The following is a 57,671-nucleotide window of genomic DNA, read 5'->3' as shown; positions in this document are numbered from 1 at the left end:
AGCGATGACGGGTGGACAGGTCACGCTCGCTATCGAAGAAGACACGCAAACAGACGGCGGACAGACAGCACATGCTAACCTTGCCAATCTAGCGTCTTTACTGCTGGCATCACCCAGTGATGAAAATACCAATCAAAACTGGTATACATCGCTGTCAGAAGACTACCCTGCACTCAAAACCTATATGTAGTCGTCATTTAAATGACTTGCGATATCGACATTTGTACAATATAGTCTTGATTGTTGTTATATAAAGCGTCAAAAAATTATTAATAAATGCTTTTTTAATCGTCATTCAAACCATTGCTATTCTCATCAGTACATTATGGAAACTCCTTATGGATCAGTCTGCGCAAATGAAATTAACCGCCCCAACGCTTAGTGTCACTGACTTCAACCTACCGTCACTGCATCTATTGCATGATGAAATCATCGTAACTCTTAAAGATACTGAGATTCACCTAAGTGAATTTAATGATGATAATAGTCAGGCGCCTCTGTTATTAGACTCTATCATTGTGCTAAAGCAGCTGTCCTGTATTTTTAAGCTGATCTCTCTGGTTGGTGCAGAAGCGTTGAATACTGCCATCGTAAACGGTTTACAGCGACTGTATGATAATGGTAATAATAACGATACCTATCTGATTATGGATTTGTCAGAAGCCATCATGACACTAGAGCGCTACATAGAGTTTGTACTCTTGACAGAGTCGGTCGAGCCAACCTTGTTACTGGATATTATTAACAAGCTCAATGCTCATGGGCAACATGCCACTATTACATCAGACTACTTCTCTGCTTTTGGTAGCAGCAGTGTCGTTATCGCCAATCCTGAAAAAAACTTTCAGCCACTGAACGAGCTTAATCTAGATAGTGAGTTATTAACTTACGCTTATCGCAGTGGCCTTGGTGTTGCATTGCTTAATCAAGATGGAAATATTGGCCCAGACGATCAGCAGAAACTTGATGGTATGAGTGCAGCTTGTGCCTTGATAGCGGCAAACACCAGCAGCCTGTTTTGGCAAGCAGCCAATGCAGCGGTTACTAATGTAGCCACGATATTACCGCTGAACCTTAACCAGAAACATACCCTTATTTATTTAGAGCAGCAATTCCAAAGCTACTTACCAGTGATGGATAAACGCTTTGCTGACTTGGTCAGTTTTGCATGCCAGCGCGATAATGAAGCTGCACAACAGTTGCGTGAGCAGTATGCTCAAAATCAGTTAGAAGCCCCTCAGTTTGAGCAAATGAAACGCTTTTTATTCGGCCCTAATCGTGAGCTGACCGATACATTAAATAGCATCATTCAAACCCAAATCAATACCATTAAAGAAAATGTCGATAGCTATACGCGCGGTGATTCGATCAATCCTGTTGATGCACAGACAGCCCAGATTATTGAAGAGCTAACAACGTTGAGCTCGGCGCTGTGCTTGCTTGGTCTATCAAATTCAGCCAATAGCCTCAGCACAGCAGCAGCAGCTGTAAGCAAGTGGCAAGCACCGTCGCCTGACGATTTTGATCATCTGCTACTGGCATTGATGCATGCTGAAAACGCTGCTATTGCGATGGCAGAAATGCATACGCCAGGAGCGATCTACTTGCCACTTAACAACCCTCATATCTCGTTGCATCAACTCAATACGGCACACGATACATTGATACAAGAAAGTCGTAGCGCGATTGCCAGTGCTGAACAAGCCATCAATGATTATTTGGCTGAGCCAGAGCGTGATATGCTTAATATTCAAAATATTCCTGAAATGATGCGTCAAGTCTCAGGGGCGGTACGCTTTTTACAACTACCCACACCAGCAAGTATGCTAGGCCAGCTAGCAAATTATCTAGAGCAACGTATCGAAGACGGACAACGTATAGAAGATAATACGCTAGCGTGTATCGCGGATGTAATGATGGCAGTCGACCATCATTTGGATGGTTTTGAAAACAATCGTCCTGTTAGCAAGCAAGCACTTGATGTGGGTCAGCAAAGCTTAAGCCATCTACTCGCGGCTTAGCTTAGCCATTCAACTCTTTAATAATTAAATCGATACCTTTGTAGCCGCTTCTTTGCGGCTACAAATCCTCATTTATATCTCTCACTGTAAGCCAGTGTGTATCTATATGGATACGTACTGGTCTCGAACTGTTTGGAACTCTATATGACCAACGCTTTTGTATTTAATGACGATGCCGTTTTATGCCGTCAGACCCCTAATGGTTGGTGGCCTCTACAGCTTCAATTACCACCATTCAACAATAAAAATGCAGCAGGCGATGACTATCAGCAAGCTTATCAACTGGGGCGTGTAACCCTAGTCCCAAGCCTAGCACCAAGTCATTGGCAATCAGCAGATCATGCCAGTGGCTCTAAAGATATTCATGAAAATACTTATAAAAGCCCTCAAGAAAATACCAACAAAAGTGCTGAGAATTTAGTCAATTCTGAAATAGAGAATAAACATACCTTTACTGCACAAGCGGCCAGTGCGATTACTTATGATTATGCTGTGGCATATAATATTGCACTGCCTATTATCGATGAAAGCGATGAAAGTAGTTGTCACGCCTTTGTTCCTTATCGTCAGCTAATGACTCATCTGCCAGTTGCTTTATCAGATCAGATTAGCCAAGCGATACAGCTATTAAGCTGGCAAGCAGATACACAGTTTTGTAGTCGCTGTGCTAGCCCTACTGTACATGCTGACCAAGGTGAACGTGCCATGATCTGTCCAGTATGTCGATTGCGCCAGTATCCTCGTGTACAACCCTGTGTCATTACTGCCATTACCCGACCAAACCCAATGACAGGTGAAATGCAAATTTTGCTCGCGCACCATCACCGTCATGGTCAGCCAACTATGTCGCCTATGTATGGTTTGATTGCAGGTTTTGTGGAGGTTGGAGAAAGCCTTGAGCATGCAGTCGTACGCGAAGTCGCAGAAGAGGTAAATATTAGTGTATCAGATATTAGCTATGTGAGTAGCCAGCCATGGCCGTTTCCTTCTAACTTGATGCTGGGTTTTCGTGCCTCTTATGCCAGTGGTGATATCATCATTCAAGAAGAAGAGCTGGCCCATGCTGACTTTTTCGATGTCTCCAACCTGCCTAGAATACCGCCAAAAGGCAGTATTGCTCATGAGCTCATTGCGCAAGTTATGCGTGAACAAGGTATGCCCATTTAGTTTTTACTCTTTAACACTGACTATAGTCGAAGCCTTTTACACCGCAACCATTTACAAGTGCTTTGACTGTATTTATTCTAATACTCTCCACAAAACTCAAATTAGCAAAGAAAACGAGTGCGGGTACATGCATTGTGCATTGTAGACCAGACGAGTTTGATATAGCTGATTGTGATTTTTGGGTTTGGTATAATGTCTGCACTTATCACTGATAGCAAGGTCATTAATTCAATGCAAAGTAGCACCACTATCCGCTTAGTCAACTTACCCATATTGTTCGATACATTGAGCTTAGAAACATTACCTGCGGATATACAAGCACAAATCTCGCATATTGATGCCTGTCTACCGCAAACACAATGTGGACTTTGCGAGCATCCAGATGGCTGCTTGCCGTATGCTGCCGCTATCGTGCTAGAGGGTGAGTCATACAATAAATGCGTGCCTGGTGGTCAACCCGTTACTGATGCAATCGCACAAATTATCGATATCAATAGCCATGAAGCGATACTTAGCGCTGCGCCTTCTCAGTGGCCAATAGATGCTACCTCTGAACGCCCAACCGAGGTACGTGCTGTTATCCGTGAGGACGACTGTATCGGCTGTACGAAATGTATTCCTGCCTGCCCAGTGGATGCCATTGTCGGCACTGGCAAGCACATGCATACCATCTTTACTGACTTGTGCACAGGCTGCGAGCTATGTATCGCCCCTTGCCCAGTCGACTGCATCGATTTAGTCACTGTTGAACGTGACATCTCTGAGCCTGAGCGAATAGCAGAGCAAGAAGATTTAAGACAGCGATATCACACTCACTTAAGACGCGTCACCGAACAGCTTGCTGATAGTAGCAACAGTAGACCTGTGGTCAGCATGGTCGAAGCAAAGCTAAACAATGCAGCCAGTCAGTCTTTAGATATCAGTGAAGCACAAGCAAAAAACACTATTGCAGCAGCCAAGATACGTAGCAAAATTAAAAAGCTAGAGAAACAGTTAAGCGTTCGTGCAAATGATCAAAAGCAAGCCGATCTTGAAGCGCTACAAGCGGAGCTATCACAGCTCTAATCGTGCAACATGCGATTCATACAATAGCGTGGATGGTATATGGTATAAATCATGCACTACATACATCACCTAAAGAACTCGATAGCCAATAGTCTTTCATGACTAATCGCCAAAATAGTAGTAAAGATACCATGAGTAAAACCGTCAAACACAAAACAGCTGATACACCGCCATCAAGACGAATGCCCAATCGTGACGTGCGCCCATTTTTTGAGAAGCTGGCAGCAACGATTGATGAGCCCGTCACTGAGCTCAATTATGACAGCAATTTTGAGTTATTAATTGCAGTGATATTGTCTGCACAAGCAACGGATGTGAGTGTCAATATTGCCACCCAGCAATTATATCCTGTGGCCAATACACCTGAGGCAATATTGGCATTAGGTGAAGATGGTCTGAAAACATATATCAAAAATATTGGCTTATATAATGCCAAAGCAAAAAATATCATCAAAACCTGCCGAGATTTGATTGAGAAATTCGATAGTACCGTCCCTGATAATCGCAAAGATTTAGAATCACTGGCGGGCGTTGGGCGTAAAACAGCCAATGTGGTGTTAAATACCGCTTTTGGTCAGCCCACTATGGCGGTCGATACTCATATTTTTCGGGTGGGAAATCGCACTGGTCTGGCTACAGGCAAAAATGTGCTAATCGTCGAAAATAAACTGGTTGAGCGTATACCAGACGATTTCATCGTTGATGCACACCATTATCTTATTTTACACGGACGTTACACCTGTCAAGCGCGCACACCGAAATGTGGCGCTTGTCCGGTGTACGATGAATGTATGTTTAAGGATAAGGCCGCATTTTTAGAGTTATAAAGGTAAGTCTATAACGCTGTTTATCTTTTAACGAATGTCAGAGGTTTTTATGCATACGATTACCGCGCTAGTGTTCGATGATTTTGAAACCTTGGATTTGTTCGGACCTATCGAGATGTTTGGGAGCTTGCCTGAGCATTATCGTATTCAATTTACCTCCATAGCTGGTGGTATCATCCGCAGTAAGCATGGCGTACTTATGCAAACGATTGCAGTCACAGAGTTAGCGTATCAGACTGATATTGTTTTAGTACCGGGCGGGCTTGGTACGCGGCAGCTAGTCTACAACCCCTCCTTTTTGCAAACGTTAACAACCCTCACTGATGAGGCTGATTGGGTACTTAGCGTCTGTACTGGTAGCGCCTTGTTAGCGAAAAGCGGTGTATTAAACGGTAAGCGAGCCACCTCTAATAAAATGGCATGGCAATGGGTAATATCTCAATCTAATAAGGTCCATTGGGTAGCGCAAGCACGCTGGGTTGTTGATGGAAAATTCTATACTTCATCAGGTGTGAGCGCTGGTATGGATATGGCGCTTGGCTTTATCGCCGATAGACATGATATAGATACCGCACGTCAAATCGCTAACCATACCGAATATCACTGGCAAGAGAATAGCGGTATGGACGAATTTTACCGCGCTTAATCATTATCTGGTTACCTCATAACACCATCCATTGCTAGAGTTTTTCCTCGATACACGGTAAAATACGATAATTTTTTGATTCCTTTTCGTCTTTTCATTTAGATATATTTAATAATGACTGAGTTCGTAGACTACAGTCCCTGCAATTAAGCGACCCTTTTATGCGTGAATACAACTTATTTACCTCAGAATCTGTAAGCGAAGGTCATCCTGACAAAATGGCTGACCAAATCTCAGACGCCATCCTTGACGCTATTTTACGTGAAGATCTGCATGCACGTGTGGCATGCGAAACCTTAGTGAAAACCGGCGCTGTGATACTCGCAGGTGAAATCACCACGACAGCAAATATCGATTTAGAGCGTCTCGTTCGTGACACCGTAAATGGCATTGGCTATCATCATTCAGATCTAGGTTTTGATGGCGAGACTTGCGCAGTGATCAACATGCTCGGCAAACAATCTCCTGAAATTGCCCAAGGTGTCGATCGTAGCGACCCTGAAGAGCAAGGTGCAGGCGATCAAGGCTTGATGTTCGGATATGCCAGTAATGAAACCGAAGTATTAATGCCAGCGCCTATCGAATATGCGCATCGTTTGATGGAGCGTCAGTCTGAGCTACGCCGCGCAGGAGATCTGCCTTGGTTACGCCCAGATGCCAAAGCACAAGTTACGCTAAAATACGATGGTAATAAACCTGTAGCGATTGATGCAGTGGTATTATCAACGCAACATGATCCTAGTATTTCACAAGCCGATCTACAAGAAGCGGTCATGGAATCTATCATCAAGCAGGTACTGCCTGCTGAGCTTTTACATGCCGGTACACGCTATCATATCAATCCAACTGGTAAGTTTGTGATTGGCGGCCCTGTTGGTGATGCTGGGCTAACTGGTCGTAAAATCATTGTCGATACTTACGGCGGTATGGCTCGTCATGGCGGCGGTGCTTTCAGTGGCAAAGATCCTTCAAAAGTAGATCGCAGTGCAGCTTACGCGGTACGTTATGTGGCAAAAAACATCGTCGCAGCAGGCCTTGCCGATCGCTGTGAGGTTCAGGTCAGCTATGCCATTGGTGTCGCTGAGCCGACTTCTATCTCTGTCAATACGTTTGGTACCAGCAAAATCAGTAACGATGAAATCATTCGTCTGATTCGTACGCATTTTGACTTGCGTCCTTATGGCATTACCCGCATGCTGAACTTATTACAGCCAATGTATCAGCAAACAGCTACCTTCGGTCATTTTGGTCGTCAAGGTTCAGAAACTGCCTTTACATGGGAAAAAACAGACAAAGCTGAAATCTTGAAAGCAGATGCTGGTTTATAAAATCCTTGCTTTAACTTATTTACAAACCGTTTTTAGAAATTTAATTTATTGATACTTATTAGGAGCAGCTCATGTCTCAAGACACGACTCAAGGCAACGAAGTTGATACCAACGTTGAGATTACCCCTGAAATGCAGGCATTTTACCAACGTGCTGATGCCATCATTGGTATCGCAAACAGCCAATTGGGTCCTGAAGCACATTCAGGACAAGTAGGCGCTTCTTTATTGTATGCAGCCGCCCGTTATAGCGCGTCAGTCGCTTCTATCGGTTTTGTCAAAGGCGATGATTTTGCCAAAGAAAAAGACGATATCGTTGAGTTTTATGTGAAGCAATATCGCCAAATGCTAAGCGACAACCTAACAGATTATGCGCAGAACTTTGATAAATATGTTCAGCTTAATCAAGATGACAAAGCAGCCAAATAGCACCGTGGCGTTTCGCTAAATCTCGCAAAGCGATGAAAGCCATTATAGTGATAAAAATTAAACCCAAGCTTATGATTAAGCTTGGGTTTTTTGTTCATCATGATTTAGTAGATGACTGCTCATAAATAGGCTACTATGGATGGAAACCACTTGATTCATAACATGGTTGAGGCTGACTATCGATAACAGGGATTTATCGAACTTTATCTTCTATAAGGACATATTATTATGAACCACTTACTCAAATCATGGCGATTGTGCGTGTCATTATTAGGCTTATCCGCAGCCATCGCGTTAACTGGCTGTAGCAATATCCAAGGCATTGATACGCCTGATACAGCCACCTACCCTATTCATAGCACTGAGCATCACCAACCGATATCTAGCGACAATCCTTTTACCAAATGCCCGCCCTACAATCCTGAGCAAACGATGTGTACCGCACAATACGATCCTGTCTGTGTCAAAGTGAAAACTGATTCAGGATTTAATTATCGTACTGCGGGCAATTCATGCTCAGCATGCGGTACAACGACGGCATTAGGCTATGTGAAAGGACAATGCTCATAACCTTGCATATATAGCCATTCCACTATAAAAATATTACAGCGTTAACCTCGTTTGAAGTATCACCTATACACCTGCACTCGGTTGCCTTGTATTCAAATTATATTGAGCCGACTATAGATAATTTAGATTAAAATTAAAAATAGCTGAATGATATAAAAAGCCCCCACTTAATCATAAGTGAGGGCTTTTAAATATTACTTTCGATTAACTTATTATTTAATTTTTAGAGTCTTCAAGATCAAGCGGACCTGTTAGCAAGTCTTCATCACGGAACTCGTTGGCTGAGTTATGCTCTGCTGACTCTTCGGTGACGAACCATTGCTGATTACGATATAGTATCAGACGATCTCGACTCAAGCCTCGTAGTAACGAATACATCATAATAACGATGACGATAGCGAAAGGGAAACCCGAAACGATAGAGGCTGCTTGCAGGGCACTCAATCCGCCTGCTGTCAACAGTACGGCCGCAATAACACCTTCTGTACCTGCCCAAAACAGACGCTGAATCTTTGGTGGATTGGCATCGCCACCAGAGGTCAACATATCAATCACAAAACTCGCTGAATCTGACGACGTCACAAACCACAAGACAATCATCACGACAATGAGTAAGTTAACGGCTGAGGTTAATGGGTAAGATTCCATCAGCTTGAAGATAGCACTGCCTGTATCTGCTTGTACCGCTTCGACAAGACCAGGACTCACCATACTAGGATCGGCTGCTGCCATCAGTTCCATATGCACCGCTGAACCACCGAAAGCGGTAAACCATAGGAACAAGATGGTAATAGGAATCAACAACACCCCTAATATAAACTCACGAATGGTACGACCACGAGAGATACGAGCGACAAACACCCCGACAAAAGGTGACCAGCTGATCCACCATGCCCAATAGAATATCGTCCATGAAGACTGCCAATTATCCTGACCTTCATAAGACTCTGTCCAAAGACCTAAGGGAACAATTTCATGTAAATAGTTACCAACATTTTCGACAAAACTATTAAAAATAAACTGCGTAGGGCCTAATATAATCACAAAGCTCAGTAGCACAATGGTGAACAAGATATTGATATCACTCAAACGCTTGATACCTTTATCTAGTCCCATAAACAGTGACAATCCTGCCAGCACCGTAATCAATGCAATGAGAATAACCTGAACGGTAGTGTTATTAGGAATACCAAATAAAGTCTCAAGACCTGAGTTGATCTGTAACACGCCTAAACCGAGTGTCGTCACGACACCAAACATCGTGCCAAACACTGCTAGCGTATCCACCGTATGGCCCCAGCCCCCATATATTTTTTTACCCAATATAGGATATAGTGTCGAACGGATGGCTAATGGCAAACCCACTCGGTAGTGGAAATAAGCCAATGACAAAGCGACCATACCGTAGAGCGCCCACACATGTAAACCATAATGTAGAAACGATATATTCATCGCTTGTTTGGCGGCAGCGACCGTTTCAGCTTCTCCTAATGGCGGTGCCATAAAATGGTACAACGGTTCAGCTGTTCCCCAATAAAGCAGCCCAATACCGATACCAGCGGAAAACAACATGCCAATCCAAGATAATAGGTTATATTCTGGTTTTTCATTTTGATGACCAAGCCTGATATCGCCATAGCGACTAAATATCATATAGATGCTCATCACCAATGTTAAGTTGACAACCACAATAAAAAACCAGCCAAAGCGTAAAGACACAAAGGCTTTTGCATGACCAAAGACCAGCTCTGCTTGCTCACTAAAGAGAGTGCCGAAGATAATAAACGCAAGAATTAACAACGCTGAAGTTAAAAACACGGGTTTACTTACCCGCGGAAAAGGGCCTAATCGACCAACTTTCACATGATCCATGTCGTAATCTCAATTTTTTGGGGTGGCTACCTTAACAAGATATGCGCAAACTATCAAATCTAAGCAGATATTCATTACAATTGAAAATATAAAAAACCCCAAAATACCTGCGTATTTTAGGGGTTTTTTCGAACGTCACTACTAATCAGTGCAACTTAATTAACAATAAATGCTGCAACAATTATTAGTTATCTTTGATAATTAGTCACCCTCTACAATCTTAGGTGGCCCTTTTAACAAGTGCTCATCAACGAATTCATTCGCTGAATTATGGTCTGCTGATTCATCAGTAATAAAGCCTTGCTGAGCTCGATATAGAATCAGACGATCACGACTCAAACCTCGTAACAACGCATACATCATGACAAAAATCACTAAGGCAAACGGTAGTCCGGCTACGATAGCCGCCGCTTGTAAGGCAGATAGTCCACCAGCCGCTAGCAATATAGCAGCGATAACGCCTTCTGTTGTTGCCCAAAACAAACGCTGAATCTTTGGAGGATTGGTATCACCACCAGCGGTCAGCATATCGATAACAAAACTGGCCGAGTCTGATGAGGTCACAAACCATAGCATGATCATAACCACAATCAGTAGCGTAATCGGTTTTGCCAATGGGTAGTACTCAACCAACTTAAAGATGGCACTACCAGAATCCGCTTGTACTGCTTCAACCAATCCTGGGCTGATACCCGACACGGCTGAAGCAAGCTCCATATGAACAGCAACGCCACCAAAAGTCGTGAACCAGAAGAACAAGATAAGCATTGGGATCAACAACACCCCAAGCGTAAATTCACGGATAGTACGACCGCGAGAGATACGGGCAATAAAGATACCAACGAATGGTGCCCAACTAACCCACCATGCCCAATAAAATATCGTCCAACTACTTTGCCAATCTGTCCCGCTATAAGACTCGCCCCACGTACCTAGTGGTACAATCACGGTCAGATAGTTGCCGATGTTTTCAATAAAGCTATCAAAGATAAACAGCGTCGGCCCTAAGATGACCATAAACGCCAATAAGACGATTGTGAATCCAATATTTATATCACTAAGGCGCTTAATACCTTTGTCCAAGCCCATCATAACAGAAGCGGCTGCAAGCGCTGTAATAAACGCAATCAAACCAAACTGTACCGTAAGACTATTAGGCGTACCAAACAACTTCTCTAGTCCAGAATTGATCTGCATCACGCCAAGACCTAGTGAGGTAACCACGCCAAACATCGTACCGAACACTGCCAAGATATCGACCGTATGCCCCCATCGGCCATAGATTCTTTTGCCGAGCAAAGGATACAGAGTTGATCGAATCGATAACGGCAACCCACGACGGAAATGGAAGTACGCTAAAGACAGCGCCACAACCGTATAGATACCCCAAGCGTGTAGACCCCAATGCATAAATGAGATGTTCATCGCTTGCTTTGCAGCTGCTACCGTTTCGGCATCGCCCATTGGTGGTGCCATAAAGTGATACAACGGCTCCGCTGTACCCCAATAAACTAAGCCAATACCAATACCTGCAGAAAACAACATACCAATCCAAGAGAACAGATTGTACTGTGGTCGCTCCGTTTGATTGCCTAGCCGAATGTCGCCATAGCGACTCATTGCCAAGTAAATACAAAGCGCGAGCGCCGCATTGACTAAGAGAATAAACAGCCAACCAAACTTATCAGTAATGAAATTTTGTAAAAAACTAAAGACGGCCCCTGCTGTTTCAGTGAAAAGTGCACCAAAAATAATGAATCCAATTATCAACAGTGACGATGTAATAAACACAGGTTTACTCACCCGTGGAAAAGGTCCTAATCTGCCTACTTTTACTTCTTCCATGTGCAAGTCTCAAAATCCAAGGAACATTACCTTAACAAAATAGGCCTTAACTATCAATCTTTTACAAAATAAAGCTTGATAAAACAGTTAATTTAATCTAAAAGATTTAATAAATTTATTTAAAATAATTGAATAAACTAAGAAATCAACACTACCTTCTTAGAACGCTAGCATGATGTTATTTAGGCAATAATCTGAGTAATTGACCATCATTACCATCTTCTAACACCCAAACGTTACCATCTACCGCCAGTACACTACGAATACGCTCCCCCATATCATAGCGATAACGTTCAGAAGCTGTGTTGTCATCATTCATACTCACCACAATGAGCGCTTTGGATGACAAACCACTAATCAGCACATTGCCTTGCCATGCTGGAAAATCATTCTCTGTACCCGCAGAATAGAGGCTCATCGATGAAGGTGATATAACTGGTGTCCATGTGATTTTGGGTGCTTCAAACTCAGGCCGAGTATCATGATCAGGGATATCAATCCCCGAATAATTGCGACCATTGGACACGAGTGGCCAGCCGTAATTTTTGCCTTTTTCAATCAGATTAAACTCATCTCCGCCTCTTGGACCCATCTCGTGCGCCCATAACTTACCGCTATCATCGAATGCCATGCCCAATATATTACGATGACCTATCGTCCAAAACTGCTTGGCGATGTCATTTGTATCATTTAAAAATGGATTGTCTACTGGGATAGAGCCGTCAGCATTTAGGCGTATAATTTTACCCAAATTGACACTCATATCTTGCGCTGGCGTTTTTTCTTGGCGCTCGCCTGAGCTGATATATAAATATTGTCCATCAGGTAAAAACAAGAGACGATGACTGTAATGTCCTTGCCCTTTTACTTTTGGAGATTGCTCCCAAATGGGCGTAATAGCTTGCAAACTTGGTGTACTGGTATCTAAACCCATTAATCTTGTCTTAATGACTTTGGCACCGAATTCATTACTATCTGCACCCTCACCTGCTTCAACGTAGCTTATATAGAGATTGTTAGAACTAGAGAAATCTGGCGCAATAACCACATCACCAAGTCCCCCTTGCCCGCCATAAGCGACTTTTGGTACGCCAGTCACTGCTATCTTCGCACCTGTTTCGATATCAACTATAAATAACTCACCTGTCTTTTGTGTCACCAATATTTTTTGTGGTGCATTATCCGCTTTAGGTAACGCTGCCATCGCCCAAGGTTCATTAAAAGTAGCAATAATTTCAGTGGTAAATTCTGGTTTATCAACACTCATGGACGAATTAGTATCTGAGGTTTTGTATTCTGCTAGATCTTCATTGGTATTAACTACCGACTGATTGGAGCACGCCGACGTGCTAATCAGCAATGTTGCTACTATAATCGGTAAAGTTAACGGCGCACTTAGATATTTTTCATTGATTATCGCCATGTTGTCATCTCCTTGTATTTTGCATTCGTCTTATGATTCCTTAGATTATTTATAGCATAGTAAAAGCATGCAAACGGTAAATAATAATAGCCTACAACGTAAAAACCCCTTACTTACCCATGTAAAATATAGGCAAGTAAGGGGTTGGTTTTATGAAGAAATAGTCCGTTTTTTTAGATATTAACTCATTCTAAGTTTATTAAAGCTCAGCTTATCATCAGCACCGACATCGACTTTGATGATATCTCCCGCTACAAAATCACCCGCCAATAGCTTCAATGACAATGGATTTTCAATCTCCTGCTGAATGGCACGTTTGAGCGGACGCGCACCATACACAGGGTCATAACCGACCGCGACCAATTTGTTCATCGCATCAGCTGACAGCTCGATATCCATCTCACGATCATGCAAGCGTTGACGCAAACGATCTAGCTGGATGGCAGCAATTCCTGCCATTTGCGACATACCAAGTGGATGGAAGACCACAATCTCATCGATACGGTTGACAAACTCTGGGCGGAAATGCTGACCAACAGAGTCCATCACCTCAGCTTTGATATCCTCGTAACTTTCACCGACCATTTCTTGAATTTTATGCGAACCCAAGTTACTGGTCATAATAATCACAGTATTCTTAAAATCAACGACGCGACCTTGCGAATCCGTCAAACGCCCATCGTCCAACACTTGTAATAATATATTGAATACATCAGGATGCGCTTTCTCAACTTCATCAAACAAAATCACACTATAAGGTTTACGGCGAACAGCCTCAGTCAACGCACCGCCTTCTTCGTAGCCAACATAGCCTGGAGGCGCCCCTACGAGACGGCTGACACTGTGTTTTTCCATGTACTCACTCATGTCGATGCGCACTATCGAATCTTCACTATCAAACAAGAAGTTCGCCAATGACTTGGTCAGCTCAGTTTTACCGACCCCTGTAGGCCCAAGGAATAAGAACGAGCCAGAAGGACGGTTGGGATCAGACAAGCCCGCTCGGCTACGGCGTACTGCATTTGCTACCGATTCGACCGCTTCATCTTGACCAATCACGCGCTCATGGAGTTTTTCTTCCATTGCCAGCATTTTTTCACGCTCGCCCTGCATCATTTTGTTGACTGGAATACCCGTGGCAGCCGCAACTACTTCCGCAATCTCATTGTCTGTGACTTTGTTACGTAGCAATTTAACACCACTGCCTTCACCTGTCTGCTCTTTTTGTTCTGCCAAGTCAGACTCAGTGATACGGCGCTCTAGCTGCGGGATGGTTTCGTATTGCAGCTTGCTCATGGTCTCATAGTCACCTTCACGACTGGCTTTGTCATAGGCAATACGGGCCTTGTCTAACTCGTCTTTTAGCTGCTGACTGCCTTTGACCAGTGCTTTTTCTGCTTGCCAAATTTCATTAAGATCAGCGTACTCTTTTTCTAGCTCTTCAATTTGCGCATTCAATACTTTACGCTCTGCTTGCGCGCCAGCGTCTTCTTCATTTTTGAGTACTTCACGCTGCATTTTCAACTGAATCAAACGACTGTCTAGCTTGCCTAATGCTTCAGGCTTGCTGTCCATCTCCATACGTAAGCGACTGGCCGCTTCGTCAATTAAGTCAATCGCCTTGTCTGGCAACTTGCGATCGGTAATATAACGATGGCTCATGCGTGCCGCAGCAATGATGGCGCTGTCTTGGATATCGACCCCATGATGCAGCTCATAGCGCTCTTTGAGGCCACGTAATATCGCAATGGTATCTTCAACCGTTGGCTCATCGACCAGTACTTTTTGGAAACGACGCTCAAGTGCCGCATCTTTTTCAATATACTTGCGATACTCATCTAATGTCGTCGCACCAACGCAGTGTAGCTCACCACGAGCTAGTGCAGGTTTTAGCATATTACCTGCATCCATCGCCCCTTCAGATTTACCGGCGCCGACCATGGTATGCAGCTCATCGATGAATAAGATGACGTTGCCTTCTTGCTTGGCCAAATCGCTCAATACGCTTTTGAGTCGCTCTTCGAACTCACCGCGGAATTTTGCCCCTGCAATCAGTGCGCCTAAGTCTAATGACAATACTTCTTTACGGCGTAGACCTTCTGGCACATCACCATTGATGATTTTTTGTGCCAAACCTTCGACGATAGCCGTCTTACCGACACCCGGCTCACCAATGAGCACTGGGTTGTTTTTGGTACGGCGTGATAGCACCTGAATGGTACGGCGAATCTCTTCGTCACGACCAATCACTGGATCCAGCTTGCCAAGCTCCGCCTGCTCAGTCAGATTAATGGTGTATTTATTTAATGCATCACGCTGATCTTCTGCATTTTGGTTATTCACCGTATCATCACCGCGCAGCTGCTCAATCACCGCTTTTAGTTTGCTTGCTGTGACACCAGCACTTTCAAATATCTTTTTGGTTTCACCTTGTTCAGCAAGTGCCAACATCACCCATTCAGTGGCGATAAAATCATCACCTTCTTTTTGCGCTTGGCGATCTGCCAAGTTTAAAATCTTGACCGAGTTTGGATTCAGATTGACGTCACCTGTCGGCTCCGAAATCGTTGCTTGATTATCTAATGCCTTCGCCACACCGTTTTTTAGAGCAGGAATAGAAGCGCCCGCTTGTTGGCAAATAGACAAGTTAGACTCATCTTGTAGCAATACAGCAAGCAGATGCACAGGATCGATACCCGTATGATCGCGGCCTAATGCTAGGCTTTGTGCTTCTTGAATAGCGGATTGCAGTTTTTGGGTAAATTTCTCAAATCTCATATTCACATCCTTTTATAATTAGTATTTACAGCAGATGCTTTATAGTCTAGCGACTACTGTTATATGTCACTTATATAAGGTATATATACACCTATTTCAAGCCAATTATCGAATAAAACCTTACTATAAGCAATGATATTTAGCTTCGCCTATTGATTAATATCGTTTAAATATACTTTTAAGATAAATTTAAAAGGCATTTAGAGCAAATGGCACTATGAAATAACTAAAAATATAGTCACAGAACTCTAAAATGGGTACAAGGCAGCCGACTGCAGATTGTACAATTAGTACATCTAAGGAGGGTAACGCCGTAGCGGTTTAGTAGTTAATCGACTATAGACACAGTATAACCATGCAAAAGCATGATTAGTATGCGATTAAATATGAATGATAGGTAGTCGTTTTAAGATCAGCTAGTCGATTTAAAATAATATAGACACAAGGAGAGTGAGTGGCAGTGAGTAAAGGTATTCAAAGTAAAAACGATACAGATAGTAGATTATGTAATCCTGACACGTTATCTGATTTATAAATGATTGGCTCTATCAGAACACAATAGATAGCCCTATTCTACTATCTCAATAGGGATGCCAAGCGTTACTGCCGCCATAATTTCATCCATCTCATCATCGGTAACGGCGATACAACCATCGGTCCAATCGTACTTCTGATTGATAGCAGCCAAATGACCAAAGCCATTCATCTGACCATGAATCATAATATCTCCGCCCGGACTGACACCCAATTGCTTAGCACGGGCTTTATCGGCAGCATTGGGATAGCTGATATGGATAGAGCGATGGGCAATAGAATTTTCGTTTTTATAATCTAACGTATAAGTACCGATAGGTGTGCGCTGATCGCCTTCTTGCTGTTTATGCCCGACTGGACTATCGCCCAAGGCAATGCGATAGGTACGAATGACGTCATCACCACTCAATAACTGCAAACGGCGTTCGGATTTATCAACGAACACTTTATCAATCACCACATCAGCGATAGGCTGATTATTCTGCTTATCAAAGGTACTGCTACTCGCAGACGCGCGTGTCATGTAATTAAAAACGCTGCTGCTGATAACCGTAACCACCCCGAGGCCAATCAAGATAAGTAAGAAGCGATGAGAGCGATTACGCAAGAATGCCATGAGTTGACCCTTTATGATATTGACAACGTTAAATATAGTTAATCATAATCTATCAAAACATGGCGCTTGCTATTGTGTAAATCATATGGAAAATGACTGTCACTCTGTCATTCATTCAAAACAGATAACTACACCATACGAATCGCACCATCTAAGCGAATGACTTCTCCATTTAGATAGGCATTATCAATGATATGGACCGCCAATTTAGCAAATTCATTTGGGTTACCCAAACGCTTAGGATAAGGGACACCTGCCTCTAGCTGCTCACGAGCTTTTTCAGGAATAGTGTCCATCATCGGTGTGGCAAATACACCAGGTGCGATAGTCATCACGCGAATACCATGACGAGCCAACTCACGTGCTAACGGTAAGGTCAAACCGACCACGCCCGCTTTAGATGATGAATAACTGGCTTGTCCAACTTGCCCATCGAAAGCAGCGATAGACGCGGTATTAATAATAATGCCTTGATCTGCATTATTTTCTCCGTGTTTGCCTGCGCTGCTGTCATTAGCCACGCGCTTGGCAATACTGGCAGCAACCAAGCGTGCAACGTTAAACGAACCGACCAGATTGATGTTAACACCGCGGCTGAACGACTCAAGGTCTGCCGGATTGTTCTCACGATCCAGCAATTTTTGTACGACAGCGATACCTGCACAGTTGATAGAACCCTGTAAGCCGCCAAATTCTTTTTCAGCCATATCCACAGCTGCTTGCACCTCATCGCCACTGGTGACATCACAACGTACAAAGCGTGCATTATCGCCCAGTTCAGCGACCAAAGACTGCCCAGCTGACTCGTTTAGATCAGCGATGACGACATGGCCGCCTTGCTCTACGATCGCACGAGCAACTGACTCGCCCAGACCTGACGCACCACCTGTCACCAAAAAGCTGTGTTTTTCGATTTGCATAATTATTCCTTTAATTAGTATTTTTATTGAACATTTTCTTAAATTTATTGACGTATTGATGCATCAATACTTAATCTTCAATTCAGTCGGCAGAAGCTATCATGAACACCGTTATCGCTAAGCCAATGACAAACTACGCAGTAGAAATCGCTGAATTTTACCACTTGGCGTCTTCGGTAATGCTGCTACAAACTCAACCTCGCGCGGATACGCATGGGTTGATAGACGTTTGCGTACGAGCTCTTGAATTTCTTTGGCAATCTGCTCATTACCTTTGATGCCATCTTTTAGCACCACATAAGACTTGATGGTATGCCCGCGCACCTCATCTGGCACGCCTACCGCTGCAGACTCTGCAACAGCTTCATGCTCTAACACGGTGTTTTCAACATCGGTTGGCCCCACTCGATAGCCTGCGGTAATAATGATGTCATCATCACGTCCTGAGAACCAATAACTGCCATCACTGTGGCGCTCGACCACATCGCCTGTCAGATAGTAATCATCTACAAAGGCTTGTTTTTCATTCCAGCTATAGCCGCGGAAATAAAATGCAGGTGATTGACTAACCACAACGGCCAGCTGCCCTTGCTCACCATCAGGCAATACTTGCATATCATCATCTAATACGACGAGTGTATGCCCCGGTAGCGCCATACCCATCGAGCCAACTGGGCTCTCATGTACCAGTGCATGATGTGCGCAGCAAGTCATGCCTGTCTCTGTCTGTCCATACTGATCTTTTACTTGGCAGCCCAGATAGGTTTCTAACCAGCTGACGACTTCAGTATTGAGTGTTTCTCCTGCCGAATTCGCACAGCGTAGAGATAGCTTCGCGTTAGTATCATTATGTAAGCTGTCAAACACACCACTAGATTTCATCATACGAAAGGCAGTCGGTGAAGACGCCAAATTGGTAATCTGATGACGCACCATAAAATCGCGTGTATGGGTAGCATCAAAGCCAGCTTCATTAAAATAAGTAGTGATACCTAACAATAAGGGCCCAGTGATTGCATAGTACAATCCATATGCCCACCCAGGATCGGCCATGTTCCAATATTGATCATCGTCGCGCAAATCAATCGCATAGCGCATATAGAGATAGAAAGCTGATAATGCGCCTAGTGGTACACTCACGCCTTTTGATTTACCCACTGTACCTGAGGTAAACATTTGCAAAAATGGTGCATCAGTATCAAGCGATACGGGTGCTAGAGTTTGTGAGTGCGCTGCCATTGACTGGGCATAGTGATCATCACCCCAAGTCTGAGCATCCTCTACGCTACCTACCATGACCATTTTGGTTTGCTCAGCCAAATCTTCAAACTTGCCACGATTTTCTTGATTGGTAAAAACAACTTTGGTATTGGCTTTGTCCATTCGATACTTAATCGAATCGTAACCAAAAGCGGTGAATAACGGCTGATACACTGCCCCAATACGCCAAGTTGCTAGTACAACGGTGAGTAATTCAGGCGTACGCGGTAGCATGGTCGCGACTTGGTCACCGATTTGCACGCCGTAAGACAGTAATAAATTAGCGACTTGCGCACTCGCCGCATCTAGCTCAGCAAAGCTCATACGAGTCACATTGCCTGACGTGTCTTCATGCACTAGCGCAATGTTATCGCCGCGACCGTCACGTACATGACGACCACAGCACGCCATATAAGCATTTAACCGATCGTCTACCTGCGTGCCAAAGATTTCTGACAGCAGCGCATTCATATCGAAGTTATTATAATAATCGGTATAGTTTTTTAGTGTGGTGGTAGCGTCTACATCAACGATCGTAGCAGTTTGAAAAGCGGTGTTCATAAGCTAATCCTTTAGCAATAACAGATAACTGGTAAAATGGTGGTTATGATTGTAAAACGGTCACATCCTATAGACCGTTCAATATCTTCGTATTTATCATGTCCTATTAGTAACGCATTTTTATATTTATTTCAATACATAACGTATCATTTTTACGATAAATACTAACTTTTAAATAGGCATATTCTTTAATTAATCCACCACCACATCGATAAAAAAGAAACGAACGTGAGCCATGCTTGAGTATGGTAAACAAGATGAAAGGTATAATAGCTTTATAGTGAGCAGACTATTCTGTACTTAAAAACTCCCGTAGCGCCTTTTCTTCACGGCTTTGATATTTTTTGACACGTCCACGATGGGCACGTTTGTAAGGCTCAAAAAACTGACCTGCTAAAAACTGATCGATAACGACGGGATGAATATAAGATGCGCGGCATACTGTCGGAGTATTGCCCAATTCTGCTGCCACACTTTTGACCATATCAACGACCAGTTGTTGGCGCTCGACGCTTTTAGGCTCACTGGCTAATATTGTTTTTCCATGTGCTGTTTGTAGCTCATCATATAAATGACTGGCTGCGAGGACACTGGCCATCCAAGTACGGAAATCCTTGGCGCTATACATGTTGCCAGTGCCATCACCACAGCCAGTATGGGTGCGTATATAATCATTAATATCGGCGCTGTCGACGATTTGCTTAACACCGCTATCATCTAAGTATTTAAATATCTGATAGCCAGGTAATTCAGAACACGCTTGTACAATGTCAATCAAACGCTCATCCTGCAATTCAATATGATGCTCTTTTGCACTTTTTCCGACAAAATCAAACGCCAGTCCATTGTCCGTTTCATTCACATGCTTGCTGCGTAGCGTGCTTAGACCATAGCTTTTATTCAGCTTCGCATAGCGGCTATTGCCAATACGAATTAGAGTAGTCTCTAACAGTTTGACCACCGCAGCGAGCACATTAGCTCGTGACAAGGGCTTGGCATCTAGATCCAACTCAACCTGAGCACGTAGATTCGGTAACGCCTCTGCAAACCCAATCATGGCATCAAACTTCGCTCGGTCACGTACGCGATCCCACTCTGGATGATACAAGTATTGTTTGCGCGCTTTGTCATCACGTCCTGTCGACTGTAGATGCCCTGTTTCATCTTGGCATATCCAAACATTTGACCACATCGGTGGTATCACCAACGCATCAAAACGCTTGCGTAAAGCCTTGTCTTTGACCGTTTTACCAGTGGCATCCTTATAAGTAAAACCGCGACCCCAGCGTCTGCGCTCATAACCAGGCTCATCATCACTCACGTAGCGCAAATTCGCCAAACGAGCCAGATGTTCATAGTTATGGCGCACATCTACTGCTGTATCTGCCTGATTATTTGCCTTGGTCATAAAAATATCCGTCTTATGAAATAGTCGCTTTAGCATAATTAATGCCGGATATTTTTACTGTTTATTTGCCACAGACAAAGTGTAATCGATGTGTAAAACAAAATTGAGATTATGGGTGCTAAACGATGCGTTTTTGAGGCATAATTTAGCACTACTCACGACTTAAGTTTATTAAAATAAAATGAACCATTCATCTGTAGAAATAAAAAACCTAGCTCTCGCTGATTATGAATTATGGTTACACTTGTGGCAAAACTATCTGACATTTTATGAGACCAGTTTACCCATGAGCACGACTGATACAACATGGCACAACTTGTTAGATAGCAATGTCGCTATTTATGGGTTTGGGGCATGGCAGGATGGTACATTGGTAGGAATCACTCATGTGGTGCTGCACCCCAGTACTTGGACCAATAATGGATGTTGCTACCTGCAAGATTTGTATGTTAATGAATCTATTCGCGGGCAAGGTATTGGAAGGGCCTTGATTGAATATGTGTATGACTTTGCTACTCAAAAAGGCTGCAACCACGTCTATTGGAAAACACAAGAAAGTAATGCTGATGCACGCCAACTGTATGACAAAATCGCAAGCTTAACGGACATGGTGCAGTATCGTAAAAACCTATGATTTGTACTACCTGTCTTATGATTTACAATGAATGAGCAAATAAAAAACGCCAAGTGTTAAACACTTGGCATTTTCTTATCAATACGGCTTTAGGTTAAAGCAGCTTAGACATTATTTACCGTAAACGCATAAATAAGCAGTTTCGACGTCTACTTTTACTTGAAACTTCTGATTGGCTTCAACCGTAAACTGCTCGCCAGCATTAAAGGTCTGCCATTCGCTACTTTCTGGCAATTTAACGGTCAACGCGCCACTTACCACGCTCATGGTTTCAAATTCACTAGTGCCAAACTCATACTCACCAATTTCCATAACGCCGACAGTCGCAGGCTTAGTCTCTGTCTGAAAGGCGATAGAAGTCACTTTATCATCAAAATAATTATTAACGCTTGGCATAATTTTCCTTAATTAAATGTTAGTTACTATTTTAAAACGGCTGCTTACAATCCTGCTTTTAAACTCGCTTCGATGAACTGATCGAGGTCACCATCTAACACAGCACCCGTGTTAAAGGTTTCAACACCGGTACGCAAGTCTTTGATACGAGAGTCGTCAAGTACGTATGAGCGAATTTGACTGCCCCAGCCGACGTCAGACTTACCGTCTTCAACCGCTTGCTGTGATTCCATACGTTTTTGCATTTCTAGCTCATACAGCTTAGCACGTAGCATTTTCATGGCGGTGGCTTTGTTACCATGTTGACTACGCTCATTCTGACAAGTAACGACCACGCCACTTGGCTCATGGGTAATACGTACCGCAGAATCTGTCGTGTTCACATGCTGACCACCCGCGCCAGATGAGCGATAGGTATCGATACGCAAGTCTGCTGGGTTGATATCAATCTCGACATTGTCATCGATTTCAGGCGACACAAACACCGCAGCAAACGAGGTATGACGACCATTATTACTATCAAATGGCGACTTACGTACTAGACGGTGGACGCCAATTTCGGTACGCAACCAACCAAAGGCATAATCGCCTTTAATCTCAATCGTGGCTGACTTAATACCCGCGACGCTACCAGATGACACTTCAATCACATCAACCTTGAAGTTATGCGCCTCTGCCCAGCGGGTATACATACGCAGCAGCATCTCTGCCCAATCCTGTGCTTCTGTACCACCACTACCTGATTGAATATCCAAGTAGCAGTTATTTGGATCCATCTCGCCACTGAACATCCGGCGGAACTCTAAGTCAGCCACACGTTTTTCAGCATTATCCAGCTCGGTCTGCACATCAGCGAGCAGTGATTCATCGTCTTCTTCTACCGCCAGCTCTAGCATGGCAGACGCATCTTCTAATGTCGTCTCAAGTGACACTACCACATCGATGACACCGTCAAGATGGCTTTTTTCTTTATTAATCTTGGTCGCACGCTCTGGATCATTCCATAGCTCAGGATTTTCTAGTTCTAAATTGACTTCTTCTAAGCGCTCTTGCTTACCATCAAAGTCAAAGATACCTCCGCAAATCCTGCCCACGCTCAGATAAATCTTTGATTTGTTCTTGATACGGATTGATTTCCATAAATGTTCCTGTTTTTCTAATAAAAATAAATAACGAATGTGGAGCTATTTTAGATGAGATTGATGTTAAATAGTTAGCTAATTAGTACCGCCTATATATTAAGTAGCGCTAAATAACCTAAATCGACCAATCCTCTACTGCCCAGTGATGTGCTAACGCATGAGCATGTAGCGCATCGTCCGGCGACACACAAATTGCCACATCCGCCCACTCAAGCAATGGAATATCATTTTTAGAATCTGAATACGCATACGTTTTTTCAAAGGTAACCCCAGCCAACTGCTGCTTATTCACCCATTTATCTAAATGATATATCTTACCTTCTTTAAAATTGGGCTTATCCGCTAACTTACCCGTATAACGCTCATCTTTTATCTCAAGCGGTGTCGATAACACATTGGCGGCTTCTATACCGAAACGTTTAGCAATGGCAGAGACCACAAAATCATTGGTCGCAGAGATAATCACCACAGCATGACCCTTCTCAATATGTTGACACAACACTTCCATCGCTTTTGGACGAATATGCGGTTCGATTTCGCGTTTGATATAATCTTCACGCAACTCATGCAAACGCGCCAAGGGTAATGTGGTCAAAAACTGGGCGACAAATTCATTGTACTCGGTGGCATCGAGCGTACCTGCTATATATTGCTCATAAAATTCTTGATTGGCTGTGCGATACTGCGCCTCATCGACCAGACCATTATTAACGATATATTCGCCCCACAGATAGTCGCTGTCGACATCGAGTAAAGTATGATCTAAATCAAATAGTGCCAGTTCTTTTTGAGTGTTTTGGGTGTGAGATGCTTGCATAGCGAAGCCTTATTATTTTTTGAAAAGTTTGAGGGTGAGTAGGATTAATCGTCATTAAGGGTTATATCGACCATATTTGCTCTGAAGCCTTCAATATAGTCGGTTTTATGGATATAACGTTTACTCAGTAAATTTGCTAGAACACTACTGTTTGCTAGACATAATTATGGTAAATTATTTCTTTAGCCCATTTTATGACGGGTCTAGAGGACTTAATAAGCAACCCAGAGAACCTTATGAAAGCATATGATAACAAAACCAGCTTACCTAATAGACCGCCCCGCCCAGCTCGCTCTATCAGAGAGATCAGACAACGTCGATTGGGTAATGCTTATCAATCACCTTTAGACCGTGTGTTCTATGCGCTCTTGAATGGCTTGATGTATGGCTTTGGTGGCTTACTTATCGACCTTGCCATTGTTGTCATTCGCTCAGTAGCTGGTCTTGGTAATGGTGAAATTTTTTGGCTATTCACCCCTTTCATGGTCGTCCTTGGCGTATTGATAGGACTCATCGTTGGTAAAAACGCAGGTGCTGAGAGCGTCAACGCATTACATATCGACGAAACTGCTAACCATAATCCTTATCTCGATGACACATCTATCAGTCATGATATTTTTCGCGGACTCATTATAGGTATCATTATCTTTGCCGTTATTTGGCTGGTTATGATGCTCATGGTATAACCACTGGCATCATATTATAAGAATATAAAAAGGATGGAACAATATACTACCATCCTTTTATTTTTATCCACTACTGATCGCTCGCCCCGTACTAATTAATCAGGCATTGCGATTTCTTTTAAGCCTGTTTTAAACTTCTGACAACGTTCCGCATAATGCATCGCTGACAATTTCAGCATCGAGGCTTGCTCATCTGTTAATGTTTTCACCACTTTTGCTGGTGCGCCCATCACCAATGAGTTATCCGGAATAACCTTGCCTTCCGTGACCAATGCTTTGGCACCAATGATACAGTTTTTACCGATTTTGGCATTATTTAATACCACTGCACCAATACCAATTAAACTATTATCACCGACTTCGCAGCCATGCAGCATCGCTAAATGCCCAATGGTGACATAATTGCCGATTTTCACCTCAATACCTGCATCAGTATGAATCACACTGTTTTCTTGCACGTTACTATAGTCACCGATATGAATCAGTTCATTGTCACCGCGGAGTACCGCACCAAACCAAATATTGGCTTGATGTCCCAAATAAACATCACCGATAACTTGCGCAGAATCTGCTACCCAGCCATTAAAAGGCATAGCGAACTTAGGCACCTTGTCTAAATATTGATAAATCATAACCACTCCTTGTTATTGTTTTTTATACCAACCTAATAATAGACAGCTGTCATTCTATATCAGTCAATAATACCCTCTATTGTGGCAAAGCCTTCTATCAAAATCTAGTGCTATTCACCCTAGTAACATGGTTGTACCAGCCATCGTAAGAAGTATCTAGTTATACTTAGGCTATTATGACCGTTGTAGCTACTTACTTAGAACAAGTTATCACTTAGAACAAATCACCCTTTAGACCGTAAGAATAGAAAAATCACTCGTCGCAATTAGAGTGTTGGTTATCATATGCTGTTTTTCACATATTGTTTTTTCAGAAATCTTTTATAAACAATTATTTAACAGATAGTATATTGTATATTTACGGTAGGCGAGGAATCCGTGTCCGTTAAGTTAGAAAATCGACTGGCTATCTGCGTGTATATTGTATATAATGCGCAAAATCTGTGCCTAAGCGAGCGGACATGATGCAAGTTACCTATTCACTATCTAGTGGGTTTTGTAGTTTCCATCAATAATGTCTTCTCGCTTTTTTGTGGAAAAATTTTGGGTTTAGCTGTTTTTTATTCTTAATTAGTAGTCATTATCGAGATATAAAAAGCTGCGTTCAATCCGAAATTTAATCATAAGAAATTACGGCACTCACCAATAACAGCGGAGGCAAACCTTGAATTCATCGGCAGAAATACAAGCAATTTTGGCATTAGCAGACGGTACGATTTTTCGCGGTGTGAGTATCGGCAGTCTCGGTCATCGTGTCGGTGAGGTGGTGTTTAATACAGCCATGACAGGGTATCAAGAAATCCTAACTGACCCTAGCTATGCTCGTCAGCTAGTGACCCTAACCTATCCGCACATCGGTAATACTGGTACCAATAGCGAGGACACTGAGTCTGGTAATGGTCATCAAGTATGGGCAGATGGTCTCATCATTCGTGATGCCACTATGGTTACTTCAAACTTCCGTAACTCAGAATCATTGAGTGACTACTTACAGAAACATAATACCGTCGCAATCGCTGAGATTGACACCCGTCAATTGACTCGTCTACTGCGTGATAAAGGCGCTCAAAACGGTTGTATCATGACAGCCTCTAATGGCGAGACCATTAGCACTGATGACGAGCAACAAGCCATCAAATTGGCGCAAGAGTTCGCTGGTATTGAAGGCATGGATCTGGCAAAAGAATGCTGTACTAAAGAGACGTTCGAATGGACAGCAGGTACGTGGGATTTATCAGATACCCTACTTAACCGTGATGCCGTTGGTAGTCATGATAGCGGTACAGGCGGATTCTTCAAGCAGTTAGGCACACACGTTGAACACAAATTTAATGTAGTCGCCTATGACTTTGGTACCAAGACCAACATCTTGCGCATGCTCGTCGATCGCGGCTGCCATGTAACGGTCGTACCAGCACAAACGCCTATCGCTGACGTGCTAGCGATGAATCCAGACGGTATCTTCTTATCGAATGGTCCTGGTGACCCTGCCGCTTGTGGCTACGCTATTGACAGCGTGCGTCACATCATTGAGCAAACTGACGTGCCAACCTTTGGTATCTGTTTAGGCCATCAGCTGGTCGGTCTTGCCAGCGGTGCAAACACCATCAAAATGAAAACTGGCCATCATGGTGCCAACCATCCAGTACAAGATGTGGCAGCTGGCACGGTTATGATTACCAGCCAGAACCATGGTTTTGCCGTTGATGAAAACACGCTACCTGATAACGTTAAATCTACCCATCGCTCATTATTCGATGGTACCAACCAAGGGATTGAGCTGACCAACAAGCCAGTCTTTAGCTTCCAAGGTCATCCAGAAGCCAGCCCTGGTCCACATGATTGCGCGCCATTGTTTGATAAGTTTGCTGAGATGATGGCGAAGGCTAAGGCTTAATGTATAAATCAATCAAAAATGCTTTTTTAATTGCAGCAAGCGTAGCATGCACCTCTACGCTTGCTGCCAGTCAAAATGAAAACTTTTCGACTGCACCCAGTTTAATTGAAACACCAGAACAAAAAGCGCAAGTTTTGACAGAGAAAGCTTTAAAAGCTGATTTGATTTACTCCGATTTCCAAGACAAAGAGTTTTTAGAGAGTACGATCTTTACTATTGACAATAGTCTTAACAAGTCTGAGATTGAATGTGCCGTCAATAAGGCTGACTTTAATTACAAGCGAAATCTTTATGAAATCTTGCTAGAGTATGTAAATAAGTATCCAGAAGAAGCTACTGATCTATGGTTGGAAAATTTAGATTTTTTAGCACGAGTTAATAGTAAAATTGTCAACTACCCAGATGTTGTTGATTTTAACATTGATGATCTTCCAGCTTCTTCTGCCTTAAATACAATGACTGATGAAGAAAGTTTAAAATTGCAAAGTGTAATTTTAGATCCACGTTTTTCGAAATTATTACCATTCCTAGGTCTGCCAACACTTGATAAAAATAATCAACTGGTTAATTCCTTCAGTCTCTCTGTCTTATATTCTGCTGCAATAATGAAAGCTTCAACAGATGAGTGCAAGGGAAACTCAATCACTTAAAAAGATCGAGTATGTAATATCTCTAATGGATTCTAAATACCTAATCATACAAATTCCAAACCGCCAAAATAGGACTTAAAAACATTATGCCAAAACGTACCGACATAAAAAGCATTCTTATCATTGGCGCAGGCCCTATCGTCATCGGCCAAGCATGTGAGTTTGACTACTCAGGCGCGCAGGCGTGTAAAGCACTAAAAGAAGAAGGTTACCGCGTCATCTTGGTCAACTCAAACCCTGCGACCATCATGACCGATCCTGTCATGGCAGATGCCACTTACATCGAACCAATTACTTGGCAGACGGTTGAGCAAATCATTGCCAAAGAACGCCCTGATGCTATCCTGCCAACGATGGGCGGACAAACGGCATTAAACTGTGCATTAGATTTAGATAAGCATGGCATATTGACCAAGTACGACTGCGAGTTGATTGGCGCGACTAAAGACTCAATCGAGATGGCAGAAGATCGCAATTTGTTTGATAAAGCCATGAAGCGTATCGGCCTTGAATGCCCACGCGCTGAAACGGCTGAGACCATGGAAGAAGCATTTGCTACCCAAGAAAAAATGGGCTACCCATGTATCATTCGTCCTTCATTCACGATGGGTGGTTCAGGTGGCGGTATTGCATATAACCGTGATGAATTCATTGAAATCTGTGAGCGCGGTTTTGACTTGTCTCCTAACCATCAGCTACTTATCGATGAGTCGTTGATTGGTTGGAAAGAATACGAGATGGAAGTGGTGCGTGACAAAAACGACAACTGCATCATCATCTGTGCCATCGAAAACTTTGACCCAATGGGTGTACACACCGGCGACTCTATCACGGTTGCACCTGCACAGACTTTGACGGACAAAGAATACCAAATCATGCGTAATGCCTCATTGGCAGTACTGCGTGAGATTGGTGTAGAAACTGGCGGCTCAAACGTACAGTTCGGTATCAACCCTGATACAGGTCGCATGGTCGTCATCGAGATGAACCCACGTGTATCGCGTTCATCAGCATTGGCATCAAAAGCCACTGGTTTCCCGATTGCTAAAATCGCGGCAAAACTGGCGATTGGTTATACCCTAGATGAATTGCAAAACGACATCACTGGCGGCAAAACACCAGCAAGCTTTGAGCCTGCGCTTGATTATGTTGTGACCAAGATACCTCGTTTTAACTTTGAAAAATTCCCGCAAGCCGATAGTGTTTTATCAACGCAGATGAAATCAGTCGGTGAAGTGATGGCGATTGGCCGTAACTTCCAAGAGTCGATGCAAAAAGCATTACGTGGTATGGAAACTGGCAATGATGGTTTTGATGAGCAAATTGACTTTGCCGCTATCAAAGACGGTAGCCTTAGTACTGACAAAGCCCGTAGCGAGATTCATAATCGCTTAACCATTCCAACGCCTGAACGCATTTATTATATTGCAGATGCCTTCCGCATCGGTATGAGCGTCGATGAGGTCTTTAATCTTACCAAAATCGACCCATGGTTCTTGGTACAAATCGAAGACATCGTAAAAGCTGAAGCACAGGTTAAAGCGTTAGGTTTTGGCGGTTTAACTGAAGACAACTTGCGTCGCTTTAAACGTAAAGGTTTATCAGATTTACGTCTTGCCAAATTACTTGGCGTCTCGCAAAAGCAACTGCGCAAAAAGCGTTGGGATTTAAACGTGTATCCAGTTTATAAGCGCGTGGATACTTGTGCGGCAGAATTCTCTACCAGTACCGCTTATATGTACTCAACGTACGACAGCGAATGTGAAGCCAACCCAACCAATAACAAAAAAATCATGGTTATCGGTGGTGGTCCTAACCGCATCGGCCAAGGTATCGAGTTTGACTATTGCTGTGTACATGCTGCACTTGCGATGCGTGCAGATGGCTACGAAACCATCATGGTCAACTGTAATCCAGAAACGGTTTCAACTGACTATGACACCTCTGACCGTCTCTACTTTGAGCCAATCACGTTAGAGGACGTGCTAGAAATCGTCCGTATCGAAAATCCTGATGGCGTCATTGTACAGTTCGGTGGTCAAACGCCATTGAAACTGGCTCGCTCCCTTGAAGCCGCTGGTGTGAAAATCATCGGTACTAGCCCTGATGCGATTGACCGCGCTGAAGACCGCGAACGCTTTCAGCATATGATTCAGCAATTGAATCTTGTTCAACCAACCAATGCATTAGCGACTAGCTTGGAAGACGGCTTGGTTAAAGCAAAAGACGTTGGCTATCCATTGGTTGTACGCCCATCTTATGTACTAGGTGGCCGCGCGATGGAAATCGTCTATAACGAAGATGAGCTAAGACATTATCTGCGCACTGCGGTACAAGCATCAAACGAAGCGCCAGTACTGCTAGATCGATTCTTAGATGATGCTATCGAAGTCGATGTAGACTGTGTCTGTGATGGTACTGACGTCGTGATTGGCGGCATCATGCAGCATATCGAACAAGCGGGTGTTCACTCTGGTGACTCAGCCTGTTCGCTACCGCCTTACTCGCTATCTAAAGAGTTATGCGATGTGATGCGCGCACAGACCATTGCTATGGCTAAAGAGCTGGGCGTTATCGGCCTGATGAACGTACAGTTTGCCGTAAAAGGTGAAACTATTTATATCCTTGAGGTCAATCCACGTGCTGCCCGTACCGTACCATTTGTCTCTAAATGCATTGGTACCTCATTGGCGCAAATCGCTGCTCGCTGCATGGCTGGCACGTCGCTCAAAGACCAAGGATTTACCAAAGAGATTGTTCCTGCATTCTATGCCGTTAAAGAAGCGGTCTTCCCATTTGCCAAGTTCCCTGGTGTCGATCCAATCTTGAGCCCTGAGATGAAATCAACAGGTGAAGTCATGGGCGTTGGTAAAACCTTTGGTGAAGCGTTCTACAAAGCCATCATCGGTAGTAATGAGCGTCTGCCAGGTCTACCAACTGAGGGCGAAACCAAAACCGTCTTTATCTCAGTACGTGACAGTGACAAAGCGCAAATCGCTCCAATCGCGCGTCAGCTTGTAGACTTTGGCTTTGACATTGTGTCTACCACTGGTACACAAAAAATACTGAGCGACGCTGGTATCGAATGTAAGCAAATCAATAAAGTGACCGAAGGCCGTCCACATATCGTCGATGCATTGAAAAATGGTAACATTGACCTTATCATCAATACGACTGAGGGCAAGCAGGCACAAGAGGATTCATTCTCTATCCGCCGCAGCGCGCTACAAGGTAAAGTATTCTATGTCACGACATTGGGCGCGGCAGATGCAATTTGCAAATCTTATTCGATTGACTTGCCATTCGAAGTTTATAAGCTACAAGATTTACATGAACAAGCAAAGACTATTGCTTAGCTCTATTGACTTGGCTGAATAATTTCAGTAGATTAAGCATAACAGTCAGGCTTATGTAAAAGCTCATGCGAAATTGGTTTTTATATGACAGTAATGCTCTAATCAAACAATACCTTTGAAAAGACAGACCCAAAAAGCATAGTGGCTAAACTGCGACTATGCTTTTTATTACGTAAGGTTAAGTGTGCTGCATTAGTGGAGCATAAATACGCTCATACATAACCACTCGTATGCTAGTTATGCAGCCTAAACCACTCTCTTTTTATATTTTATACCCATTGCAATAATCCCAACACCATCTCACTATTCACTAAGAGTAGGAGATGGTGTGGTGTTATTGGTTTAAGGAAAAAACATGCAACGTTATCCCATGACTCCGCAAGGACATGAGGCTCTAGAAGCCGAATTAAAACAGTTAAAAAGTATCGACCGTCCACGCATTACGGCTTCTATTGCTGAAGCTCGCGAACATGGCGATTTAAAAGAAAACGCTGAATATCATGCAGCACGTGAGCAGCAAGGTTTTTGTGAAGCACGTATCCGTGATATCGAAGCCAAGCTTGGCGGCGCGCAAGTTATCGATCCTTCGACGCTACCACAAGAAGGTCGCGTGGTATTTGGTGTGAGCGTTATCATCGAAAACATGGACACCGAAGAAGAAAAACAATACCAAATCGTTGGTGATGACGAAGCAGACTTTAAAGCGGGTAAAATCTCTGTCAACTCGCCAATCGCTCGTGGTCTTATCGGTAAATCAGAAGGCGATGAAGCCCGTATTGAAACGCCAAAAGGCGTGGTCGAATATGAAATTATGAAAGTCATATACAACTAGTATCACTCCATCATTTGGCCTAACATCTTATGAAAAACAATGATGGCTGAATGATTGACCGTGGCTATTATAAATACTGATACCCTCGTTATTTGACATGCGCTATAGTGTCAAATAACGAGGGTTTTTTCTTTACACGTTATCTACTGCTTCACTTACTATTACTTTAAAGGAGTCTTTTATGAATATGGATTTTGCAACATCACTGGTTATCACCAAAAAAATAGCGGTTCAAAAAACATCAATAGCCACTGCTATCTCTTCGATTGTTGCAGGCACTTTACTTGCCGTATCCTCAGCACATGCTGCGCCTGAAATAAGCATTAATCCGTCTGCTAGCGGCAGCACAACTGTGGTTGAGCAGTACTCTGATGGTAACACCGCGACTATCACTGCAACACCTAATGGCATCACCATGCAGGACGGCATGCCTTATGCTGTGACTCAAGTAACAACGACTCCAAGCTATGTCGTTCGTCAAAGCGCTAACGATACTATCATTTCTCAGGCCAGCACCACCGTCACTAGTGTGCCTGTGACCAATCAGGGAACCAACGCCGTCACCAAAGTGAACGTTATCACTACACCACTCAATAACGTAAAGCAAGTACTGCCTGTTGCCTCTGCTACTCAACTGCCAGTAATGAATGCATCAACTGCCATTCAAGTCATGACCAGCTCATCGACGCTTAATCAATCCACACTTAACCAATCAGCAATTAGCCCAACCTTTACCGATCAAACAGCTAAGACGGTTTCTTTAGAGACCTTACAACTGACCCCAAGCTTTAGTAAGCCTGATATCGTCAATGCACAAACCAAGGTCATGAAAATATTAAAGAATAAAGAAGGACGTGAGATAGCAGTGCCTGCCAATCATATTGCTCAAGGTGATATTATTGAATACCACACCACTTATACCAATACCACCAATCAACTAGTAAACGGTATCAATGCGATGGTTTCGCTACCGAATGGCATTCAATTGGTATCGCTAAACAGTTTACTGCCAACCCTTGCAACCACAGACGGTAATAGCTATCAAGTGATTCAACCAATGAGTAATACGGCCGCGACGCAAGTGAGCTACTCTGGTCTTAAATGGGATTTGGTCAATCTAGATGCCAATGCAACACAGACCGTAGTAGTACGCGCTAAGGTTCAATAAAAACTAGGGCATGGTTATTTAGTAAATTTGATGAAGTCTTGCTGGCTAACTCTCTAGCCGGCAAGACCTTCTTTTAAATTGCCAAGTTTTCAATCATTGAGGAAGATAAATAATGAGCGTACTGTCCATTAAAATACTATTATTCCTCATTGTTCCCGTGGGCATATTTACAGTATTCAAAGCAATAAAACTGCTGAGAAACGCATTCAATGGCGACGTATTATTAGCGATGCCCTACTATGATAGCGTTGGTAATTTTACTGTCTCGAAGTCCGGTGTTTATAGCATTTGGCACAAAGGCCCTGTGTTTAAAAAAACGCCACTGGCTCAGTTCCGACCTCATATCTCAAGTACAACTACTGGCAAAGAGATTAAGCTTAATCCCTCAATACTATCTCCACGCTCAAATAATTTTGACACTGGCAGAATGGAGCTGTTCACTTTTCGGGCGGAAGTTGGTCATTACGAATTGAAGCTAGTATCAGGGTCAAGCACCTCAAGACTACAAGCAATTGTAGGAAATGCCATACCTTTGGCAGATATTGATTTGAACCGATACTCTATCGAGGTTAAAAAAAGCCAGTCACAGGTACTGACGATACTCGCTATCCCCCTTCTACTGCTTGGTATTTTAGGTATTGTCGGTAGCTTGGTGCTTGGGTTACTGGCCGAGCAATTTTTTGTATAAACTATAGCCAATCTCAATACAGACGTACTAGAAGCTAGAATTTCATCTAAAAAATTATCTCAAAATACACATAGGTAAGCGACAACCGTTGTCGTTTACTTTCTTAATTTTAGCTATAATTACAATGACTTAACGCTAATTTTGTTAAAATAGTCTTTCATTAATGCATTGGTAAATACCGCTTATGGCAACCATCAATTATGAACGACTACAGGGCAAACTCAACATCTTAGCGGACGCTGCTAAGTATGACGTTTCCTGCTCTTCCTCCGCTGGTACACGCAAGAACCAAGGCGGCGGTCTCGGTGATGCCTCAGCGACAGGTATCTGCCATAGCTATACCGAAGATGGCCGCTGTGTCAGTCTACTCAAAATCCTGCTGACCAATCATTGTATTTATGATTGTGCTTACTGTACCTCACGCAAAAGCAATGACACCCCACGTGCTGCCTTTAGTGTCGAAGAAGTCGTTGATTTGACCATGCAATTTTATCGCCGTAATTATATCGAGGGACTGTTTCTCAGCTCAGGTATCTTTAAAAGTGGCGACTACACGATGGAGCGATTGGTTGAGGTCGCTAAACTACTGCGTACCCGTGAGCGCTTCAACGGTTACATCCATCTGAAAACCATCCCAGGTGCGTCAAAGGAGCTACTGCTAGAAGCTGGACTGTATGCTGATCGCTTGAGCGTTAATATTGAGATTCCGACCAAATCAGGATTGGCATTGCTCGCGCCAGAAAAATCGCATGAGCAATTAAAGGCACCCATGGAAACGGTAAAAGAAGAGATTATCACCATCCGTGAGAGCCGTAAAACCCATAAGAAAGCGCCAAAATTCACGCCAGCCGGTCAAACCAGCCAGATGATTGTGGGTGCCAGTAATGAGACCGACTTGCAAGTCATTCAGCTATCGAGCCACTTCTATAAAACGTATGATCTAAAGCGTGTCTACTACTCAGGTTATGTACCGATGCTGTCTGATAATCGTCTGCCAGCGATTGGAACGCCGGTGCCTATGGTGCGAGAGAATCGTCTCTATCAGGCAGATTGGTTAATGCGTTTTTATGGGTTTGGTGCGCATGAAATCGTTGAGCCGGACTCGCCATTTTTAGATTTGGACTGTGACCCAAAGTTGGCGTGGGCAATACGCCATCGTGAGCACTTCCCTGTCAACATTCAAACCGCAACTTATGAAATGATTGTGCGCATACCTGGTATCGGTACCAAGACGGCTAAAAAAATAGTGAAAGCGCGCAAGTTTAATCAGCTGACCTTATATCATCTCAAAAAGATGGGAGCGGCCGTCAATCGTGCCAAATACTTCATCGCAACGACGGGTAAAAACGAGCATCTTGCTCATTTGACCCGCGATAACTTCCGTCAATATGTACTGGCACAGACGCAGACCAAGTTTAAAGATCAGCGTAGCGGGCAGTTGGCCTTATTTTAAATATGCGAGTAAAGTTTATTCGTAAAATGGATTATTAAAATAAGCCACTACACATCAACTGTTTTCTGAGGGTAGCTAATGTCAGTACTTGTTCAAAACAAAACTTACTCTATCGGCCAAGTAACGCCTAGTATTGTGCTTTATGAGCCAAGTTTTGAAGGTTGGCTGAGTGCGGTCTATCATGCCTATGAGCATAAACTACAACACGATTCCGCATTACAGCTCATAGCGCAAGATTGTTACGTACCTTCATTGATTGCTCAAGCAACCAGCGTGGCAACTGATGAAGACAAAGCCGAGCGTGTCCTCACAAAACTGAATAAGCTATTGGGGCGCTCAGGTATGCGCAATATACTTTGGGGATTTTTATCTGAAAAGGACAATATCGGTACTACTCTATTTCAAGTAGTTAAATACGCCATCGACTACCCTAGCCGTTCTATTATGCAAGATTTGGGTAATTTAGACGTCCTTGAATTGGTACAGACGGTCAAATCTGTGGGTCGTGAAAAGCACCGCATGGAAGCATTTGTACGTTTTGAGCATACCACTGATGATATATATTTTGCGCGAGTGGAGCCTGATTTTAATGTATTACCATTGATTGGTGAGCACTTTCGTCAGCGCTATCAAGACCAGCATTGGGCCATTTATGACATCAGTCGCGGATTTGGTATTTATTATGACAAAAGCCAAAGTACACCATCACGCCCTGCCACACTGCAAACCATTACTGACCTTGATGATGCCGTATTGCGTAACCCTGCCAGTATTCATAGCGAGGACGAGCAGCGTTACCAGAAGTTTTGGCAAGGCTACTTTACCAACGTCAATATCAAGGAACGTAAAAACCCCCGTTTGCACAAGCAGTACCTGCCGCAGCGCTATTGGAAGTATTTGAGCGAAAAACAAGTACTGCCCAATGCTGAACATCTACAAAAACGTCGCTAAGCGTTTTCAGCATTGTATTCTAAGACAACCTTATCCATTGCTCTAAAAACAAACGCTTTAACTTTACCTTGATGGTTGAGTTTTTACTGCTTTTAACTGACAATAGCAACTTGATATTACTAACCTGTGATCGACGCTATTATGAAAGTTATGCGCTTACTGTCGTCTTTGAAGCATGATGAATCCGAGCGCGGTATTTTTCATCTTGGGCGTGCATTGGTCAAAAATGGACATACCTCTATCATCGTCTCAAGCGCTGATGAAGACAATGATTTGGTCAGACGCCTCAAGCGTGACGGCAATATCTATCACCAGTTGCAAATGAATAAAAAGTCTTGGTTATCATTACTCCAAGTTGCCCCACTGCGCCATTTGATTGAAAAGTACGAGCCTGACGTGATTCATGCGCACTCACGTACGCCAGCATGGATTGTGCATTTAGCCTTGCGCCGTGCACGTGTCAAACGCATGCCAAAACTGGTCTCGACCATGTATGGTTTTTACCCTATCAATAGATACTCACAAGCACTGCTCAATGTCGACACGCTGATTACCGTATCTGATAGTGTTACTAACTATCTAAAACACCGACTACGCCGTGAAGACACCGCACCAAAAATCATAAAGCGTATCTACCGCGGTATCGATACTCGTCGCTACCCCTATCGGCATAATCCCTCAGTTTATTGGCTACGTCACACCTTTGCAGAATACCCAGAGCTTGAGCACAAAAAGTGGCTGATATTTCCAACCATTATCGGCAATGAATATGGTCAAGAGTGGTTGATTGATATTTTAGGTAATTTACAAGAGCAGTTCCCTAATATCCATGTCATTATCATGGACGATGACTATAAAGATGGCGATGTGGCGCATGAAGATTTTCGTCAACGTACCAATACCTTAGGTCTGGCGGAGCGCATCACTTACGTGGGTAGCAAGCGCAATGACATGCGAGAGTGGCTATCGGCGGCAAATATCGTGATGGCACTGGCCAATGAGCCAGAGTCTATTGGTATCAATGCGCTGCAAGCGATTCACTTAGGCACTCCCGTCATTGGCTGGGATCAAGCGGCCTTTAGCGAAATTCTACAACCGCTTTATCCGCAAGGATTGGTCAAAAAATACAATGCGACCTCACTCTGTAAAGCGGTTAGAAACCAGTTGGAAAGCGTGACTCGCCCTGAGATGACGAACAAATTCACGATGCGTGAGATGATTGAAGAAACCCTCAAGGTTTATCAGAATCTAAGTGATATGGCGCTGGCAGAAGAGCAAGCTGAAGCCGATGCAGCAGCAGTAAGAAGAATTAAGAAGTATTTGAAACCCACTGCCAATACGATAAACAATAAAGCCAAAATTTATGATGCTAGGGCAAAACATAGCGATTCGCTAGCAAACACAGAACCTGCTAAAAAAAGGCTTTCTGAAGCAGCCAACCTCTCAAAAGAGACAGATACTTAGAAAGCCTATTATAAATATTTAGCTATCTACTGACTGTGCGCCTGTAGATAGTTCCGTGCCCGTTCGTACCAGCCCCCACCCTTTCAATTAATATGTCGCTGGGGTATGCGCGCTGACGATGCGAGTGATGGCATTGCTTGGATTGATAAAAGTATGCGGATGACAGGTTTTAATGACGTAGCTATCGCCTTCATTTAACAGGTAGGTAGTATCATCAATACGGATAATAATCTTGCCTTCGATGACCGTACCAATCTCCTCACCTTCATGAGAAATCCTATCTTCAGTCGAACTATTCGGCTGATAAACCTCAATCAAAAACCCTAAATTCTTGATCGGACTGCCATTGAACACCTGTTTGATGGAGACCCGACTGTTTGGCTCACTAATCTCTATGAGGTCTTTTGGCGTAACGACGACTCTGTCCTTACGCTCTTTCCACTCGTCACTAAAAAAGGTATTGAGGTCAGAATCCAGCACCTGCAAGATCGCTTTTAGCGTGTTGACAGCAGGGCTAACCTTATTACGCTCGATAGCACTGATTGAGGTATTGGTCAGTCCTGCCAGTCTCGCCAGTTTACGCTGTGAAAAGCCTTTGGTAAGGCGTAGTTGATTGATTTTTTTACCGATATTCTCTTCTGGCTTTTCAACCGATTCAGACGCCTCCTGTTCTTCAACAGAGATTACCTCGTCATTTTCTGGGATATCGTTATCAGGATTTTGTTTGACTGGCATAGTGAATAAATTCCGTAAATAAAAATTTGGAAAAACCATCTTGTGCATAATTCAGCTCAGGATGCCATTGTACACCAATCATAAACGGATGTTCTATTAAGCTAATCGCCTCTACCAATCCATCACGTGCCAGCGCCTCTACAAACAAACCCTCACCCACTTTATTGATGGCTTGCTTATGTAATGAGTTAACGTGCCACTCGTCGCCAAATGCTGCAAGCTTCCCCTTAGGCTGAATAATGACGTCATGTACTGGCTGATATTGCACTTCGAGCGGCTGGGTATTGTCTTCTAAATGCTGCTCATAGAACCCTTCTACTTCACGCCAATCTGGGTGTAGCGTGCCATTGAAATGCACATTCATCTCTTGCAATCCTCGGCATACTGCTAGTAAAGGTGTGCCAGATTCCGCTGAATAAGCCAGTAGTTTAAAGCTCAGCTCATCACGATTTAAATCCTGCTTTTCTTCTACATGCGATGCGCCATAACGTATCGGCGCGACATTACTATAACTCCCTGTCAGCACAATACCATCTGCCAGCGCGACCAATGCATCGAAATTCTCGCTGTCAGCAGCCGTATAGGGAAGCAATATTGGATTGCCACCATAATGTTGAATAGCATCGATGTATTTTTGATATACCGCTTGGGCTGGCTGGCCGTCCACCATTTTGTGACAGGAGACGATAGCGATGATAGGTCTAGAAGTAGGCATGTGTTTTTCCCTAAATGTGATATCTGTACCTAGATGTCCAGATACTGCGGTATTTAACTTAACTAAAATTTATCATAACTACCTAGTAAATGTAAACTATAAACTTCATTGTCTATTAAATTGGTTAATATGAGTTATATAAATTACTTTTAGGTAATTAAAAATAAATATTGACAACTATAACCTTCATCCATATATTAAAAGACATCTTTATGACAAAGAACAATTTTTATACATTTAGAAAGCTGATAGACAGTATCCCGAAATACGTTAAGTGCTTCATATCGTGAACAAAATCAGCAAGGCCAACCCAAATATTTCAAAAACTGACAGGGATGAACAACATGACGACGACCAACGGAACCATCACATCTGCAAGTAAAACTGAATATGTATATGTTGCAGCAGGTGATATTAACGGCTTACTTCGCGGTAAACGTATCCCATTTAACCAAATGGACAAAGCACAAGCTGGTGGCATCCGATTGCCTCTATCTATTTTAGGCGTCGATATTTGGGGTGCAGACGTCATCGAGTCCTCTCAGTGTAATGGTGATATCGATGCCATTGCTCGTCCTACAGGTCGTGCCGCTTATCCCCTTCTTAATACCAGTGCAGCCTCATCGCTATTACCTGTTTGGCTTTATACCGAAGACAATGAACCGTATTACGGTGATGCCAGACACGTTTTGGACTACATCAGCAAAAAATTCAAAGCGCTTGGTTTGACGCCGGTCATGGCGACTGAGCTTGAGTTTTATTTGGTGGACTACACAGAAGGCGAGACGCCAAAACCACCTATTCGTCCGAAAAGCGGCCTGAGATTAAACAAAACCTCTATTCTAAGCATCAATGATTTATTACAGTTTGATGAGTTTTTAGACGAAGTCTATGCTCAGTGCGAGAAACTCGATATTCCTGTTGATGCGGCATTAGCTGAGAATGGCTGTGGTCAGTTTGAGATTAACCTACTCCATGTTGATGATCCGTTAAAAGCCGCCGATGATGCCATCCTATTCAAACAAGTTGTCAAAGCAGTAGCAGCTCGTCGCAAGCTAACCGCCACCTTTATGGCAAAACCGTTTGGTCTACAGTCAGGCAATGGCTTCCATGTACATTGCAGCTTATTAGATAAAGATGGCAACAATGTCTTTGATGATGGCTCAACAGAAGGCTCAGATATATTACGTCATGCCGTCGCCGGGCTATTGAAGACCATGTCAGATTGCACGTTATTGTTTGCACCACATGTCAACTCTTATCGCCGTTTTGCACCAGGTACATTGGCACCGAACAATGTGTCATGGGGCTATGAAAACCGCACAGCAGCCGTACGTATCCCAGGTGGCGATCCAAAAGCGCGCCGTATTGAGCATCGCGTCTCTGGCGCTGACGCCAACCCTTATCTCGTCTGTAGTGCGGTGCTGGCAGGCATGCTGTATGGTATCGAAAACAAACTGGAAGCACCTGAACCAATCAATAGCATTACTTATAATGAAGAAGACCTCAAAACCTTACCGTTAGATTGGCTCTCAGCCATTCGTCAGTTTGAAAACAGCGACGTCATTGATGCGTTATTCCCAAGCGAAATGATTGAACTGCTGATTGCGGTTAAAAAACAAGAAGCCAAACGCTTCTCTCAGCAAGTCACCAATCTTGAATACCTCACCTATTTACAGGATGTCTAATATGTCAAATAGCAAACCGTCTAATAACACGCGCAATATCCCGCATTATTCAGATAAAGGACAGTATCCTGATAGCTACTATGCTGCCAGTCGCAATCCTAAACCAGATAGACCAACGCTAGAAAATGACATTCATGTTGAGATTTGCGTGGTCGGTGGTGGCTACAGTGGCCTATCAACGGCACTGCATCTCATGGAGACAGATCACGAAGTGGTCGTGCTAGAAGGCGCACAGATTGGTTGGGGTGCATCGGGTCGCAATGGTGGTCAGATTGTCAACGGTCTGAATGCCAGCTTAGAAAAAATCAAGAGCTCTTATGGTCAACAAAACGCCGATTTTGTCGGTCAGCTCGTCACACGTGGTGGCAAAATCATTCGCCGACTAATCCAAGACTACGACATCAGCTGCGATTTGAAAGAAAAGAATATCTTTGCCGCCTTAAACAACGGGCAGTTAAGAGACTTGCAGAAAACACATGCACTGTGGGAAAGCCACGGTATGCATGATCGCGAAATGCTAGACAAATACGGTATGCAAGAGCACATCAAGTCAGAAGCCTATGTAGGCGGGGTTATCGATCATTCAGGTGGACACTTTCATCCGCTAAATCTTGCACTTGGTGAAGCGGCTGCCATTGAATCACGTGGCGGCACTATTTATGAAAACACCTTAGTCGTCGATGTTGAATATGCTGATGATCATATCAAGGTCATTACTGAGTTTGGTACGGTCACTTGTAAGCAAGCCGTTATGTGCGGTAACGCTTACTTAAACAAAGTCATTCCTAAGCTAACTGACCGAGTCATGCCCGTATCGACACAAATTATCGCCACCGAACCATTAGGTGACTTAGCAGATAGGCTGCTCCCAACTGACGTCTGTGTCGAAGATGTCCGCTATATCCTTGATTACTATCGCCTGTCAGCAGATAAGCGTATGTTGTTTGGTGGTGGTACAGTCTACGGTGGTCAAGATCCTTCTGATATCACTGCCAAAATCAGACCCAACATGAATAAGATTTTCCCAGAGCTGCGCGATGTAAAAATTGATTATGCATGGAGCGGTAACTTTGCGTTGTCTTTTTCACGGGTACCGCAGATGGGCAAGCTACATGATCGCGTGTTTTTTGCACACGGTTATAGTGGACATGGCGTGACAGGCTCGCATCTGTTTGGACAGATATTGGCTGATGCTATCAATGGCAATACCAAAGAGTTTGACACGTTTGCAAAAATTCCATGGATTCCTTTCCCTGGTGGTCGCGCACTACGAGTACCTTACTCTATGATGGGATCATGGTGGTACGCGCTAAAAGACACGACTGGCTTATAAGTAACGTAATGGCTTCAATTTTCTGCTTAATGATAAGCAAGACTTTGAAGCCATTAATGCAACAGATTGTTATTACTAACTCGACAGGAAGTCCACTCGTACTTCCTATCGATCATCACCTTAAAAACAGGATCTTTTCTATATAAGCCATAATGTCACACAAGGAACGTCACCATGAACATGAAACTCAATGACGCTGTTGAAGGACAGTATCATAACAAACGAGTATTTCTCACTGTCGTAGTGGGAATAGCTATCTATCTTGCCTTTGTCTGGTTATCATCCACCCGCGATGCATCAGAGTCTTGGGGAATCCTCTCCTTACTACCTACCATGCTGGTACTCATCATTGCCATCGTCTCCAGACGCCCCTTTGAGTCAATGATCGCAGGCTGTATTGCTGGCCTTGTCATGCTCAATCCTTTCGATCTAGTCTCCCCTTTTGCAGATAATATCTCAGCCGTACTCGGTAACGAAACCATCATTTGGATTGTTCTCGTTTGTGGTCTCATGGGTGGTCTTATTCAATTGCTCGAAGTGAGTGGTTGCTTAGATGGTTTTAGTGAATGGCTCAAAAAAATTATTAAATCACGTAGACAGTCGTTACTCGCGACTTTCGCATTGGGCGTTGTGGTCTTTATTGATGATTATCTAAACTGTTTGGCCGTTTCTACCTCCGTAAAAAAACTGACGGATAATTATGGTGTCTCACGTGAAAAGCTTGCTTACATTGTGGATTCTACCGCTGCACCTATGTGTGTAATCGTTCCTATCTCTACATGGGCGGTCTACTTTTCAGGCTTGTTAGAGGAAAATGGCGTGGCAGCAGACGGCGCTGGTATGTCGCTTTATATCAGCTCTATACCTTTTATGGCCTATGCTTGGTTTGCACTACTTATCGTGTTCTTGGTGGCTTACGGTATCTTAGGCGACTGGGGTCCGATGAAACGTGCAGAGAAACGCGCGAAAGAAGGTAATCCTGTTCCAGAAGACTTTGTCGATGAACAATTGGTTTCAAATGTTAAAGCCAAACGTACGTTATCATTCAAAGCCAATATTTTTAACTTTGCATTCCCAATGATTTTGCTTATCGTCTCAACTATTTACTTTGAAGTGGATTTATTAAGAGGCGCATTGCTTACCTGTTTTGTGACCGTGATGGTCTATTGGGCACAAGGTCTTTTAAGTTTTGAGACCCAAGTAGAGTCTATTTTTACAGGCTTTAAAGTCATGTTATATCCATTATCGACCGTTATTGGTGGTTTCTTTTTGAAAGCCATTAACGACGAGCTTGGTATGACCATGTATGTCATTGACGCTATCTCACCGCACATGACGATTATCATCTTCCCTGCTGTTATTTTCGCTGTCATGGCTTTCTTAACCTTTGCAACCTCATCAAGCTGGGGCCTATACGTCCTTGCCATGCCGATTGTATTCCCAGTAGCAGCTGCACTAGGTGTTAGCACGCCATTGGTCATCGGTGCTTTGTTATCAGCGTCTTCATTTGGTAGTCATGCTTGCTTCTTTAGTGATTCATCATTACTAGCCGCACAAGGTGCTGGTTGTTCGCCCATGCAGCATGCATTCACGCAGTTCCCTTATGCGATGCTTGGTGCTGTGCTATCGGTTGTTACCTTCTTAGGACTTGGTTTTATGATGGCTTAACGCTAGATAGTGAGTAAAGAAGCTGCTACTGCTACTCTCACTGCTAAATAACTTCTTAACCACAATACGGCTTAAATATACAACTATTTAAGCCGTTAATATGACCAAACCTTACTTTTATTACGCTTTATTTTATTCATATAAAAGACAAATTATAATCAAGGAGCTACACCATGCGATCAGTTACTGTTGCCAGCACTCAAATAGCCTGCACTTGGGACAAACAAGAAAACATCGATAAAGCAACCGCATTGGTCACTGAAGCTGCGAAAGCTGGTGCCAATATCATCTTGCTACAAGAGTTATTTGAGACCCCTTATTTTTGCCAAGTACATGATTTTGAATACTTCAACTTGGCTACCGAAGTCGAACACAATACAGCCATCAATCATTTCAAAGAACTGGCAAAGTCGCTTGAAGTAGTACTGCCTATCAGCTTTTATGAAAAATCAGGCAATGCGATGTTTAATAGTGTGACCATTATTGATGCCGATGGCGAAATACTGGGCACCTACCGTAAAACGCACATTCCAGACGGTATCCCTTATGCAGAGAAATTCTACTTTACGCCTGGTGACACTGGGTTTAAAGTTTGGAACACTAAGTATGGCAAAATCGGCGTTGGTATTTGCTGGGATCAGTGGTTCCCTGAATGCGCTCGCAGTATGGCCCTGATGGGTGCAGAGATACTGCTATACCCGACCGCCATTGGTGATGAGCCAACCCTAAACATCAACTCAACTGGCCACTGGCAGCGCTGTATGCAAGGACACTCTGCGGCTAACCTCATGCCGGTTATCGCCTCCAACCGTATTGGAGAAGAAACCATCAGCCAAAATGGTACTGACAGCACCATGCAGTTTTATGGCAGCTCGTTTATCACTGATGGGCGCGGCGAGATTATACAAGAAGCCTCAACCGATAAAAGCGAATTTATCATGGCCACGTTTGATCTAGATGCACTGGCAGAACAGCGTCGTCAATGGGGCGTGTTCCGCGACCGTCGTCCATCAATGTATGGCACATTACTCACGCACGGCTAACCCATTCTCCCTATTTTTATAACCGCTTGAGTGCGATAAGGTGACTTTATGTCCAAATTACTGACAGGTTCGACCCCCAAACAAGATGGCTTTTATATGCCTGCAGAATTTGCACCGATGCAAAAAGTCTGGATGGTATGGCCGTATCGAGAAGACAATTGGCGACAGAAAGCCGTCCCCGCACAAGCAGCCTATGCAGATGTTGCTACTGCCATCAGACAGTTCAGTGAGGTTGGCGTTTTGGTCAACGCTGATGATTTTGATGCTTGCCGTGCGCAATTGCCTGATAATATCGATGTGATAGCCATGCCAAGCAATGATGCGTGGGCGCGTGATACCGTTCCGACATTCTTAATCAATGATGCTGGCGATATGCGTGCGTGTGATTGGACATTTAATGCATGGGGCGGCGATTATGATGGCCTTTATACGCCTTGGGATGACGATGACAAGCTCGCTGAGAGACTGTGCGAGCACTTAGATATTGAGCGCTATCGTACAGACGGTTTCGTACTAGAAGGTGGTGCGTTTCATGTCGATGGAGAAGGTACAGTATTGACCACCCGTATGTGCTTGCTCAGTCCCGGGCGTAATCCACACCTAAATGAAGCACAAATCGAAGACGTGCTGAAATCGCATCTAAATGTCGAAAAAGTGCTGTGGGTTGATGACGGTATCGATCCCGATGAAACCACTGGGCACATTGATGATATTGCCTGCTTTGCGCGACCTGGCGAAGTGGTCTGCTTATTTACTGATGATACTGAACATCCATTCTATGAAGCCACGCAAAAGGCGTATCAGCAGCTCTCAGAGATGACTGATGCCAAAGGTCGGCAGTTAAAAGTGCATAAGCTATGCTGTACCAAGCAATCTGTAACCTTGCCTGACAATGCTGATATTATTCAGTCAGAAGATGCCAAGTCTCGTAATACGGACGATATTTGTATCGCCTCTTATGCTAACTTTCTTATTTGTAACGGCGGTGTCATTGTGCCGCAATATGATGATATTAATGACAGTTTAGCGATTGAACAGCTTGAAAAAATCTTCCCTCAGCATCAGGTAGTGGGAGTACGAACGAAAGAGATTGTGTTTGGCGGCGGCAATATCCACTGTATTACTCAGCAGCAGCCTATCGCCAACGCGCAATAACGAGATTTATGTATTTTATACATGGCTTTCTAAATATAAAATTTTAAACATAACCAAAAATAAAATGTAAACAAAAGGACTTTTTATGAGCGATTATCAAGTAAATAACCCAGCCACAGGCGAACTCGAAGCCACCTACCCTACGGCAACCGAACAAGATATCCAACAAGTGATTGAGCAAGCGGACACAGCTTATCAAAGCTGGCGTCATGTGCCACTAAATGAACGCAGTGCACTACTTCATAAAGTCGCTGATATCTATCTTGACCGTCAAGAAGAGCTAGCACGTATCGTCGCCAATGAGATGGGTAAACCAGTCGCTCAAGCAAAAGGTGAGGTTGGTCTGGTCGCTGACATCTATCGCTACTACGCAGACAATGCTGAGCAACTATTAGCCCCTAATACCATCGACGTTGATGCAGGAACAGCTTCTGTAGAAAAACGCCCTGTAGGCGCACTACTAGGCATCATGCCTTGGAACTATCCACATTACCAAGTAGCTCGCTTCGTCGCGCCAAACGCTATGGCGGGTAACACTATTATTCTAAAGCATGCACCGCAATGCCCTAAGACAGCCGAAATTATCGTCGATATCATGAAAGACGCAGGCATGCCTGATGGGGTTTATAACAATATCTTTGCGACCAATGAGCAATCAGCGACCATCATCAACGATACACGCGTACAGGGTGTTTCATTGACGGGTTCTGAGCGTGCAGGTCAAGCGGTTGCAAAAGAAGCTGGCGGCGCACTCAAAAAAGTTGTCTTAGAGCTTGGTGGTTCGGATGCCTTTATCGTTACTGCTGATGCAGACATCAAAAAAGCCGTACAAAGAGCCATCTCAGGTCGTTTTGGCAATGTCGGACAAGCCTGTAATGCGGCTAAGCGCCTAATTATCGTCGATGACGTGTATGATCAATTCGTTCAAGAATTCACCGATAACGTACGTGCCATGACATTGGCAGACCCGTTAGACGAGCAGACGTTTATGGGACCAATGTCTTCAAAAGCGGCAGCCGATGGTCTTCAAAAGCAGCTAGATAGCGCTATTCAAGCGGGTGCTACTGTTTTAGTAGAAGGCGGCATAGTAAAAGATAAGCCAGGTGCTTGGTTTGCCCCAGCTGTACTAACGGATGTGACTGAGTCAATGGATGTCTATCGTCAAGAGCTATTCGGCCCTGTCGCTGTCATTTATAAAGCTCGCGATGTCGACCACGCCATCCAAATCGCTAACGATGTGCCGTTTGGTCTCGGTGCTTCTATCCAAACGCAAAGTCCAGAACTGGCCGCAGAAATTGCTGAGAAATTAGAAGTGGGTATGGTCACTATCAATGCCCCATCTGGTAGTGAAGCCAATACACCATTCGGTGGTGTTAAGCGCTCAGGTTTCGGTCGTGAGCTAGGCACGTTAGGTATTACTGAATTCTTAAACTATAAGCTGATTCGCAATAAAGCTAGCGCATAAAATAAATGCATTAATCTAAACATTCTATTGCTTTCCTAAAACAGAAAAAGCCTAACGTTTGACGTTAGGCTTTTTTAATGTGTATTTTAAATAGAATTAACTCTTCGGCGGGTTATCTTTCAACCATAGCTGATTTACGATTTTTAATTCGCGCAATTCTTCTGCCATGATGGCTTCACTTTTGCCAGGGTACTTAATGGTTGCATAACCATATAGCGCCACACCTAACACCGTCCAACCAAAGAAAATCCACCATTCGATAGCGGTAAGCGCAGATGGCATACCTGGCATGTATAGTGCCAATAAGCCAAAGCTTAGTGCGATCGTGATCATACCCACCAGTTTACCTGCAGGTATCTTAAATGGACGTACCATATCAGGCTCACGGTAGCGCAGTACTAAGAAAGAAATAGCAACACAAGTATAAGCAATGACGATACCAAAACCACCAGCATCAACAATCCAAACCAACATTTTGCGACCAAATAATGGCGCGAGCGTGGCTAAACCACCAATCAATAAAATCGCATTAACAGGTGTGTTATATTTTGGATGTAATTTACTTAAGAATGCTGGCAACATATGCGCTTTTGACATTGCATATAGTAGACGACTACCACCAATCAAGAACGCATTCCAGCTTGATAAAATACCTAATACACCACCGATAACCAATAGAATACCGGCCCATTTACCATGCCACGCATTGGTCATTGCATCCGCGGTCGCCAAGGTAGAGTTTTCTGCTTGAATCAATGGTAATGTGGTACCCACACTCCATGCAACTGCGATGTACCAAAGTACCGCAATCGTTATTGATACGATTAGGAATTTACCGATATTAGGACGGGTTAAATCAATCTCTTCAGCCGCTTGTGGAATCACATCAAAGCCGACGAACATAAAGGGAACCATCACGATAACTGCCATCACGCCAGCAGCGCCACCAATAAACGCCGGAGCTTGTATCGCAGTCGATGTCGCAGGATTATATAATGCCGCACCAATGAACAGTAATATACCGACAAACAAGATCCCTACAACTGCTGTTTTTTGGAACCATGCACTGACTTCCATGCCTCGCACATTCAGCCATGTGACAATCACTGATCCCAGCATCCCCACACCTACCCAAGTGGCATAGACATCCCAACCAGCGATCGTCCAAAGATAACCCTGATTATAATTGGGAATAAAATATTCAACCACTGTCGGCAAGGCGACTGCCTCAAATGCGACGACTGAGAAATAACCAAATAGAATACTCCATGAGCAGATAAAGGAGACATTGACCCCTAGTGCTCGGTGGGTATAAGTATGCTCACCGCCCGTAATAGGCATTGATGAAGCGAGCTCAGCATAAGTCACACCAATCAGTATCACTGCCAAACCACCCAATAAAAACGCTAACATCGCGCCCCACGTACCAGCAGATAAAATCCAGCCGCCAGCCAGTACTACCCAACCCCAACCTACCATAGCGCCAAATGCTAAGGCTATGATATCAAACATCCCCAGCGATTTTTTTAGTCCAGACATAACTTACTCCTTGTCTATGTGTCACCCAGATTAACTCGTCAAAGCTAAACTGGCTTTAGTGTATTCGGGCATAGCCCATTATCGTTATTTTCCGTACTTACCCTCTCATAGGGCATACCTATGAATGGGGTTAAATCGCTTTCTTCATTCCCTGTATTGACCTTGTATTTCGGTCATAATAAAAAGCCCGCTCAAAAAAATAACGGCGTCTTGTCATGCAAGGCGCCGTTATTTATTCAATCACTCAGAGTAAGTACTCTTAATTACTCTCAGGACAGGCTTACCATTGCTTTTAAATAACTGCCTTTTAAAACATTGCTGTTCAAATTAAGCAGTTAATATGCCACCAATGATATCAAGACCTTCTTGTAGGATTTCATCTTCGACCGTCAATGGCACCATTACGCGGATCGCATTGCCATACATACCGCAAGACGCTAATAGCAAGCCTTGCTCAAAAGACTTCTGTTTAAGGTTCGCAGTTGCGGCAGCATCTGGCTTGCCTTCGCTGTCAACCAAATCAAATGCTAGCATGGCACCTTTATAACGAATGTTGCCAATGCTGCTTAAATTTAAGCCTTTTAAAAATTCGGCAATGGTATCGCCAATCACGACACTACGCTCAAGCAAGTTTTCTTCTTCAATCACTTCTATGACAGCCAATGCTGCCGCCAACGCAATCGGGCTACCAGAATACGTACCACCCAAACCACCTACTTGCGGTGCATCCATAATGTCGGCACGACCAATAACTGCTGATACAGGATAGCCACCAGCCAAACTCTTAGCCGTGGTCATCAAGTCTGGTTCAACACCTAACTGCTCGCCTGCAAACAAAGTACCCGTTCTGGCAAAGCCACACTGGACTTCATCAAAAATCAAGACAATGCCATGCTCATCACAAATCTCACGTAATGCTTTGGCAAATGATGGGGTTACTTGATGGAAACCACCCTCGCCTTGAATAGGCTCAATGATCATTGCCGCTACTTCGCTTGGATCGATGTCGGCTTGGAAAATCATATCAAGGCTATGCAGTGCTTGTGCTTCTGTGATGTTTAACTCTTCAGCAGGGAACAATGCATGGAAGACAGGACCAGGCATTGGGCCAAAGTTCTTTTTGTATGGCAATACTTTACCAGTTAAGCTCATGCACATCATGGTGCGACCATGCCAGCCACCAACGAAAGAGATGATGCCTGGGCGACGGGTTTTCGCACGAGCGATCTTGATGCAGTTTTCGACGGCTTCAGCACCAGTGGTCAAAAACAATGCTTTGGTTGGACCGCTGATAGGTGCTTTTTCACAAAGTTTTTCTGCAAGGTCGACGTAGCTTTCATAGCTAACAATTTGTGCAGCAGTGTGCGTGAATTTGTCTACTTGCTCATGCACACGTTGGGTAATCTTTGGATGACTATGACCAGTATTTAATACCGAGATACCACCAATAAAATCAATATAACGCTTGCCTTCAACGTCCCAAATCTCTGAGTTTTTTGCTCTTTCGGCAAAGATAGGAAACGCGATACCAAGGCCGGTAGGTAAAACAGCTTTACGGCGGGCAAGTAATGCTTCGTTAGTGGTTTGGGTGTTCGTGGTCATCAGAATGTCCTTTTTTCATGTGGTGTTGGTTGTATTAAATTCATTACTATCAATAGTATTACTATCGATGTCATTGCAATTGGTACTAGTATCTTTAGTACCATCACAATGGCTACCATTAAAATGGGTATTACATTTTAGTGATCGTTATATAGTCGATTCAATATAATCGATTCAATATAATCGATTCAATATAGTGGAATGACTATATTAGCTAACGTCAGAACACCAGTACTTGGTTACTACGTAATCTTCGATGCCATATTTTGAGCCTTCACGACCAAAGCCTGATTGCTTCACACCACCAAACGGTGCTACTTCTGTAGAAATCAAACCAGTGTTGTGACCGATGATGCCGTACTCCAAGCCTTCCGTCACACGCCATGAGCGAGCATAATCACTACTGTAGAAATAAGCCGCTAAGCCATAGATAGTGTCATTAGCAGCACGAATAACTTCTGCTTCGTCTTTGAAGGTAAAGATGGTAGCGATAGGGCCAAAAATTTCCTCAGAAGCGATATCCATATCACTACTGATATCCGTAATAACGGTCGGATTGTATGCCAGCTCTGAGGCACCGTTAGTGCTACCGCCAGTGATAAGCTTTGCACCTTTATCTAATGCATCTTTGAGTAGCGCTTGTACTTTATCTAGGGCTTTTTTATTGATGAGAGGTCCAATATCGACACCTTCATCCATACCGTTACCAACGTTTAGCTCAGCTACTTTTTTGACAAAGATGTCTAAAAACTCATCTTTGATACTGTCTTGAACATAGACACGGTTGGCACAAACACAAGTCTGACCAGCATTGCGGTATTTAGACGCAATAAGACCTGCCGCTGCTTTTTCAAGATCCGCATCATCAAAAACGATAAATGGGGCATTACCACCCAATTCTAACGACAGTTTTTTGATGGTTGGTGCACACTGAGCCATCAACGTACGACCCACTTCTGTAGAACCTGTAAATGACAGCTTATGAATACGTGCATCACCCGTTAGAATTTCACCAATCACCGAAGATTTTCCAGTCACTACCTGTATAACACCTGCTGGAATACCCGCTTCTTCTGCTAATGCACCCAGTGCCAATGCAGAAAACGGCGTTTCAGTCGCAGGTTTGATAATAATCGTACAGCCAGCTGCCAATGCAGGAGCGGCTTTACGGGTAATCATCGCTGCTGGAAAGTTCCAAGGCGTAATAGCAGCGCAAACACCGACTGGCTGCTTGAGCACGACATGACGTAACTGTGTGCTATTGGCAGGAATTACGTCGCCATAGACGCGCTTACCTTCTTCTGCAAACCAGCGAATGAAGCTATTGGCATAACCAATTTCGCCGCGTGATTCAGTCAAGGGCTTACCTTGCTCAGCCGTCATAATGATAGCGAGATCTTCTTTGTTAGCATCGATTAGGTCTGCCCATTTTTGCAACAGCTCTGAACGCTCTTTTGCAGTCTTGGCTGCCCAAACAATTTGCGCTTCATGAGAATAGGCAACAGCGTCATTGACGTCTTCGGTGGTAAGGCTTGGCACTGTACCAATGAGTTCATCATTAAAAGGGTTGGTTACATCGAGGGTCGCGGCATCGCTAGAACCATGCCAACCGTCTTTGGTTAGACACTGTTGTTTAAGCAAGTCTGGATTAGATAGTTTTATATTTGCTGTGGGCTTTGTCATAGTAATGCTCCTTGTCGGCAAGCTCATTGCCAATTTATAACTCTTAATAAGATGACCACTTGATAGAGGAGTAAAACAGTTATTGATAAACGACTTATTGTTCAATATACTGTACAACAATTCCATATGTGAGACATCATTATAGGAATGATACGAGACACTTTGCAACCCTTATTCCTTTTTTAATTGAAATTTTTGCTATTATCCTAATTATGTTTCCCTCACTTCACTTTTTGGTTACTTTATGAGCACAACTGCCGTTCCAGCCTTGGACAAAACGTTTCAGATTTTAGATTTAATTACAGATAGCCCTCAACCATTAACTGCTGCTCATATTGCTAAGCAACTTGAGCTACCTCGTAGCTCAACCCACAATATCTTGCAAAGTCTGCTAACCAAACATGTCATCTATAAAGACGTTGATAATCGCTTTCATTTAGGCTCGTATCTAATGTATTGGGCGGGCAAGTACGAGCAGCAGCAAGGCGTCATCCAGTTATTTAAAGACCTTATTACGCAATATCCTGTGCTACTCCAACATACGGTGACGTTGTCAAAACTGGACTTGGGAGAAGTGGTATTTTTGGCGTGCCATGAATCACCCGCCCCGCTCGGCTTTACTTTCCGTGCGGGTGTGCGTGTGCCTGCAGTTTTCTCTGCCACGGGTAAAGCCATGCTCTCAACCATGTCGATGAACACCATAAAATCACTGTATGAGGATGTATTTCCTGAGCCATTGAACCACAACTGTGTGTCTGACTTTGAGTCATTGGCAACTGAAATGACCAAGATCAATAGTAGCCGCATCTCATTGGATGATGGGCAATTACGTGATGGCATGTATTGCTTAGGGACCTATATTCGTAATGCATCAGGTGTTGCGATTGCTGGTATGGCGGTGAGTTTTTTACAAGGAGAGTATGAAAGCAAACGCGAGGAAGTGAGTGCGGTCTTAATTGAGTTGGCAGAGCAAATTGAGCAGCGTTTGGGGTTAATTACTCATTCATAAGCAGTAGATGCAGGGTCTGTTACGACGAACCCTGTAACCAATTTTCTTGCTCCCCATTACTACTGAGTTTTTAGCTATATTAGCGCTACTCTGCAATAAACCCTGATAAAAATGCTTGCAAATTATCATTGAGCTTTTGAATATAATAGCCACCTTCAACCAAGACAATCAATGGCTTGTTTAGCGCTTTCATCCTTTGTGCCAACACCTTGAAGCCTTCCGTACTCACGGCGCATCTCGCTTCTGGGTCATTTTCATAAACATCAAACCCCAAAACATGAACGATAATATCAGGGTCAAATAGGATCATTGCCTCGATAGACTTATCAACATACTCAAAAAATCCCGCTTCATCGGTGCCATGTGGCATCGGGAAATTAATATTATAGCCTTCGCCCTCGCCTATACCTTTTTCAAATGCATGGCCAGTCACTGCTGGATAAAAGTTAACGGGGTCGCCATGTACTGAAGTATAAAGCACGTCTTTACGGTCATAGAATATTTCTTGAATACCCTGTCCATGGTGCATATCCGTATCGATAATGGCAATTTTTGCATATTTCTGGCGTAGATGTTCAGCGATGATGGCAGCGTTATTCAGATAACAAAATCCACCCGCTGCGCTTTTTCGAGCATGATGACCAGGCGGCCGTGAAAAGCAAAGCTGTATATGACTGTCAGCACGCTCTGTCTCTGACTTCTCATCATTTAACAGTGCTTCAGCCGCATTGAGTGCCGTTTGCGCAGACCAATAGATAGACGTCCAAGAATGCTCGCTGATGGGCGCACTGTCATCTGCCTGATACTTAGCTGCTTTTGCCATGATTCCAATACCCGGATTGTCATACGGCATAAAAATCCCCGTTTGCACCTGCGCGCCCAAGTTTTCCTCAACTGCCATCCATTCGTCATAGCCATGCTTGAGAAACTCGACATAACCAAAGTCATGAACCGCCAGTATTGGCGCGATGCCGATATCGGTGGCAGTAGTGATCTCTAGACCCAAAGCCACTGGCGCTTTTAAAAACTCGACCATACGTTCTGGTATTTCTAACGGCTCATGCATCTTTCCATAAGAAAAATAAGGTAACGGTCTATGCAGACTTAGGTTTTCATGGCTGTATATTTTCATGCTCAACATTCCTTGTTTGACACTACTGGTTTTACATTATTTGTTGTGTTACTGCTTTACTTAACGTTGCTTTGTTTAAGAAACTCCAGTTCCTAGCTATTATTTTTATCATTTTTCATTGTAAATATACGGCTGCCGACGCTACTTTAAACAATACCATCGGCTTTGAGCTTGGCGATCATCTCGCTGTCATAGCCCAAACCAGCAAGCGTACTGTCAGTATGTTCGCTCAATTGTGGTGGTGGCGTACGGTAAGTGACCGGTGATGCGGACAACTTAATAGGATTGCCAAGTGCTCTGACTGGACTGCCTTGCTCGGTGAAATTAACGATCATCTCACGTGCTTGCGCTTGCGGCATGGCCAAGGCCTCAGCTACGTTATGAATCGCACCGCATGGAATACCTGCTTGATCTAAAACTTCTAACCAATAAGTACGTGGTTGCTTGGCAAAATGCTTAGTCAGATCGCTGCACAGTAGCTCGCGATTAGCAACACGGTTAGGATTGGTCGTAAAACGTTCATCCATATGCCAATCGACTGCGAGCACGTCACACAGTTTGGCAAACTGACTGTCATTACCACAGGCTAAAATAAAATGCTGCTCGCCCTCGCCCACAAATACTTGATACGGCACGATATTAGGATGCTGATTGCCCAGTCTTGGCGGTATCTTATCTGAAGCCAAATGGTTCATACCGACATTGGCTAGCATGGCAAGTGCACTATCAAGCAATGCCACATCGACATGTTGTCCAAGTCCAGTATTTTGACGTGCCAGCAGTGCCGCTTGTATACCTATCGTTAGCTGCAAACCTGCAAACAAATCGACGACTGCCACGCCAACTTTGTGCGGTTCGCCATCACTAGGACCCGTGATACTCATCAGCCCTGACAATCCTTGGATAATATAATCATAACCGGGGCGCTTTGCATCTGGTCCTGTCTGCCCAAACCCCGTCAATGATGCATAGATCAGCCGCGGATTGTCTTGCTTTAGACTGTCATAATCTAAACCGTATTTTTTCAGACCACCGACTTTGAAGTTCTCAACCAAAATATCACTCTCAGCGATTAGCTGCTTAATGATTGTCTGCCCTGTTGCCGTAGTGATATCAACTGTCAGCGATTTTTTATTGCGGTTAATGGTAGCGTAATAAGCGGAGGTGTCATCGCTAAATGTTGGCGGTGCCCAATGACGCGTTTCATCACCGATATGAGGACGCTCAACCTTGATGACTTCGGCACCAAGATCAGCAAGTACTTGAGTACAAGAAGGGCCAGCCAGCACTCTCGACAAATCAAGCACCTTGATACCATGCAATGCGCCCTCTGGCATTTTAGCCATATCAGTCATAATATTCCCTTATTGTGTTGCGTATTTTTCAATCATAAAATTGTTCTTCATGATTTAGCTATTTAACCGTTAAATCATGAAGAACAACTGAAAAACGTACGCTACTGTTAATGCTCTTTTGATAAAAAGCTAAGCAGTAACATACGTCATAAAATACAGTTGTACCAAAAACTATTAGCTAAGAACGCTTAAAAGAACGCTTGAATGCCAGTCTGCGCACGGCCTAAGATAAGCGCGTGGATATCATGCGTCCCTTCATAAGTGTTAACAGCCTCTAAGTTCATCACGTGACGAATGATATGGAATTCATCAGAGATACCGTTACCGCCATGCATATCACGAGCGATACGAGCGATATCCAGTGCCTTACCGCAGTTATTACGTTTAATGAGTGAGATCATCTCAGGTGCTGCATTGTCCTCATCCATCAAACGACCCACGCGTAGCGCCGCTTGTAGACCTAACGTGATTTCAGTCTGCATATTAGCCAGCTTCAACTGTACCAGCTGCGTTGCCGCTAGCGGACGACCAAACTGCTTACGATCAAGCGTGTATTGACGGGCGGCTTTCCAGCAGAATTCAGCCGCACCCATCGAGCCCCAAGCGATACCATAACGGGCTTTATTTAAGCAGCCAAATGGTCCTTTTAGACCACGGATATCTGGGAAAGCATTGGCTTCAGGAACGAATACTTTGTCCATGACAATCTCACCCGTGACTGATGCACGTAATGAGAACTTACCTTCGATTTTCGGCGCAGATAATCCTTTCATGCCTTTGTCTAAAACAAAACCGCGAATCTCGCCAGCATCGTCTTTTGCCCATACGACAAATACATCAGCGATAGGACTGTTGGTGATCCACATTTTATTGCCAGTCAACTCATAACCGCCATCCACAGCGCGTGCACGCGTCGACATCGATGAAGGATCAGATCCTGAATCTGGCTCAGTCAGACCGAAGCAACCTACATACTCACCCGAAGCAAGCTTAGGCAAATAACGCTCTCTCTGCTCTTCAGTACCGTACGCCCAAATAGGATGCATAACCAAACTTGACTGTACGCTCATCGCTGAACGGTAGCCCGAATCAACGGCTTCCACTTCCTTGGCAATCAGACCATAGGCGACACTTGATAGACCTGCACAACCATAGCCCTCAATCGTGACACCAAGCAGACCCATTTCACCCATTTGACGCATGATATCACGATCAAAATTCTCGTTGCGATTGGCCTCAACAATGCCAGGCATCAGCTCTTTTTGAAAAAACTGACGGGCGCTGTCGGTGACCATGCGTTCTTCTTCAGTGAGCTGGTCACGTAATAAGAAAGGATCTTCCCAATCAAAGCGTGGGCTGGTAGATGTTGCCATGTAGATCTCCTTGGTATCAGTCATCCTGACTGACGAATTGTGATTAATAGATAGGTTTAGATAATAGGTTATTGACTTAATAATTCCGCTGTGCGAAACTTAGTTTCATAATTTAAAACCATTTAAGCAAACTTTCGCCGC

The 57,671-nt window shown here is 43.7% G+C and carries 46 protein-coding genes and 1 pseudogene (1 of these 47 only partly in view); 27 read left to right on the top strand and 20 right to left on the bottom strand.

Annotated features, from left to right (window positions below; genetic code table 11):
- The 9 genes and pseudogenes from dnaQ to AAEY75_RS09055 all read left to right on the top strand — a co-directional run.
- Positions 1-190: pseudogene (dnaQ, locus tag AAEY75_RS09095) on the top strand (DNA polymerase III subunit epsilon); it begins 1,474 nt to the left of the window's first position.
- Between the two features lie 148 nt (positions 191-338).
- The gene (locus tag AAEY75_RS09090) at positions 339-2,021 is read left to right on the top strand and encodes a hypothetical protein (protein ID WP_197217724.1); all 1,683 of its coding nucleotides are present in this window, start codon (positions 339-341) and stop codon (positions 2,019-2,021) included.
- A 144-nt stretch (positions 2,022-2,165) separates the two neighbouring features.
- Positions 2,166-3,188, top strand: a complete 1,023-nt coding sequence (gene nudC / locus AAEY75_RS09085) for an NAD(+) diphosphatase (RefSeq protein WP_352259408.1) — start codon at positions 2,166-2,168, stop codon at positions 3,186-3,188.
- A gap of 231 nt (positions 3,189-3,419) precedes the next feature.
- Positions 3,420-4,253, top strand: a complete 834-nt coding sequence (locus AAEY75_RS09080; RefSeq protein ID WP_197217820.1) for an RnfABCDGE type electron transport complex subunit B — start codon at positions 3,420-3,422, stop codon at positions 4,251-4,253.
- A 182-nt stretch (positions 4,254-4,435) separates the two neighbouring features.
- Positions 4,436-5,080, top strand: a complete 645-nt coding sequence (gene nth / locus AAEY75_RS09075) for an endonuclease III (RefSeq protein WP_502944399.1) — start codon at positions 4,436-4,438, stop codon at positions 5,078-5,080.
- A 49-nt stretch (positions 5,081-5,129) separates the two neighbouring features.
- The gene (locus tag AAEY75_RS09070; protein WP_352259407.1) at positions 5,130-5,726 is read left to right on the top strand and encodes a DJ-1/PfpI family protein; all 597 of its coding nucleotides are present in this window, start codon (positions 5,130-5,132) and stop codon (positions 5,724-5,726) included.
- A gap of 161 nt (positions 5,727-5,887) precedes the next feature.
- Positions 5,888-7,054, top strand: a complete 1,167-nt coding sequence (gene metK / locus AAEY75_RS09065) for a methionine adenosyltransferase (RefSeq protein ID WP_110922765.1) — start codon at positions 5,888-5,890, stop codon at positions 7,052-7,054.
- Between the two features lie 71 nt (positions 7,055-7,125).
- Positions 7,126-7,482, top strand: a complete 357-nt coding sequence (locus AAEY75_RS09060) for a DUF3144 domain-containing protein (protein WP_110922764.1) — start codon at positions 7,126-7,128, stop codon at positions 7,480-7,482.
- Between the two features lie 228 nt (positions 7,483-7,710).
- Positions 7,711-8,052 (top strand): hypothetical protein, encoded by a 342-nt coding sequence (locus AAEY75_RS09055; RefSeq protein WP_197217721.1) that lies wholly within the window; start codon positions 7,711-7,713, stop codon positions 8,050-8,052.
- Positions 8,053-8,268: 216 nt separating this feature from the next.
- Here AAEY75_RS09055 and AAEY75_RS09050 read toward each other — a convergent pair whose 3' ends face one another.
- The 8 genes from AAEY75_RS09050 to AAEY75_RS09015 form a co-directional block, all read right to left on the bottom strand.
- Positions 8,269-9,924: a BCCT family transporter gene (locus tag AAEY75_RS09050; RefSeq protein ID WP_110922762.1), complete on the bottom strand. Its 1,656-nt coding sequence runs from the start codon at positions 9,922-9,924 to the stop codon at positions 8,269-8,271.
- Between the two features lie 201 nt (positions 9,925-10,125).
- On the bottom strand, positions 10,126-11,769 hold the full coding sequence (locus tag AAEY75_RS09045; protein WP_197100100.1) for a BCCT family transporter: 1,644 nt from the start codon (positions 11,767-11,769) through the stop codon (positions 10,126-10,128).
- A 178-nt stretch (positions 11,770-11,947) separates the two neighbouring features.
- Positions 11,948-13,192 (bottom strand): PQQ-dependent sugar dehydrogenase, encoded by a 1,245-nt coding sequence (locus tag AAEY75_RS09040; RefSeq protein ID WP_352259406.1) that lies wholly within the window; start codon positions 13,190-13,192, stop codon positions 11,948-11,950.
- Between the two features lie 180 nt (positions 13,193-13,372).
- A complete protein-coding gene (gene clpB, locus AAEY75_RS09035) occupies positions 13,373-15,970 on the bottom strand; it encodes an ATP-dependent chaperone ClpB (RefSeq protein WP_197217718.1) in 2,598 nt (865 codons plus the stop codon).
- Between the two features lie 568 nt (positions 15,971-16,538).
- Positions 16,539-17,120, bottom strand: a complete 582-nt coding sequence (locus AAEY75_RS09030) for a L,D-transpeptidase family protein (protein ID WP_352259405.1) — start codon at positions 17,118-17,120, stop codon at positions 16,539-16,541.
- A 128-nt stretch (positions 17,121-17,248) separates the two neighbouring features.
- Positions 17,249-18,040 carry an SDR family NAD(P)-dependent oxidoreductase gene (locus AAEY75_RS09025; RefSeq protein WP_352259404.1) on the bottom strand — a complete coding sequence of 264 codons (792 nt, stop codon included), beginning with the start codon at positions 18,038-18,040 and terminating at the stop codon, positions 17,249-17,251.
- Positions 18,041-18,157: 117 nt separating this feature from the next.
- A complete protein-coding gene (locus AAEY75_RS09020) occupies positions 18,158-19,861 on the bottom strand; it encodes an AMP-binding protein (protein WP_352259403.1) in 1,704 nt (567 codons plus the stop codon).
- A gap of 289 nt (positions 19,862-20,150) precedes the next feature.
- Positions 20,151-21,269 (bottom strand): DNA topoisomerase IB, encoded by a 1,119-nt coding sequence (locus tag AAEY75_RS09015; protein ID WP_352259402.1) that lies wholly within the window; start codon positions 21,267-21,269, stop codon positions 20,151-20,153.
- Positions 21,270-21,450: 181 nt separating this feature from the next.
- On the opposite strand from AAEY75_RS09015, the gene AAEY75_RS09010 reads away from it, so the two are divergent.
- Entirely contained in the window at positions 21,451-21,903 is a 453-nt protein-coding gene (locus AAEY75_RS09010; protein WP_352259401.1) for a GNAT family N-acetyltransferase, read from the top strand.
- Between the two features lie 111 nt (positions 21,904-22,014).
- Here AAEY75_RS09010 and ppnP read toward each other — a convergent pair whose 3' ends face one another.
- The 3 genes from ppnP to AAEY75_RS08995 all read right to left on the bottom strand — a co-directional run bounded on the left by ppnP (position 22,015) and on the right by AAEY75_RS08995 (position 24,258).
- Positions 22,015-22,299: a pyrimidine/purine nucleoside phosphorylase gene (gene ppnP, locus AAEY75_RS09005; protein WP_352259400.1), complete on the bottom strand. Its 285-nt coding sequence runs from the start codon at positions 22,297-22,299 to the stop codon at positions 22,015-22,017.
- Positions 22,300-22,343: 44 nt separating this feature from the next.
- Positions 22,344-23,439, bottom strand: a protein-coding gene (gene prfB, locus AAEY75_RS09000; RefSeq protein ID WP_110922751.1) for a peptide chain release factor 2 whose coding sequence is annotated in 2 segments (ribosomal slippage) — positions 22,344-23,366 and positions 23,368-23,439 — 1,095 coding nt in all. Because the reading frame shifts where the segments join, the coding sequence is not laid out codon by codon here.
- A 117-nt stretch (positions 23,440-23,556) separates the two neighbouring features.
- Positions 23,557-24,258 carry an HAD family hydrolase gene (locus tag AAEY75_RS08995; RefSeq protein WP_201591301.1) on the bottom strand — a complete coding sequence of 234 codons (702 nt, stop codon included), beginning with the start codon at positions 24,256-24,258 and terminating at the stop codon, positions 23,557-23,559.
- Between the two features lie 236 nt (positions 24,259-24,494).
- Here AAEY75_RS08995 and AAEY75_RS08990 point away from each other — a divergent pair, with 236 nt between their 5' ends.
- Entirely contained in the window at positions 24,495-24,944 is a 450-nt protein-coding gene (locus tag AAEY75_RS08990; RefSeq protein WP_352259399.1) for a hypothetical protein, read from the top strand.
- Between the two features lie 95 nt (positions 24,945-25,039).
- Here the strand turns inward: AAEY75_RS08990 and AAEY75_RS08985 are convergent, their stop codons facing one another.
- Positions 25,040-25,576 (bottom strand): gamma carbonic anhydrase family protein, encoded by a 537-nt coding sequence (locus AAEY75_RS08985; RefSeq protein WP_197217703.1) that lies wholly within the window; start codon positions 25,574-25,576, stop codon positions 25,040-25,042.
- A 664-nt stretch (positions 25,577-26,240) separates the two neighbouring features.
- Between AAEY75_RS08985 and carA the strand changes: the two genes are divergently transcribed.
- The 9 genes from carA (at position 26,241) to AAEY75_RS08940 (ending at position 38,035) form a co-directional block, all read left to right on the top strand.
- Entirely contained in the window at positions 26,241-27,473 is a 1,233-nt protein-coding gene (gene carA, locus AAEY75_RS08980; RefSeq protein ID WP_352259398.1) for a glutamine-hydrolyzing carbamoyl-phosphate synthase small subunit, read from the top strand.
- Positions 27,473-28,123, top strand: a complete 651-nt coding sequence (locus tag AAEY75_RS08975) for a hypothetical protein (protein WP_352259397.1) — start codon at positions 27,473-27,475, stop codon at positions 28,121-28,123. Before carA ends, AAEY75_RS08975 begins: the two co-directional genes overlap by 1 nt.
- Positions 28,124-28,209: 86 nt before the next feature.
- Positions 28,210-31,479: a carbamoyl-phosphate synthase large subunit gene (gene carB, locus AAEY75_RS08970; RefSeq protein WP_352259396.1), complete on the top strand. Its 3,270-nt coding sequence runs from the start codon at positions 28,210-28,212 to the stop codon at positions 31,477-31,479.
- A gap of 355 nt (positions 31,480-31,834) precedes the next feature.
- Positions 31,835-32,311 (top strand): transcription elongation factor GreA, encoded by a 477-nt coding sequence (greA, locus tag AAEY75_RS08965; protein ID WP_110922744.1) that lies wholly within the window; start codon positions 31,835-31,837, stop codon positions 32,309-32,311.
- Between the two features lie 181 nt (positions 32,312-32,492).
- The gene (locus AAEY75_RS08960; RefSeq protein WP_352259395.1) at positions 32,493-33,479 is read left to right on the top strand and encodes a hypothetical protein; all 987 of its coding nucleotides are present in this window, start codon (positions 32,493-32,495) and stop codon (positions 33,477-33,479) included.
- A gap of 112 nt (positions 33,480-33,591) precedes the next feature.
- Positions 33,592-34,167: a hypothetical protein gene (locus AAEY75_RS08955; protein WP_352259394.1), complete on the top strand. Its 576-nt coding sequence runs from the start codon at positions 33,592-33,594 to the stop codon at positions 34,165-34,167.
- A gap of 184 nt (positions 34,168-34,351) precedes the next feature.
- Complete coding sequence (locus AAEY75_RS08950) at positions 34,352-35,620, top strand: putative DNA modification/repair radical SAM protein (protein WP_197100088.1); 1,269 nt, start codon at positions 34,352-34,354, stop codon at positions 35,618-35,620.
- Between the two features lie 78 nt (positions 35,621-35,698).
- Complete coding sequence (locus AAEY75_RS08945; RefSeq protein ID WP_352259393.1) at positions 35,699-36,571, top strand: TIGR03915 family putative DNA repair protein; 873 nt, start codon at positions 35,699-35,701, stop codon at positions 36,569-36,571.
- Positions 36,572-36,712: 141 nt separating this feature from the next.
- A complete protein-coding gene (locus AAEY75_RS08940) occupies positions 36,713-38,035 on the top strand; it encodes a glycosyltransferase (protein ID WP_227681427.1) in 1,323 nt (440 codons plus the stop codon).
- An 87-nt stretch (positions 38,036-38,122) separates the two neighbouring features.
- Here the strand turns inward: AAEY75_RS08940 and AAEY75_RS08935 are convergent, their stop codons facing one another.
- Both AAEY75_RS08935 and AAEY75_RS08930 read right to left on the bottom strand, forming a co-directional pair.
- Complete coding sequence (locus AAEY75_RS08935) at positions 38,123-38,770, bottom strand: cupin domain-containing protein (protein WP_352259392.1); 648 nt, start codon at positions 38,768-38,770, stop codon at positions 38,123-38,125.
- Entirely contained in the window at positions 38,748-39,485 is a 738-nt protein-coding gene (locus AAEY75_RS08930) for a gamma-glutamyl-gamma-aminobutyrate hydrolase family protein (RefSeq protein WP_352259391.1), read from the bottom strand. The genes AAEY75_RS08935 and AAEY75_RS08930 overlap by 23 nt, the downstream gene beginning before the upstream one ends.
- A 344-nt stretch (positions 39,486-39,829) precedes the next feature.
- On the opposite strand from AAEY75_RS08930, the gene AAEY75_RS08925 reads away from it, so the two are divergent.
- From AAEY75_RS08925 to AAEY75_RS08900, 6 genes are all read left to right on the top strand, one after another.
- On the top strand, positions 39,830-41,173 hold the full coding sequence (locus AAEY75_RS08925) for a glutamine synthetase family protein (RefSeq protein ID WP_194197303.1): 1,344 nt from the start codon (positions 39,830-39,832) through the stop codon (positions 41,171-41,173).
- Between the two features lies 1 nt (position 41,174).
- Positions 41,175-42,506 carry an NAD(P)/FAD-dependent oxidoreductase gene (locus AAEY75_RS08920; RefSeq protein ID WP_227686665.1) on the top strand — a complete coding sequence of 444 codons (1,332 nt, stop codon included), beginning with the start codon at positions 41,175-41,177 and terminating at the stop codon, positions 42,504-42,506.
- A 174-nt stretch (positions 42,507-42,680) separates the two neighbouring features.
- The gene (locus AAEY75_RS08915) at positions 42,681-44,174 is read left to right on the top strand and encodes a Na+/H+ antiporter NhaC family protein (RefSeq protein WP_352259390.1); all 1,494 of its coding nucleotides are present in this window, start codon (positions 42,681-42,683) and stop codon (positions 44,172-44,174) included.
- A gap of 173 nt (positions 44,175-44,347) precedes the next feature.
- On the top strand, positions 44,348-45,217 hold the full coding sequence (gene aguB / locus AAEY75_RS08910; RefSeq protein WP_352259389.1) for an N-carbamoylputrescine amidase: 870 nt from the start codon (positions 44,348-44,350) through the stop codon (positions 45,215-45,217).
- 48 nt (positions 45,218-45,265) lie between these two features.
- Positions 45,266-46,372 (top strand): agmatine deiminase, encoded by a 1,107-nt coding sequence (aguA, locus tag AAEY75_RS08905; protein ID WP_352259388.1) that lies wholly within the window; start codon positions 45,266-45,268, stop codon positions 46,370-46,372.
- Between the two features lie 85 nt (positions 46,373-46,457).
- Positions 46,458-47,837 (top strand): NAD-dependent succinate-semialdehyde dehydrogenase, encoded by a 1,380-nt coding sequence (locus AAEY75_RS08900; RefSeq protein WP_352259387.1) that lies wholly within the window; start codon positions 46,458-46,460, stop codon positions 47,835-47,837.
- A gap of 96 nt (positions 47,838-47,933) precedes the next feature.
- Here AAEY75_RS08900 and AAEY75_RS08895 read toward each other — a convergent pair whose 3' ends face one another.
- The 3 genes from AAEY75_RS08895 to AAEY75_RS08885 form a co-directional block, all read right to left on the bottom strand.
- Positions 47,934-49,376: an APC family permease gene (locus AAEY75_RS08895; protein WP_110922731.1), complete on the bottom strand. Its 1,443-nt coding sequence runs from the start codon at positions 49,374-49,376 to the stop codon at positions 47,934-47,936.
- Between the two features lie 327 nt (positions 49,377-49,703).
- On the bottom strand, positions 49,704-50,978 hold the full coding sequence (gene gabT / locus AAEY75_RS08890) for a 4-aminobutyrate--2-oxoglutarate transaminase (RefSeq protein WP_197100077.1): 1,275 nt from the start codon (positions 50,976-50,978) through the stop codon (positions 49,704-49,706).
- Between the two features lie 210 nt (positions 50,979-51,188).
- Complete coding sequence (locus AAEY75_RS08885; protein ID WP_201551906.1) at positions 51,189-52,688, bottom strand: NAD-dependent succinate-semialdehyde dehydrogenase; 1,500 nt, start codon at positions 52,686-52,688, stop codon at positions 51,189-51,191.
- A 217-nt stretch (positions 52,689-52,905) separates the two neighbouring features.
- Between AAEY75_RS08885 and AAEY75_RS08880 the strand changes: the two genes are divergently transcribed.
- Entirely contained in the window at positions 52,906-53,670 is a 765-nt protein-coding gene (locus tag AAEY75_RS08880) for an IclR family transcriptional regulator (RefSeq protein ID WP_201550558.1), read from the top strand.
- 85 nt (positions 53,671-53,755) lie between these two features.
- Here the strand turns inward: AAEY75_RS08880 and AAEY75_RS08875 are convergent, their stop codons facing one another.
- The 3 genes from AAEY75_RS08875 to AAEY75_RS08865 all read right to left on the bottom strand — a co-directional run bounded on the left by AAEY75_RS08875 (position 53,756) and on the right by AAEY75_RS08865 (position 57,530).
- Positions 53,756-54,802: a histone deacetylase family protein gene (locus AAEY75_RS08875; protein ID WP_352259386.1), complete on the bottom strand. Its 1,047-nt coding sequence runs from the start codon at positions 54,800-54,802 to the stop codon at positions 53,756-53,758.
- Positions 54,803-54,948: 146 nt separating this feature from the next.
- Positions 54,949-56,157, bottom strand: a complete 1,209-nt coding sequence (locus tag AAEY75_RS08870; RefSeq protein WP_352259385.1) for a CaiB/BaiF CoA transferase family protein — start codon at positions 56,155-56,157, stop codon at positions 54,949-54,951.
- A 188-nt stretch (positions 56,158-56,345) separates the two neighbouring features.
- Positions 56,346-57,530 carry an acyl-CoA dehydrogenase gene (locus AAEY75_RS08865; protein WP_352259384.1) on the bottom strand — a complete coding sequence of 395 codons (1,185 nt, stop codon included), beginning with the start codon at positions 57,528-57,530 and terminating at the stop codon, positions 56,346-56,348.
- Positions 57,531-57,671: the final 141 nt, after the last annotated feature.

The organism is Psychrobacter sp. TB55-MNA-CIBAN-0194 (assembly GCF_040309505.1).
Classification (GTDB): Bacteria; Pseudomonadota; Gammaproteobacteria; order Pseudomonadales; family Moraxellaceae; genus Psychrobacter; species Psychrobacter fozii.
Note: the sequence above shows the minus strand (reverse complement) of the source record. Positions and strands in the feature narration are given on the sequence as shown.

Coding starts and splice junctions, on each gene's coding strand:
- AAEY75_RS09090 (WP_197217724.1), top strand. CDS start 339: ATGGATCAGTCTGCGCAAATGAAATTAACCGCCCCAACGCTTAGTGTC.
- nudC (WP_352259408.1), top strand. CDS start 2,166: ATGACCAACGCTTTTGTATTTAATGACGATGCCGTTTTATGCCGTCAG.
- AAEY75_RS09080 (WP_197217820.1), top strand. CDS start 3,420: ATGCAAAGTAGCACCACTATCCGCTTAGTCAACTTACCCATATTGTTC.
- nth (WP_502944399.1), top strand. CDS start 4,436: ATGCCCAATCGTGACGTGCGCCCATTTTTTGAGAAGCTGGCAGCAACG.
- AAEY75_RS09070 (WP_352259407.1), top strand. CDS start 5,130: ATGCATACGATTACCGCGCTAGTGTTCGATGATTTTGAAACCTTGGAT.
- metK (WP_110922765.1), top strand. CDS start 5,888: ATGCGTGAATACAACTTATTTACCTCAGAATCTGTAAGCGAAGGTCAT.
- AAEY75_RS09060 (WP_110922764.1), top strand. CDS start 7,126: ATGTCTCAAGACACGACTCAAGGCAACGAAGTTGATACCAACGTTGAG.
- AAEY75_RS09055 (WP_197217721.1), top strand. CDS start 7,711: ATGAACCACTTACTCAAATCATGGCGATTGTGCGTGTCATTATTAGGC.
- AAEY75_RS09050 (WP_110922762.1), bottom strand. CDS start 9,924: ATGGATCATGTGAAAGTTGGTCGATTAGGCCCTTTTCCGCGGGTAAGT.
- AAEY75_RS09045 (WP_197100100.1), bottom strand. CDS start 11,769: ATGGAAGAAGTAAAAGTAGGCAGATTAGGACCTTTTCCACGGGTGAGT.
- AAEY75_RS09040 (WP_352259406.1), bottom strand. CDS start 13,192: ATGGCGATAATCAATGAAAAATATCTAAGTGCGCCGTTAACTTTACCG.
- clpB (WP_197217718.1), bottom strand. CDS start 15,970: ATGAGATTTGAGAAATTTACCCAAAAACTGCAATCCGCTATTCAAGAA.
- AAEY75_RS09030 (WP_352259405.1), bottom strand. CDS start 17,120: ATGGCATTCTTGCGTAATCGCTCTCATCGCTTCTTACTTATCTTGATT.
- AAEY75_RS09025 (WP_352259404.1), bottom strand. CDS start 18,040: ATGCAAATCGAAAAACACAGCTTTTTGGTGACAGGTGGTGCGTCAGGT.
- AAEY75_RS09020 (WP_352259403.1), bottom strand. CDS start 19,861: ATGAACACCGCTTTTCAAACTGCTACGATCGTTGATGTAGACGCTACC.
- AAEY75_RS09015 (WP_352259402.1), bottom strand. CDS start 21,269: ATGACCAAGGCAAATAATCAGGCAGATACAGCAGTAGATGTGCGCCAT.
- AAEY75_RS09010 (WP_352259401.1), top strand. CDS start 21,451: ATGAACCATTCATCTGTAGAAATAAAAAACCTAGCTCTCGCTGATTAT.
- ppnP (WP_352259400.1), bottom strand. CDS start 22,299: ATGCCAAGCGTTAATAATTATTTTGATGATAAAGTGACTTCTATCGCC.
- AAEY75_RS08995 (WP_201591301.1), bottom strand. CDS start 24,258: ATGCAAGCATCTCACACCCAAAACACTCAAAAAGAACTGGCACTATTT.
- AAEY75_RS08990 (WP_352259399.1), top strand. CDS start 24,495: ATGAAAGCATATGATAACAAAACCAGCTTACCTAATAGACCGCCCCGC.
- AAEY75_RS08985 (WP_197217703.1), bottom strand. CDS start 25,576: ATGATTTATCAATATTTAGACAAGGTGCCTAAGTTCGCTATGCCTTTT.
- AAEY75_RS08975 (WP_352259397.1), top strand. CDS start 27,473: ATGTATAAATCAATCAAAAATGCTTTTTTAATTGCAGCAAGCGTAGCA.
- carB (WP_352259396.1), top strand. CDS start 28,210: ATGCCAAAACGTACCGACATAAAAAGCATTCTTATCATTGGCGCAGGC.
- greA (WP_110922744.1), top strand. CDS start 31,835: ATGCAACGTTATCCCATGACTCCGCAAGGACATGAGGCTCTAGAAGCC.
- AAEY75_RS08960 (WP_352259395.1), top strand. CDS start 32,493: ATGAATATGGATTTTGCAACATCACTGGTTATCACCAAAAAAATAGCG.
- AAEY75_RS08955 (WP_352259394.1), top strand. CDS start 33,592: ATGAGCGTACTGTCCATTAAAATACTATTATTCCTCATTGTTCCCGTG.
- AAEY75_RS08950 (WP_197100088.1), top strand. CDS start 34,352: ATGGCAACCATCAATTATGAACGACTACAGGGCAAACTCAACATCTTA.
- AAEY75_RS08945 (WP_352259393.1), top strand. CDS start 35,699: ATGTCAGTACTTGTTCAAAACAAAACTTACTCTATCGGCCAAGTAACG.
- AAEY75_RS08940 (WP_227681427.1), top strand. CDS start 36,713: ATGAAAGTTATGCGCTTACTGTCGTCTTTGAAGCATGATGAATCCGAG.
- AAEY75_RS08935 (WP_352259392.1), bottom strand. CDS start 38,770: ATGCCAGTCAAACAAAATCCTGATAACGATATCCCAGAAAATGACGAG.
- AAEY75_RS08930 (WP_352259391.1), bottom strand. CDS start 39,485: ATGCCTACTTCTAGACCTATCATCGCTATCGTCTCCTGTCACAAAATG.
- AAEY75_RS08925 (WP_194197303.1), top strand. CDS start 39,830: ATGACGACGACCAACGGAACCATCACATCTGCAAGTAAAACTGAATAT.
- AAEY75_RS08920 (WP_227686665.1), top strand. CDS start 41,175: ATGTCAAATAGCAAACCGTCTAATAACACGCGCAATATCCCGCATTAT.
- AAEY75_RS08915 (WP_352259390.1), top strand. CDS start 42,681: ATGAACATGAAACTCAATGACGCTGTTGAAGGACAGTATCATAACAAA.
- aguB (WP_352259389.1), top strand. CDS start 44,348: ATGCGATCAGTTACTGTTGCCAGCACTCAAATAGCCTGCACTTGGGAC.
- aguA (WP_352259388.1), top strand. CDS start 45,266: ATGTCCAAATTACTGACAGGTTCGACCCCCAAACAAGATGGCTTTTAT.
- AAEY75_RS08900 (WP_352259387.1), top strand. CDS start 46,458: ATGAGCGATTATCAAGTAAATAACCCAGCCACAGGCGAACTCGAAGCC.
- AAEY75_RS08895 (WP_110922731.1), bottom strand. CDS start 49,376: ATGTCTGGACTAAAAAAATCGCTGGGGATGTTTGATATCATAGCCTTA.
- gabT (WP_197100077.1), bottom strand. CDS start 50,978: ATGACCACGAACACCCAAACCACTAACGAAGCATTACTTGCCCGCCGT.
- AAEY75_RS08885 (WP_201551906.1), bottom strand. CDS start 52,688: ATGAGCTTGCCGACAAGGAGCATTACTATGACAAAGCCCACAGCAAAT.
- AAEY75_RS08880 (WP_201550558.1), top strand. CDS start 52,906: ATGAGCACAACTGCCGTTCCAGCCTTGGACAAAACGTTTCAGATTTTA.
- AAEY75_RS08875 (WP_352259386.1), bottom strand. CDS start 54,802: ATGAAAATATACAGCCATGAAAACCTAAGTCTGCATAGACCGTTACCT.
- AAEY75_RS08870 (WP_352259385.1), bottom strand. CDS start 56,157: ATGACTGATATGGCTAAAATGCCAGAGGGCGCATTGCATGGTATCAAG.
- AAEY75_RS08865 (WP_352259384.1), bottom strand. CDS start 57,530: ATGGCAACATCTACCAGCCCACGCTTTGATTGGGAAGATCCTTTCTTA.